The sequence below is a fragment of the Ruegeria sp. A4 genome (assembly GCF_056543025.1).
In genome coordinates, this window is sequence record NZ_JBQGAW010000009.1 from 1 (window position 1) to 53632 (window position 53632).

General features: G+C 57.4%; 60 protein-coding genes, 1 tRNA gene and 1 pseudogene (1 of these 62 cut by a window edge). 30 read left to right on the forward strand and 32 right to left on the reverse strand.

Annotation, left to right across the window (positions count from 1 at the left end):
* The first annotated feature begins 111 nt into the window (after window positions 1-111).
* From ACR0E2_RS17930 to ACR0E2_RS17940, 3 genes are all read left to right on the forward strand, one after another.
* Window positions 112-188 (forward strand) — tRNA-Met (locus ACR0E2_RS17930).
* Window positions 189-871: 683 nt separating this feature from the next.
* The gene (locus ACR0E2_RS17935; protein WP_480447418.1) at window positions 872-3520 is read left to right on the forward strand and encodes an AsmA family protein; all 2649 of its coding nucleotides are present in this window, start codon (window positions 872-874) and stop codon (window positions 3518-3520) included.
* Window positions 3521-3888: 368 nt separating this feature from the next.
* On the forward strand, window positions 3889-4488 hold the full coding sequence (locus ACR0E2_RS17940) for a carboxymuconolactone decarboxylase family protein (RefSeq protein WP_480447419.1): 600 nt from the start codon (window positions 3889-3891) through the stop codon (window positions 4486-4488).
* 127 nt (window positions 4489-4615) lie between these two features.
* On the opposite strand, the gene ACR0E2_RS17945 is transcribed toward ACR0E2_RS17940, so the two are convergent.
* The 3 genes from ACR0E2_RS17945 to ACR0E2_RS17955 all read right to left on the reverse strand — a co-directional run bounded on the left by ACR0E2_RS17945 (window position 4616) and on the right by ACR0E2_RS17955 (window position 6082).
* Window positions 4616-4930, reverse strand: a complete 315-nt coding sequence (locus tag ACR0E2_RS17945) for a DUF1244 domain-containing protein (protein ID WP_152456994.1) — start codon at window positions 4928-4930, stop codon at window positions 4616-4618.
* A gap of 87 nt (window positions 4931-5017) precedes the next feature.
* Window positions 5018-5257, reverse strand: a complete 240-nt coding sequence (locus tag ACR0E2_RS17950) for a DUF6868 family protein (protein WP_152456995.1) — start codon at window positions 5255-5257, stop codon at window positions 5018-5020.
* Between the two features lie 87 nt (window positions 5258-5344).
* Window positions 5345-6082 (reverse strand): N-formylglutamate amidohydrolase, encoded by a 738-nt coding sequence (locus ACR0E2_RS17955; protein ID WP_480447420.1) that lies wholly within the window; start codon window positions 6080-6082, stop codon window positions 5345-5347.
* A 142-nt stretch (window positions 6083-6224) separates the two neighbouring features.
* Here ACR0E2_RS17955 and pyk point away from each other — a divergent pair, with 142 nt between their 5' ends.
* Complete coding sequence (pyk, locus tag ACR0E2_RS17960; protein ID WP_480447421.1) at window positions 6225-7670, forward strand: pyruvate kinase; 1446 nt, start codon at window positions 6225-6227, stop codon at window positions 7668-7670.
* Window positions 7671-7682: 12 nt separating this feature from the next.
* Here the strand turns inward: pyk and ACR0E2_RS17965 are convergent, their stop codons facing one another.
* Window positions 7683-8144, reverse strand: a complete 462-nt coding sequence (locus ACR0E2_RS17965) for an Lrp/AsnC family transcriptional regulator (protein WP_174830357.1) — start codon at window positions 8142-8144, stop codon at window positions 7683-7685.
* 198 nt (window positions 8145-8342) lie between these two features.
* Here ACR0E2_RS17965 and ACR0E2_RS17970 point away from each other — a divergent pair, with 198 nt between their 5' ends.
* The 5 genes from ACR0E2_RS17970 to ACR0E2_RS17990 all read left to right on the forward strand — a co-directional run bounded on the left by ACR0E2_RS17970 (window position 8343) and on the right by ACR0E2_RS17990 (window position 12410).
* Window positions 8343-8780 (forward strand): universal stress protein, encoded by a 438-nt coding sequence (locus ACR0E2_RS17970; protein WP_171229185.1) that lies wholly within the window; start codon window positions 8343-8345, stop codon window positions 8778-8780.
* Window positions 8781-8793: 13 nt separating this feature from the next.
* Window positions 8794-10344: an alanine/glycine:cation symporter family protein gene (locus ACR0E2_RS17975; RefSeq protein ID WP_480447422.1), complete on the forward strand. Its 1551-nt coding sequence runs from the start codon at window positions 8794-8796 to the stop codon at window positions 10342-10344.
* A 183-nt stretch (window positions 10345-10527) separates the two neighbouring features.
* Window positions 10528-10728, forward strand: a complete 201-nt coding sequence (gene rpmI / locus ACR0E2_RS17980; protein WP_010443552.1) for a 50S ribosomal protein L35 — start codon at window positions 10528-10530, stop codon at window positions 10726-10728.
* 14 nt (window positions 10729-10742) lie between these two features.
* A complete protein-coding gene (rplT, locus tag ACR0E2_RS17985; protein ID WP_152457001.1) occupies window positions 10743-11108 on the forward strand; it encodes a 50S ribosomal protein L20 in 366 nt (121 codons plus the stop codon).
* Between the two features lie 126 nt (window positions 11109-11234).
* Entirely contained in the window at window positions 11235-12410 is a 1176-nt protein-coding gene (locus ACR0E2_RS17990; protein ID WP_480447423.1) for a S41 family peptidase, read from the forward strand.
* Window positions 12411-12500: 90 nt separating this feature from the next.
* Here the strand turns inward: ACR0E2_RS17990 and ACR0E2_RS17995 are convergent, their stop codons facing one another.
* Window positions 12501-13892 (reverse strand): aminotransferase family protein, encoded by a 1392-nt coding sequence (locus ACR0E2_RS17995; RefSeq protein WP_480447485.1) that lies wholly within the window; start codon window positions 13890-13892, stop codon window positions 12501-12503.
* A 221-nt stretch (window positions 13893-14113) separates the two neighbouring features.
* On the opposite strand from ACR0E2_RS17995, the gene ACR0E2_RS18000 reads away from it, so the two are divergent.
* The gene (locus ACR0E2_RS18000) at window positions 14114-15742 is read left to right on the forward strand and encodes an acyl-CoA synthetase (protein WP_480447424.1); all 1629 of its coding nucleotides are present in this window, start codon (window positions 14114-14116) and stop codon (window positions 15740-15742) included.
* Here ACR0E2_RS18000 and ACR0E2_RS18005 read toward each other — a convergent pair.
* The 7 genes from ACR0E2_RS18005 to hmgA all read right to left on the reverse strand — a co-directional run bounded on the left by ACR0E2_RS18005 (window position 15721) and on the right by hmgA (window position 22627).
* The gene (locus ACR0E2_RS18005; protein WP_480447425.1) at window positions 15721-16074 is read right to left on the reverse strand and encodes a DOPA 4,5-dioxygenase family protein; all 354 of its coding nucleotides are present in this window, start codon (window positions 16072-16074) and stop codon (window positions 15721-15723) included. The genes ACR0E2_RS18000 and ACR0E2_RS18005 overlap by 22 nt on opposite strands.
* An 86-nt stretch (window positions 16075-16160) precedes the next feature.
* The gene (maiA, locus tag ACR0E2_RS18010) at window positions 16161-16799 is read right to left on the reverse strand and encodes a maleylacetoacetate isomerase (RefSeq protein ID WP_171120367.1); all 639 of its coding nucleotides are present in this window, start codon (window positions 16797-16799) and stop codon (window positions 16161-16163) included.
* Between the two features lie 11 nt (window positions 16800-16810).
* A complete protein-coding gene (locus tag ACR0E2_RS18015; protein WP_171120365.1) occupies window positions 16811-17008 on the reverse strand; it encodes a DUF2783 domain-containing protein in 198 nt (65 codons plus the stop codon).
* 5 nt (window positions 17009-17013) lie between these two features.
* Complete coding sequence (locus tag ACR0E2_RS18020; protein WP_480447426.1) at window positions 17014-18624, reverse strand: FAD-dependent oxidoreductase; 1611 nt, start codon at window positions 18622-18624, stop codon at window positions 17014-17016.
* Between the two features lie 135 nt (window positions 18625-18759).
* The gene (locus tag ACR0E2_RS18025; protein ID WP_480447427.1) at window positions 18760-19710 is read right to left on the reverse strand and encodes an MBL fold metallo-hydrolase; all 951 of its coding nucleotides are present in this window, start codon (window positions 19708-19710) and stop codon (window positions 18760-18762) included.
* 87 nt (window positions 19711-19797) lie between these two features.
* Window positions 19798-21054, reverse strand: a complete 1257-nt coding sequence (gene fahA / locus ACR0E2_RS18030; protein WP_480447428.1) for a fumarylacetoacetase — start codon at window positions 21052-21054, stop codon at window positions 19798-19800.
* A gap of 217 nt (window positions 21055-21271) precedes the next feature.
* Window positions 21272-22627 (reverse strand): homogentisate 1,2-dioxygenase, encoded by a 1356-nt coding sequence (gene hmgA, locus ACR0E2_RS18035; protein ID WP_170344769.1) that lies wholly within the window; start codon window positions 22625-22627, stop codon window positions 21272-21274.
* Between the two features lie 57 nt (window positions 22628-22684).
* Here hmgA and ACR0E2_RS18040 point away from each other — a divergent pair, with 57 nt between their 5' ends.
* From ACR0E2_RS18040 to ACR0E2_RS18090, 11 genes and pseudogenes are all read left to right on the forward strand, one after another.
* The gene (locus ACR0E2_RS18040; RefSeq protein ID WP_171120356.1) at window positions 22685-23137 is read left to right on the forward strand and encodes a MarR family winged helix-turn-helix transcriptional regulator; all 453 of its coding nucleotides are present in this window, start codon (window positions 22685-22687) and stop codon (window positions 23135-23137) included.
* Between the two features lie 60 nt (window positions 23138-23197).
* On the forward strand, window positions 23198-24448 hold the full coding sequence (locus tag ACR0E2_RS18045) for an adenylate/guanylate cyclase domain-containing protein (RefSeq protein ID WP_480447429.1): 1251 nt from the start codon (window positions 23198-23200) through the stop codon (window positions 24446-24448).
* A gap of 309 nt (window positions 24449-24757) precedes the next feature.
* Window positions 24758-25861 (forward strand): MHYT domain-containing protein, encoded by a 1104-nt coding sequence (locus tag ACR0E2_RS18050; RefSeq protein ID WP_480447430.1) that lies wholly within the window; start codon window positions 24758-24760, stop codon window positions 25859-25861.
* 148 nt (window positions 25862-26009) lie between these two features.
* Entirely contained in the window at window positions 26010-26864 is an 855-nt protein-coding gene (locus ACR0E2_RS18055; protein WP_480447431.1) for an FAD binding domain-containing protein, read from the forward strand.
* An 11-nt stretch (window positions 26865-26875) separates the two neighbouring features.
* On the forward strand, window positions 26876-27370 hold the full coding sequence (locus ACR0E2_RS18060) for a (2Fe-2S)-binding protein (RefSeq protein WP_171229174.1): 495 nt from the start codon (window positions 26876-26878) through the stop codon (window positions 27368-27370).
* Complete coding sequence (locus ACR0E2_RS18065; RefSeq protein WP_480447432.1) at window positions 27367-29793, forward strand: aerobic carbon-monoxide dehydrogenase large subunit; 2427 nt, start codon at window positions 27367-27369, stop codon at window positions 29791-29793. Before ACR0E2_RS18060 ends, ACR0E2_RS18065 begins: the two co-directional genes overlap by 4 nt.
* Window positions 29794-29852: 59 nt before the next feature.
* A complete protein-coding gene (locus tag ACR0E2_RS18070; protein ID WP_480447433.1) occupies window positions 29853-30728 on the forward strand; it encodes an AAA family ATPase in 876 nt (291 codons plus the stop codon).
* The gene (locus tag ACR0E2_RS18075) at window positions 30725-31912 is read left to right on the forward strand and encodes a vWA domain-containing protein (RefSeq protein WP_480447434.1); all 1188 of its coding nucleotides are present in this window, start codon (window positions 30725-30727) and stop codon (window positions 31910-31912) included. The genes ACR0E2_RS18070 and ACR0E2_RS18075 overlap by 4 nt, the downstream gene beginning before the upstream one ends.
* The gene (locus ACR0E2_RS18080; protein WP_480447435.1) at window positions 31909-32694 is read left to right on the forward strand and encodes an XdhC family protein; all 786 of its coding nucleotides are present in this window, start codon (window positions 31909-31911) and stop codon (window positions 32692-32694) included. The genes ACR0E2_RS18075 and ACR0E2_RS18080 overlap by 4 nt, the downstream gene beginning before the upstream one ends.
* A gap of 103 nt (window positions 32695-32797) precedes the next feature.
* Window positions 32798-33250, forward strand: coding sequence for an SRPBCC family protein (locus ACR0E2_RS18085; RefSeq protein ID WP_480447436.1), 453 nt, complete (start codon window positions 32798-32800; stop codon window positions 33248-33250).
* 117 nt (window positions 33251-33367) lie between these two features.
* Window positions 33368-33604 (forward strand): annotated as a pseudogene (locus ACR0E2_RS18090) (XdhC family protein); the annotation flags it as partial.
* 33 nt (window positions 33605-33637) lie between these two features.
* On the opposite strand, the gene ACR0E2_RS18095 reads toward ACR0E2_RS18090, so the two are convergent.
* Complete coding sequence (locus ACR0E2_RS18095; RefSeq protein ID WP_152457022.1) at window positions 33638-34447, reverse strand: division plane positioning ATPase MipZ; 810 nt, start codon at window positions 34445-34447, stop codon at window positions 33638-33640.
* 217 nt (window positions 34448-34664) lie between these two features.
* Between ACR0E2_RS18095 and ACR0E2_RS18100 the strand changes: the two genes are divergently transcribed.
* Together ACR0E2_RS18100 and ACR0E2_RS18105 are read left to right on the forward strand one after the other, a co-directional pair.
* Window positions 34665-35552 (forward strand): AEC family transporter, encoded by an 888-nt coding sequence (locus ACR0E2_RS18100; RefSeq protein WP_480447437.1) that lies wholly within the window; start codon window positions 34665-34667, stop codon window positions 35550-35552.
* 77 nt (window positions 35553-35629) lie between these two features.
* On the forward strand, window positions 35630-37237 hold the full coding sequence (locus ACR0E2_RS18105) for an MFS transporter (protein ID WP_480447438.1): 1608 nt from the start codon (window positions 35630-35632) through the stop codon (window positions 37235-37237).
* On the opposite strand, the gene ACR0E2_RS18110 is transcribed toward ACR0E2_RS18105, so the two are convergent.
* The 3 genes from ACR0E2_RS18110 to rplS form a co-directional block, all read right to left on the reverse strand.
* Window positions 37234-37461, reverse strand: a complete 228-nt coding sequence (locus ACR0E2_RS18110; protein WP_480447439.1) for a hypothetical protein — start codon at window positions 37459-37461, stop codon at window positions 37234-37236. The two genes, ACR0E2_RS18105 and ACR0E2_RS18110, sit on opposite strands and share 4 nt — an antisense overlap.
* Before the next feature lie 165 nt (window positions 37462-37626).
* Window positions 37627-37848 carry a 50S ribosomal protein L31 gene (gene rpmE / locus ACR0E2_RS18115; RefSeq protein ID WP_050605278.1) on the reverse strand — a complete coding sequence of 74 codons (222 nt, stop codon included), beginning with the start codon at window positions 37846-37848 and terminating at the stop codon, window positions 37627-37629.
* A gap of 11 nt (window positions 37849-37859) precedes the next feature.
* Window positions 37860-38243: a 50S ribosomal protein L19 gene (gene rplS, locus ACR0E2_RS18120; RefSeq protein ID WP_152457026.1), complete on the reverse strand. Its 384-nt coding sequence runs from the start codon at window positions 38241-38243 to the stop codon at window positions 37860-37862.
* Between the two features lie 370 nt (window positions 38244-38613).
* Between rplS and ACR0E2_RS18125 the strand changes: the two genes are divergently transcribed.
* On the forward strand, window positions 38614-39414 hold the full coding sequence (locus tag ACR0E2_RS18125) for a glycoside hydrolase family 25 protein (RefSeq protein WP_171120334.1): 801 nt from the start codon (window positions 38614-38616) through the stop codon (window positions 39412-39414).
* Here ACR0E2_RS18125 and ACR0E2_RS18130 read toward each other — a convergent pair.
* From ACR0E2_RS18130 to ffh, 12 genes are all read right to left on the reverse strand, one after another.
* The gene (locus ACR0E2_RS18130; protein WP_171232715.1) at window positions 39411-39836 is read right to left on the reverse strand and encodes a hypothetical protein; all 426 of its coding nucleotides are present in this window, start codon (window positions 39834-39836) and stop codon (window positions 39411-39413) included. The two genes, ACR0E2_RS18125 and ACR0E2_RS18130, sit on opposite strands and share 4 nt — an antisense overlap.
* Before the next feature lie 133 nt (window positions 39837-39969).
* Window positions 39970-40779: a tRNA (guanosine(37)-N1)-methyltransferase TrmD gene (trmD, locus tag ACR0E2_RS18135; protein ID WP_480447440.1), complete on the reverse strand. Its 810-nt coding sequence runs from the start codon at window positions 40777-40779 to the stop codon at window positions 39970-39972.
* Window positions 40776-41591, reverse strand: a complete 816-nt coding sequence (locus tag ACR0E2_RS18140; RefSeq protein ID WP_480447441.1) for a hypothetical protein — start codon at window positions 41589-41591, stop codon at window positions 40776-40778. The genes trmD and ACR0E2_RS18140 overlap by 4 nt, the downstream gene beginning before the upstream one ends.
* Window positions 41591-42094 (reverse strand): ribosome maturation factor RimM, encoded by a 504-nt coding sequence (gene rimM / locus ACR0E2_RS18145; protein ID WP_152457030.1) that lies wholly within the window; start codon window positions 42092-42094, stop codon window positions 41591-41593. Before rimM ends, ACR0E2_RS18140 begins: the two co-directional genes overlap by 1 nt.
* Window positions 42087-42236, reverse strand: a complete 150-nt coding sequence (locus tag ACR0E2_RS18150) for a hypothetical protein (protein WP_480447442.1) — start codon at window positions 42234-42236, stop codon at window positions 42087-42089. Before ACR0E2_RS18150 ends, rimM begins: the two co-directional genes overlap by 8 nt.
* 6 nt (window positions 42237-42242) lie before the next feature.
* Window positions 42243-42878 carry a 5,6-dimethylbenzimidazole synthase gene (gene bluB / locus ACR0E2_RS18155; protein ID WP_480447443.1) on the reverse strand — a complete coding sequence of 212 codons (636 nt, stop codon included), beginning with the start codon at window positions 42876-42878 and terminating at the stop codon, window positions 42243-42245.
* Window positions 42879-42890: 12 nt separating this feature from the next.
* A complete protein-coding gene (gene rpsP, locus ACR0E2_RS18160) occupies window positions 42891-43280 on the reverse strand; it encodes a 30S ribosomal protein S16 (protein WP_010437590.1) in 390 nt (129 codons plus the stop codon).
* Between the two features lie 40 nt (window positions 43281-43320).
* Complete coding sequence (locus tag ACR0E2_RS18165) at window positions 43321-43617, reverse strand: chorismate mutase (RefSeq protein WP_152457032.1); 297 nt, start codon at window positions 43615-43617, stop codon at window positions 43321-43323.
* Window positions 43614-44153 carry a GNAT family N-acetyltransferase gene (locus ACR0E2_RS18170; RefSeq protein WP_480447444.1) on the reverse strand — a complete coding sequence of 180 codons (540 nt, stop codon included), beginning with the start codon at window positions 44151-44153 and terminating at the stop codon, window positions 43614-43616. The genes ACR0E2_RS18165 and ACR0E2_RS18170 overlap by 4 nt, the downstream gene beginning before the upstream one ends.
* Window positions 44150-44701: a GNAT family N-acetyltransferase gene (locus ACR0E2_RS18175; RefSeq protein WP_171120321.1), complete on the reverse strand. Its 552-nt coding sequence runs from the start codon at window positions 44699-44701 to the stop codon at window positions 44150-44152. The genes ACR0E2_RS18170 and ACR0E2_RS18175 overlap by 4 nt, the downstream gene beginning before the upstream one ends.
* Entirely contained in the window at window positions 44698-45255 is a 558-nt protein-coding gene (locus ACR0E2_RS18180) for a GNAT family N-acetyltransferase (RefSeq protein WP_480447445.1), read from the reverse strand. Before ACR0E2_RS18180 ends, ACR0E2_RS18175 begins: the two co-directional genes overlap by 4 nt.
* Complete coding sequence (gene ffh / locus ACR0E2_RS18185) at window positions 45252-46748, reverse strand: signal recognition particle protein (protein WP_152457036.1); 1497 nt, start codon at window positions 46746-46748, stop codon at window positions 45252-45254. The genes ACR0E2_RS18180 and ffh overlap by 4 nt, the downstream gene beginning before the upstream one ends.
* Before the next feature lie 251 nt (window positions 46749-46999).
* Here ffh and ACR0E2_RS18190 point away from each other — a divergent pair, with 251 nt between their 5' ends.
* The gene (locus tag ACR0E2_RS18190) at window positions 47000-47887 is read left to right on the forward strand and encodes a sulfotransferase domain-containing protein (protein ID WP_480447446.1); all 888 of its coding nucleotides are present in this window, start codon (window positions 47000-47002) and stop codon (window positions 47885-47887) included.
* On the opposite strand, the gene ACR0E2_RS18195 is transcribed toward ACR0E2_RS18190, so the two are convergent.
* Entirely contained in the window at window positions 47884-48408 is a 525-nt protein-coding gene (locus ACR0E2_RS18195; RefSeq protein ID WP_480447447.1) for a hypothetical protein, read from the reverse strand. The genes ACR0E2_RS18190 and ACR0E2_RS18195 overlap by 4 nt on opposite strands.
* A gap of 278 nt (window positions 48409-48686) precedes the next feature.
* Between ACR0E2_RS18195 and ACR0E2_RS18200 the strand changes: the two genes are divergently transcribed.
* The gene (locus ACR0E2_RS18200; protein ID WP_480447448.1) at window positions 48687-49217 is read left to right on the forward strand and encodes a prolyl-tRNA synthetase associated domain-containing protein; all 531 of its coding nucleotides are present in this window, start codon (window positions 48687-48689) and stop codon (window positions 49215-49217) included.
* Here ACR0E2_RS18200 and ACR0E2_RS18205 read toward each other — a convergent pair whose 3' ends face one another.
* A complete protein-coding gene (locus ACR0E2_RS18205; protein WP_480447449.1) occupies window positions 49218-49955 on the reverse strand; it encodes an aspartate/glutamate racemase family protein in 738 nt (245 codons plus the stop codon).
* 70 nt (window positions 49956-50025) lie between these two features.
* On the reverse strand, window positions 50026-50607 hold the full coding sequence (locus tag ACR0E2_RS18210; protein WP_171229153.1) for an FMN-dependent NADH-azoreductase: 582 nt from the start codon (window positions 50605-50607) through the stop codon (window positions 50026-50028).
* Window positions 50608-50727: 120 nt separating this feature from the next.
* Here ACR0E2_RS18210 and ACR0E2_RS18215 point away from each other — a divergent pair, with 120 nt between their 5' ends.
* The 3 genes from ACR0E2_RS18215 (at window position 50728) to ACR0E2_RS18225 (ending at window position 53058) form a co-directional block, all read left to right on the forward strand.
* Entirely contained in the window at window positions 50728-51606 is an 879-nt protein-coding gene (locus ACR0E2_RS18215) for a LysR family transcriptional regulator (RefSeq protein WP_152457042.1), read from the forward strand.
* Window positions 51603-52517, forward strand: coding sequence for a DMT family transporter (locus ACR0E2_RS18220; RefSeq protein WP_224858992.1), 915 nt, complete (start codon window positions 51603-51605; stop codon window positions 52515-52517). Before ACR0E2_RS18215 ends, ACR0E2_RS18220 begins: the two co-directional genes overlap by 4 nt.
* Window positions 52518-52644: 127 nt before the next feature.
* Entirely contained in the window at window positions 52645-53058 is a 414-nt protein-coding gene (locus ACR0E2_RS18225; protein ID WP_480447450.1) for a universal stress protein, read from the forward strand.
* Here the strand turns inward: ACR0E2_RS18225 and ACR0E2_RS18230 are convergent.
* Window positions 53055-53390 carry an ArsR/SmtB family transcription factor gene (locus ACR0E2_RS18230; protein WP_224858988.1) on the reverse strand — a complete coding sequence of 112 codons (336 nt, stop codon included), beginning with the start codon at window positions 53388-53390 and terminating at the stop codon, window positions 53055-53057. The two genes, ACR0E2_RS18225 and ACR0E2_RS18230, sit on opposite strands and share 4 nt — an antisense overlap.
* 231 nt (window positions 53391-53621) lie before the next feature.
* On the opposite strand from ACR0E2_RS18230, the gene ACR0E2_RS18235 reads away from it, so the two are divergent.
* Window positions 53622-53632, forward strand: the 5' portion of a protein-coding gene (locus tag ACR0E2_RS18235) for an AtpZ/AtpI family protein (protein ID WP_152457046.1). It continues 322 nt past the right edge of the window; only the first 11 of its 333 coding nucleotides appear in the window; it begins with the start codon at window positions 53622-53624; its stop codon lies beyond the right edge, outside the window.

Sequence of the window (53632 nt, forward strand, 5' to 3'; positions counted from 1 at the left end):
AGCACTGCCGCGCCAATGGTACTTGGGCTTAAGCCCCGGGAGAGTAGGTCACCGCCAAACCTAGTAAAAGCCCACATCTCTCTAACACGATGACACAATAACTGACACTGGCGCGGGGTGGAGCAGTCCGGTAGCTCGTCAGGCTCATAACCTGAAGGTCAGAGGTTCAAATCCTCTCCCCGCAACCAACTTCCAGCAGCCCGTTCGATCTACAAACAGTCCACTGGACTGTTTGCTAAACGATCAAACCTCGTTAGGCTCATAACCTGAAGGTCAGAGGTTCAAATCCTACTCCCGTAACCTGCGTCGCAATTCCCAAAACAAACCCTCAAACCAAAATCAATCCAACTGATCCAATGGATCAATGGCTTCTCCGCGACAGCCTCGCAAAACGAAACTCACAGACACAAAAGACGCATAAAACGATTCCTAAGGGCCAAATCTTATCTATTAGATTTGGATAAATGCTCTTAATCCATGATTTAACACCATACTGAGTGATATTAACGTTAAAGACGCTCGCGTACCGATTTCCATTGGCTTTTTGGTTTGGAGCCGACAACAAGCATGTCGACACTGCGGATAGATCGGCGCTTCCGACGATATTGCTGAGGATGACAACTCTTCGCTTCTTTTAAATGTGACCCGCTCAAACGGCGAAGTCATTTACGACCCGCTCGCCGCATGAACACCGATTGAACTATCGAGAAGACATCGCAACAAAAAACTGCTCACTCAGCCAATGTGGTTATCGCTTTAGTGCACCTAAATCCATCATCTCAATGGATTACAGGCCGATGATGCACTAACAATCAACTTGGACCAGTCTGATGAGGATGCTCAAGATGACTTGGAACCTTGGGAGAGAAGCGTGAGATACGTTGCCAAAGGTGTTTTCATTTGTTGCGCTGTTGCGCTTGTTTCTGTCTTTGCGACCTGGCTATTCCTGTCCTCCGCGTTGTTTTCTTCTGTCAGGGCCACTTTTGTTGAGAGCCTGATCAGTAAGAAACTTGGTCAGGATGTCAGAATAGAAGATGAAGTGCGTCTCGGTCTGGGTCGGCAGTTGCAGATATCAGCGGCGGGGTTGGTACTACCCGGGGCGCCGGAAGCAGATGCGAAGCTGGCGGCAATCGACAAACTTGAATTCGAGGTTTCCGCGCGTGACCTCTGGAACAATAAGCTTTCTCTAAGTGGCCTCTCTGTCTCGGGTCTTCACCTGAACCTGATCACTGACAAGGATGGCGTTGGAAATTGGCGCTCTGTTTCTCAACCGAATGCAGCAGCTTCGCAAACCGCAAAACCTCCGACGCTACCGGTCGCCGGAATTCTGTCGGACCGCACAGTTGACCTGACCGACATCACCATTTTTTATCAGAATGAATTGAATGGGCTTGAACTGAATCTGCAGCTTCCTGAACTGCTTTTGAAGCGTGACGATCAAACCAACACGGCCTCTGCGGCTGGGGAAGGTTCGCTGAACGGCGAGAGGTTTGAGCTCAGCGGAACGTTTCCAGCGGAAGACCCGTTTCGGATAACAGCGGTTTTTGAACAAGTCTCTATTCTTGCCGAAGAAGTCCCTACGGAAGCCGGGCTTGAGGTGAGGACGACGATAGAGATTGTGGAACTTGGTCAGCTTCTCGGCATCCTGAAACTAGATCGAGTATTGGAAGGCTCTGGGCGTATTGGCGCCACGTTCCAAACGGCCAACGGCACTTCCCGGATCGATGATCTGGCCGTGCTGGCGGAGTTGGATGGTGGTCAAAGCCTCTCGCTGAACGGGCAAATCGGGGAATTGGGAAACCCCGAAGATGTATCGCTGACAACACGTATTCGGTTGTACCCGGAAAATGCTGAACCAGCCTCCGCCGCATCACGATATGATCTTAAACTTGTTGCGGTTGATATGGTAATGGACAGTGTTCCTGGGCAGGTTCCTCAGCGACAAATGGTTATCAAAACCAACGGGTTCACATTGGACACCTCGGGCGAAGGCCCGCCTCCAATCAAGTTTTCCGAGCTATCCAGAACACCCGAAGGCGCCTTGCGTGTTGGAAGCATCAACCTGAGAATTGGGAACCCCGCTGATCCGTTTGTCATTTTGAACGGATCGGTCGATGATGCGCTGAGGTTGCAAGGCATATCAGCTGAAGGTCTGATGGATATTCCGGCAAGCAGTCTGATCTCTCCAGAGTTGTTGGGGCCGGACGACCAGCTTGGCAGGTTTTCCGGCAACTTTCATTTGAACGGCGGCATCAATCAGCTGTCTCTAACGAATCTGGATGGCCAGACAAGCGAAACGGAAGTCTGGAATCTCGAGGTGCATGGCAAGGTCAAGAACGTGCTCAAATTCGAGGATCTGGATCTTGCAATTGATGTCGATGTCCCATCCGGGGCGGATCTGTTGGAGGCGCTGTCACTTGAACGTGTCGAAACCGGTCCTGCGCGGTTTGAAATCGGGCTTGTCAGCCAGGGCACTGATTGGAACGCAAATGCTGCTGTCGAGGTAGCCGACTCTGTCCTGCAAATCGTGGCCGATCTTGATGATGCAACAAGTGCCCCTGTATTGCGGGGTACTATTGAAAGTGAGCTGATCAAGGTAGATCAGATCCGTACCATCATTCAGGCCGTCGCACAGTTGAGGAAGTTAGGCGGTTCAGAGGCAGACGAGGAAGATGCCGATCAAGAAGACAGTGCTACCGGTCCGCTGAGAGATGTGACGCTTGAACCTATCGGCCGTTCAATTCTCTTGTCCGGTATGGATATGGATGTTGATATTGATCTTCGGCATATCGAAGGCGCCAGAGGCATAAGCAGTTTGCAGAGTGATCTGACTCTCAACGAAGAAGAGCTTAAGGCCGGGCCGTTGAAGTTTGAATACGGAGGCGCCCATTTCGACGTCAGCGGGCAAATGGATCTGTCGAATGACGCGCATCTGCTTACTTTGACCGGCAAGGCGGGCGGCTGGCAGCTGGATGACATCCTCCACAATCTGAACTTCAAAAAGGGCGCCAGCGGTACGATCTATGCTGATTTTTCGGTGACCGGCGGAACTGATTCACCAAAACACTTTGCCAACACCATGAATGGCAGCGCCACAGTTTCAATGCGGGACGGCTCGATCGAAACGCAGCTTCTGGATCTGGCGGGCCTTGGGGTCTTGCCTTGGGTATTTACAAAAGAAAAACAAAAGGTTGCGCCAATCGTATGCTTGCGCGCGCCGATCAATATTTCAAATGGAAATTTTTCGACAAAACAAACCACCCTGGAAACAGATCATGTCCAGGTTGTTGTCTTTGGCGATGTTAATGTGGCGGGAAAATCTCTGGATTTGAACCTGCAACCCCGAAAGATTGGCGAACCCCTTTCAAAAAGCCCCTGGCCAGTGACTTTGAGGGGTCCATTGTCCAAGCCGAACGTCAAGGTCAAGGATGGGCCGAAAAGGCTGAAACGATCTGATGGTGCGGATAAAATGCCGGCCAAAAGAAAACTCTGTGTTCCGGATATTTTGCAGCTCCAATAGTGGGCGAGCGGCTCGGTACCTGCCCGAACCCAGAGTTCGTGAAGGATCGTAATGTGACTGCTAAAGATGTCTGTTTTGGGCAAGGAGCGTTGATTGAAGGCCAAACCACGCTAGATGTTCAATGTCTTGTGGTCACCCGGAACCCCCGTGTTTGCGGCAATGGCTGGATCATCAGTCACAGGCTTCCACAGCTTCCAAAACAGGTCCAGGCACTCCATGCATGCCTAAAGCTAGCCAACAGTTTGCGCACTCTGACACCGTGCAACGCGGCAATTGACTGCAATACTCGGGGATAACACCAACTACCCCATGCCGCCTTGCGACATGCAAAAGGTTGCTTGTTTGCGAAAGCCCGGAGCCCAGCTAGGATGCAAGATACTGATTTTCGCGAGGTTGAAATGAAAAACCTGTTTCCGTCCATGCCCGAAGACGCGAATCTGGGCCACGTCTATCGCGCTTTCCCGGAGAAACTTGGACCTCTGGCAGAGTACCAAAATCGTGTCATGCGGGGCGACAGTGAACTCAGCATCGCGGAACGAGAGATCATTGCAGCCTATGTCTCCGGATTGAACGCCTGCGCTTTTTTTCATGGCGCGCACACCGTGCATGCCAAGGCTTTCGGCATTGATGTCAGCACCATCGAGGACTTGATGGATGATCTTGAAAGCGCGGATATCGACGACAGTCTAAAACCCATTCTGGCTTATTCCGGAAAACTAACAACCAGCCCCTCCCGCATGACTGAAGCCGATGCAAAAGCAGTCTACGATGCCGGTTGGTCCGAGAATGCGCTGTTTGACGCTATACAAGTTTGTGGTTTGTTCAACTTGATGAATCGTGTGTTGGAGGGCACCGGAATTACCGAGTATCATTCAGATACAAAATCCGTCGATGATGACGTGCTCGACAACCTGCGTAGCAAATGGTGCTACCTTGATTTTGGCAAGGCAAACGGGCTTTTCGCATGACTTCTGATCTGTCGGTCTGGGCCAGGGGCCTCGCAAAAGCGTATGGCGGGCGTGGCACAACAGCTTGAAACGGTAATCCAAATCAACAGGCCCGCCGGATCGGCGGGCCTTTTTGAGCTCTGCGTTGTCAGTCTTTCGTGCCGACGTTTTCTTCGAACGCAACCTTGAAGGCGGCCTGTTTCTCGGGGCTGGCCTCGGTTTGATATTTCGATTTCCATTCATCCATCGTCATGCCGTAGAAAATCTCGCGGGCTTCATCCTTGCCCAGTTCGATTCCCTTTTCGTTTGCCGCTTCCTGATACCAGCGCGACAGGCAGTTGCGACAAAACCCGGCGAGGTTCATCATGTCGATGTTCTGAACGTCCGTGCGGTCTTCCATCAGGTGCTTTTGCAACCGGCGAAATGCAGCAGCCTGAAGTTCAATTTCGGTTTGCTTGTCCATGATCTGGCTCCGGATGGCGAATGAGTTGCTTCTGACCTAACAATCCAGTGGACCCGTTACAAGAAACGGACGTGCCGAAGCGCCTTTTCACATCAATTTCAATGCTAGCCAAGGCACGATGCAGAAAACCAGCGTCAGGATTTTGTAGTTCGCAAGATACCTGAAATAGGCGCGTTTCACATCCGGGCGTTCCATCCGAAACATCCTGCCGTGAATGTCGGCAATCCAATCCTGCAAAAGCAGAACCATCAGGGTGGTAAACAGAAGCACCGCGATATTGAGCACGGCCATCCAACCAAAAAACGTCGTCAAAAACTCTTGTGTCATGATGACCCCCTTTCCCAGTTGATATGGGACATGAAGGCCGTGCTAACAACAGCGTGACGCAGGGTAAAGTACGCGCAGGACTTGCGGTCAAAGGTCGCTGGCTTCCAATGCATCTTGCAGGATCACCGCCAATCGCTCGGCCCATTCCCTTTGCCCCGCATGGTCTGCGATCAAGTCGTTGCGCAGCTCGATCAGTGCGTTGGGGCGTCCAAACGCGGTACAGTGTTTGTCAATCGCATCCCCTGGCAGAACTCCGGTATACGGCTCGTTGACGCCAACGCACAGATCATCCTCGGCCTGAAGCCTTTCGATCAGCGGGCCAGAGAACCGCTCGTCCGAGGTGTGCAGCACGCCAATGTGCCATGGGCGCGGCTCACGACCGCGCAGTTGGCGGGTGAAGGAATGCATCGAAACGATCACAGCATGGGGCAGGGCCGCCATTTGTGCCAGTGCCTCGTGGTAGGGGCGGTAGCACATATTCAGGCGACGTTCGCGCTCGTCTTCATCTGCGTGGCGATTTCCGGGGATGATTGACCCGTCATAGAGCTTCATCAACAGCGTGGGATCGTCTTCACCCCGGTTCGGGTCGATGACCAACCGCGAGAAGTTGGCGGCAATCACCGGCGCGTTCAGGATCTCACCCAAGTGTTTCGACACCTCATACGCGCCGACATCATAGGCGATGTGGCGTTCCATATCCTCGCGCGGCAGACCGAGATCGCCGCCATTTACGTCAGGGGGAACAGTATTGGTTGCATGGTCGCATGTAATCAGCCAGCGAGACGGGCGATCCGCACCGTGGACGAAAAATGGAGTGTATGTCATCAGCCTGTCATCTTGTTTGCCGCTGGTGTAGGGCAGTTGCTTTGAAAAGGGAATTGCGCAATAAGCATCGAGATGATGTTTGCGGTAACATTTTGCGGAAGCTGATCTGCAAACTTGAGATGACGTAAGGAGGTCTATGCCAATGCGACGCCTGAGAAATGTGAAAATCGTGGCGACGCTGGGGCCAGCGTCAAATGACTATGACACGATTAGTGCCCTGCACGAGGCTGGCGCGGATGTCTTTCGTCTGAACATGAGCCATGGCAGCCATGATGAGATCCGCGAACGGCACAAGATCATTCGGCAGGTGGAAAAGGATCTGGACAGCCCGATTGCCATTCTGGCCGACCTTCAGGGACCCAAGCTGCGCGTTGGTGTCTTTGCCAATGAGGCAGAGGAGCTGGAAGAAGGTGCGTCCTTCCGTCTCGACCTCGACCCTGCTGCGGGCGACATCAACCGGGTCTGCCTGCCGCATCCCGAGATTTTCGCGGCGCTTGAGCCGGGCGCCCGCCTGCTGGTGAATGACGGCAAGATCCGACTGATCGTTCAGGACTGCGGGCAGGCTTTTGCAAATTGTACGGTCGAGGTGGGTGGCACGATCTCGAACCGCAAGGGCGTCAACGTTCCTGATGTGGTACTGCCGCTGGCGGCTTTGTCGGCCAAGGACCGAGAGGATCTGGAATTTGTCTGCCAACTGGGTGTGGACTGGTTGGCGCTGAGCTTCGTGCAGCGCGCCAAGGACGTTTTCGAGGCTCGTGCGCTTGCGGATGGTCGCGCGGCGATCCTGTCCAAGATTGAAAAACCTGCCGCAGTTGAGGCGTTTGACGACATCCTTGATGCGTCGGACGGGATCATGGTGGCACGCGGCGACCTGGGCGTGGAACTGCCTGTTTCTGCCGTGCCTCCGATCCAGAAACGACTGGTCCGTAAATGCCGCGGGGCAGCCAAGCCCGTCATCGTCGCCACACAGATGCTGGAAAGCATGATCGAAAGCCCGATGCCGACCCGTGCCGAAGTGTCGGACGTTGCGACGGCGATCTACGAAGGCACTGATGCCATCATGCTCAGCGCGGAATCGGCAGCCGGTGCCTATCCGATCGAAGCGGTGCAGACGATGAACAAGGTTGCAATCGAAGTCGAAGCCGACCCGACATATACGCAGATCATCGCGGCGTCGCGTACCGCCAAGGGAACCACCGTTGCGGACGGGATTGTTGCCGCCGCGCGTGAAATAGCCGAGAAAACCGATATCAAGGCGATCTGCTGCTTTACGCAAAGTGGCACGACAGCCGCATTGACCGCGCGCGAACGTCCCGGTGTTCCGATTATCGCGATGACGTCGCTGATGGGAACGGCGCGCAGACTCTGCCTGAGCTGGGGTTGCAATTGCGTCATGACGCCCGAGCTTGAACGGTTCAAAAGCGCGGTTGTAAACGCAGCGCGCGCCGCAAGGGCAGGGGGCTTTGCAACTGAAACCGACCAGATCGTTGTCACCGCCGGGGTGCCGTTCAACGTACCGGGTACCACCAACATTCTGCGCGTGGCACCCTGTGACGAGCGACTGATCTACAGCACGGATCCCGAATAACCGGAACGGGTATCAAGGCCCGGACACCCGTTGGCCAACAGGCTCTTTCACGGCCTCCATGACCGTGAATGAGCTGGTTTGGTGAATTCCGGGCAGCTTGTTGATTTTCTCACCCAGTATCATCCGGAAATGCGCGATATCGCGGGTGCGGACAGTCAGAAGATAATCGAACGACCCTGCCACCATCAGGCAGCTTTCGATTTCCGGCACATCCCGTACGGCCTCGTTGAATTTTTCCAGGGATTGCTCGGCCGTAGCGGTCAGCGATACCTGCACGACGGTCAGAAGGGCAAGCCCCATTCTCTCTTTGTCGACGATGGCGCTGTAGCCCTTGATATAGCCGTTCTTTTCCAGCCGTTTCACACGTTCGGAACAGGGCGTGTTTGTAAGGTTTACGCGCGCCGCAAGCTCAACTATTGAGAGCCGGCCATTGGCCTCAAGCTCGTGCAGGATGCGTTGATCGATATTGTCCAATTCTCTACTAATCAGTAAAACTTCCTGTTATTTTAGTGCAAAACGACAATTTCCACTGAATATAGACCAAAAAAATCCCCAATTCCTAGTGAAAATTCCTGATACTTACCAAAGGGCGGTCTTATTGAAAGTTCCAAGTTCCGGCTGCCCTGCCGGGGGCACGGGCCTCGGCCAAACGAAAAATAATGGAGGAACGACATGACAACAAAGATTGTCATAGGACTCGACGGGACAGAGACCGGTGAGCGCGTGATTGCCTTTGCCAAGGATTTGGCAAAGTTGATCGGGTCGTGTGAACTGGTGGTCGCTTATGTGATCGAATGGTCCCCTTACACCTTTCAGACACCGGAAGAAAACGCACAGCGTCACAAAAGACGGGAAGAAGAGGTTGATCTGGCAACGTCGCGGATCGTGACACCTGCCGTTGAGGCCCTCAGAGAGGCTGGTTTTGAAGCGCAGGGTGTTGTTCGCCACGGCGACGTGGCCGAGACCTTGAACGCCATTACAATGGAAATGGGCGGCTCGCAGATCGTTGTCGGCCGGTCTTCGGCGGACGGGATCAAGAAACGTATCTTCGGCAGCTCGACCCAGAACCTTGTGATGCATGCCGATGTTCCGGTCACGGTTGTGAACTGAAGGGAGGGACAAAATGAGAATGCTTAAACAACTCGGCGCCTCAATGGCAGCCGCTATTGTCGCCAACCCTGCCTTTGCGCAAGAAGCTCCGGGGCTTGATGAAAAAATCAACCAGACTTTCGCTAATCTGACCGGTCCATTCGTCAGCTTCATCTTCGCGCCATTCCCCGGGACCAGTTTCCCATGGATCGTAATGTGGCTGGTGATCGCTGCGACGGTCTTCACGCTGTATTTTGCTTTTGTGCAGATGCGGTTTTTTGGCCACGCAATCAGTCTTGTCAAAGGTGACTATTCCGACCCCAATGATGCGGGCGAGGTCAGCCATTTTCAGGCTCTGGCCACTGCGCTTTCCGGTACAGTCGGTCTGGGGAATATCGCGGGTGTTGCTGTTGCCGTCGGCATCGGCGGACCGGGCGCAACCTTCTGGATGATCCTGGCGGGTCTTCTGGGGATGGCGTCGAAATTCACCGAATGTACGCTGGGCGTGAAGTACCGCAACGAGTACGAAGATGGCACCGTTTCGGGTGGCCCGATGTACTATATGTCCAAAGGGTTCAACGAACTGGGCTTGCCGGGTGGCAAGATCCTGGCGGTTTTGTTCTCGATCTTCTGTATCCTTGGCGCGCTGGGTGGGGGCAACATGTTCCAGGCCAATCAGGCGCATCAGCAGATCGCGGGAATCGTGGGTGACTATCCGGGCTGGATTACCGGGCTGGTCTTCGCAGCGGTTGTTTTCATGGTCATCGTTGGCGGCCTGAAGTCTATCGCACGGGTGACCGAGAAGGTGGTACCGTTCATGGGCATTCTCTACGTTCTGACCGCTCTGGTCATCATCTTGATGAATGCGGATATGATCGGCTGGGCCTTTGGTCAGATCTTCGCCGGCGCCTTCACCGGTCTGGGTGTTGCAGGCGGTATGGTCGGGGCGCTGATCCAGGGCTTCAAACGTGCGGCGTTTTCGAACGAAGCGGGTGTTGGCTCGGCAGCGATTGCGCACTCGGCAGTACGGACCAAGGAACCGATCACGGAAGGCTTCGTTTCCTTGCTGGAACCGTTCATCGACACCGTGGTGATCTGCACAATGACCGCTCTGGTCATCATCATCACCCAGCAATTGATCATCGATCCCGAAACCGGCAACTACATGCTGAATGAGGCCGGCACGGCGATTGCCACTGTTGACGGCAACTCGGGTGTCAGCCTGACCTCTGCCGCCTTCGGCAGCGCGTTCGGTTTCTTCCCGTATATTCTGGCGGTTGCGGTGATCCTGTTTGCCTTCTCGACCATGATCAGCTGGTCCTACTATGGCCTCAAGGCCTGGACCTACCTGTTCGGTGAGGGCCACACCAAAGAGCTGGTGTTCAAGATCATCTTCTGCATCTTCGTCGTCATCGGTGCCGCAGCCAACCTTGGCCCGGTCATCGACTTCTCGGATGCGGCGATCTTTGCGATGGCGGTGGTCAACGTCTTTGCGCTCTACTTCCTGATGAAAGTGGTGCGTCAGGAGCTGGCCTCGTATTCCGAGCGCCTGAAAACCGGTGAAATCCGGAAATTCGAACACTAAACCCAATCACTGGGGCGGCCTATGTCGCCCCAGTGCCCGATCAGCCGGCAAAAAGCGCAGATTCTGATCCAAACCCTCTTGCCAGTATGACCGAACTTGCGTAAACGGCGCTTCTGATCGCGTGACCGGCCGAGATGGCATGCCGAGTCGCGTCTGGAACCGAACCCGAAAAAGGAGACGGAAATGCCTAAGATGAAGACCAAGTCGAGCGCCAAAAAGCGCTTCAAGGTGACTGCGACCGGTAAGGTCCTTGCTGGCCAGGCCGGCAAACGGCACGGCATGATCAAGCGGACCAAGAAATTCATCCGCGACGCCCGTGGCAACACCACCCTGTCCGCCCCCGACGCCAAGATCGTCAAGGGCTACATGCCCTACGACCGCTAAGAGGAGATTAAGAGATGTCCCGCGTTAAAGGTGGAACCGTAACTCACGCCCGTCACAAGAAGGTCATCAAGGCCGCCAAAGGTTACTATGGCCGCCGCAAGAGCACCTTCAAGGTTGCCCGTCAGGCCGTCGACAAGGCCAACCAGTATGCAACCCGCGACCGCAAGAACCGCAAGCGCAACTTCCGCGCGCTGTGGATCCAGCGTATCAACGCTGCTGTGCGTTCGCATGACGAGGCACTGACATATTCCCGCTTCATCAACGGCCTGAACCTGGCCGGTATCGAAGTGGACCGCAAAGTTCTGGCCGACCTGGCCGTGCACGAACCGGAAGCGTTCGGCGCGATCGTCGCCAAAGCTCAGGCAGCTCTGACCGCCTGATCCTCTTTTGAGTGACAGTGAAAGAAAGGCCGTCCCATTTGGGGCGGCTTTTTTGTTTTCCATAGATTGGACGTCGGTGTTAAGCACACTCTGGACATCGTCCAGCAGTCGTGCGCACCTTAAACTATGTCGCTGGTACAAGACTTTGAGCAAGTTTTAGAAACTGCCTTGCCACGCGATCCCAGCTTTCGGCGGATCGAACAGACGGCGATAGACAGTTGCATTAGTGATGCCCGAAGATACGCTTCAGAAGGTCTAAAAGAGGCCTTTCTGTTTTCAACAATGCGCCTACTGGCACTTCCCGACAACGGGCACACACGGCTGATTCCAAATGATGCCATCTCGGTGCTCCCGCTGAGATTCGTGAGCATCGGAACTGCCATCCAGTTAGTTGGTACGGCACCAGAAACAACGGCGCCCAGAGGAAAGCTGGTTGCAGTCAACGGCACACCGTTAAGTCAAATCGAAGCCGCCTCAGAAACATTTCTGGCAGGAACGCGCCAAAGGAAACGGGTAATCGGATCGATTATACTCGTGTGGCCCTATGCTTTGGCTCGTCTCGGTTTTTCCTCAAAAGACGAAACGACCGAGTATCGCGTGCAAGACGAGAACGGTCAGATATCCGAATTCAAAGTGGAAAACGGTCATACGGTTCCTGCATCAACGCTCTACCCGAGAAACGAGCATGGCCGGGCCGATCCGGCTTGGACACCCGAGAGACTTGTGGAGACTAAGGGCTGGCGGGGACTTGGGCTTTCGATACTGTTGCCCAGTTTTCTCGATTCAGGAGAAGGTGCGCTGCCGAAAGCCATCTCAGGTGCAGCAGAACAAGTAAGCGTTTGCTCGGAAAAAACGCTCTTGATTGACATTCGTGGAAACACCGGTGGCGACTTTCTCAAAACGATGCCCTTGATCGACGCCATCTCTGAAAACGCAAGCAGGCAGGTTGTTGTGCTTGTCGATAAATTCACGTTTTCGGCTGCGATAGTTTTTGTCGCCATCCTCAAACATCGATTGGGACCTAGGCTCAAGCTCGTAGGGGAGGAAATGGGTGACGGGTTGATGTTTTTTGCCGAGGGAGGTTCGCTCGATTTGCCCACCAGCGGGGCGGTCGTTCGATACTCATCGGCTTTTCACGATTGGGAGAACGGAACCAGCGATGAAACCACACCAGCCGAGATCGCGCGGCAACTAGTTCCGGCTGGAACACTGGATTTGGATTGGGAATTGATCACCGAACCTACCGCTGAAGATACACACGGCGCGTTCTATCAACGAATTCTCAGAAGTCTGAGAAATTAGACGAATGGCAGGAAAGCCCGCGTAGATGCCACGCGAACGCAAAAAAACCGGCGCATTCAGCGCCGGTTTTCGTAAATTCATTGAGGGAACTTACCCGAACACACGCCCCAGCGCGCCATCGACCGCGTCGGTGATCTGGTCAATGTCATCGGCCGTTGCGATCAGGGCAGGCGAGAAGCACAGCGTGTTGTTGCGGCTTGGGATCGAGCGGTTTGTGACACCGATGATCACGCCCTGGTTCATACAGTCGGCCACAACCGCCTGTGCCAGTTTCTCGTCCACAGGCTCTTTGCTGGTACGGTCTGCGACCAGCTCGGCACCCAGGAACAGGCCCTTGCCGCGCACGTCGCCAATGACCTTGTGTTTTTCCATCAGCGCCTGAAGGTTGCCCATCATGCGGTCACCCATGGTCGCGCAATTGCCCAGCAGGTTTTCATCCTCGATAATGCGCATGTTTTCGATCGCAGCCGCCGGACCGGCAGTGCAGCCACCAAAGGTCGAGATGTCGCGGAAATAGCTCATCGGGTCCGAAGCATCATCCTTGAACATGTCAAAGACTTCCTCGGTGGTGACCATGCAGGCAATTGCGGCATAGCCCGAGGCGACGCCCTTGGCCATGGTCACGAAATCCGGCTTGATGCCGTATTGCTGATAACCGAACCATGTGCCGGTGCGGCCCACGCCGCAGACAACTTCGTCGATATGCAGCAGCACGTCGTATTTCTTGCAGATCTCCTGCACGCGCGGCCAGTATCCTTCGGGCGCTTCGATCACGCCGCCACCTGCGGTCACCGGCTCGAGGCACAGTGCGCCAACGGTGTCGGGGCCTTCGCGCAGGATGACCTGTTCGATCTGATCTGCGGCCCATTCGCCAAAGTTCTCTTCGGGGGCACCGTCCAGTTCGTGCTTGCGGTATTCCATGCAGTGGGGCACGCGCACGAAATCAGGCGCAAAGGGGCCGTATTGTGCGGTGCGCTCGTCCTGACCGCCTGCCGACATCGTCGCCAGAGTTGAGCCGTGATAATCGCGGTCACGATACAGGATCTTGGTCTTCTTGCCGCCGTATTTCTTGTGCGCGATCTGGCGCACCATCTTGAACGCCTTCTCGTTCGCTTCAGAGCCCGAGTTGGTGTAGTACACGCGGCTCATGCCGGGCATCTTGTCGATCAGTTGCTCGGCAAAGATCGCGCCGGGGATCGAGCCGGCCGAATTGGCGAAATAGCACAGCTTCATCAGCTGGTCGTAAACGGCCTTGCAGATCGATTCGCGGCCATAGCCGACGTTGACAGTCCAGACGCCGCCGGAAACCGCATCCAGATGCTCTTTGCCTTTCTGGTCCCAGACGCGCATGCCCTTGCCTTCGACAATGATGCGGGGGTCATTGGTTTCAAAGGGTTTGTGCTGGATCAGATGATGCCAGATATGGGCGCGGTCGGCTTCGACCACGCGGGAAAGATCGTTTTCGTTGAACGTGCCGTCCATGACAAGTCCTTTCAGTGAGGTGCGGTGCACGGGGTGCGGAAATGGCGTGCCCCGGCATATGTTTAAGATGCTTCAGATCACCGCGAATGGCCGGATCTAAGTAGGGCCAGATCGCACCATCCCGTATTGCCAGTCAATAAGGGTACCGTAATACTACGGATTTGTCAGAGCACCAAGTTTATGCTCAAGTCGCGCAAACCGAGTGCAGGGAGGATCAGCAGTTGGCAGCGACCAATATCTATGAGCGTCATTTGGACAAATGCCGGGCGAATTACACACCCTTGTCGCCCCTCTCGTTCATTGAGCGCACAGCGCAGGTTTATCCCGATTACCCGTCGGTCGTTTATGGTGAGCGGCGGTATACTTGGGCTGAAACCTATGCCCGGTGCCGCCGGCTGGCGGGGGCCCTGAATGCGCGGGGTATCGGAAAGGGTGATACCGTTTCAATTATCGCCGCAAACATCCCCGAGATGTACGAAGCGCATTTTGGTGTGCCCATGGCGGGCGCCGTTTTGAACGCCATCAACACGCGTCTGGATGCTCCGATAGTCGCTTTCATCCTGAACCACGCCCAAGCCAAGGTCTTGTTGGTTGACCCCGAGTTTTCCGGCGTCGTGAAAGAGGCGCTGGAGCAGGTTGATCATGATATTCTGGTAATCGACATCGAGGATCCCAGCTTTGAAGGCGGTGAAAGGCTTGGCAGTCTGACCTATGACGCCCTGATATCAGAGGGCGACCCGGAATTTGAGTGGTCACTGCCCGAGGATGAATGGGACGCGATCACGCTGAACTATACGTCCGGCACAACGGGCAATCCAAAGGGCGTGGTTTATCACCACCGCGGCGCCACGCTGAATGCTCAATCGGATTTGCTGGACTGGGATATGCCCAAGCATTCGATCTATCTGTGGACCTTGCCGATGTTTCACTGCAACGGCTGGTGCTTCCCTTGGGCCATGGCCGCCAATGCGGGCGTGTCCGTCTGTCTGCGCGCCGTGCGTGCCGAGCCGATCTATGCGGCATTCCGTGATGAGAAGGTCACCCATTTCTGCGGTGCTCCCATCGTTTTGAACATGCTGGCCCACGCGCCGGATGAACTGAAAGACTTTGACCATCAGATCAAGGTTATGACCGCGGGCGCTCCGCCGCCGGCCGCCGTGATCGAAGCGATGGAGGCGATGGGGGTCGAGGTCACGCACGTTTACGGCCTGACCGAGACTTACGGGCCCTCGGTCGTTTGTGCCTGGAAGGATGAATGGAACGACAAGGGACCCGAAGATCGTGCTGCCCTGAAAGTAAGGCAGGGCGTGCGGTATACGGCACTGTCTGGCCTGATGGTGGCCGATCCCGAAACGATGGAGCCCGTGCCTGCGGATGGTGAAACCATGGGCGAGATCTTTATGCAGGGCAACGTGGTGATGAAAGGGTATCTCAAGAACCCTGATGCCACCGATGGGGCCTTCAAGGGCGGCTGGTTCGCATCCGGCGATTTGGGCGTCATGCATCCGGATGGCTATATCGCGCTCAAAGACCGGTCCAAGGACATCATCATTTCAGGCGGCGAGAATATCTCCTCCGTCGAGGTCGAGGGCATTCTCTACAAACACCCGGCAGTCATGGAAGCCGCGGTTGTGGCCCGGCCAGACGAGAAATGGGGCGAAACCCCCTGTGCCTTTGTCGAGCTGAAGCCCGGTACAACCGCGACCGAGGCAGAGCTGATTGCCTTTTGTCGGGACAACATGGCCCATTTCAAAGCGCCCAAGACCGTGGTGTTTGGCACCCTGCCGAAGACTTCAACCGGAAAGGTGCAGAAATTCGTTCTGCGGGATCAGGCGCGGGCGCTGGGCTGAAGCCTGTCAAAGATCGACAGGTCCAGATCCAGCATTTCACCCATCCAAATCGCGCGATCGCGGTGATCGGCCAGATGGTCGCCGGTTTCCGGGTGGGTGAAAACGGTAAGGCCCCGCCGGTTCAGCATCAACCACGGAGTGACCTGATCGAAGGCATCAGCCGCAAAGCTCAATTGGCAGCTCCAGCGCGGGTGGGGGCCGACATTGCGGCTATGCATGCGTCCCATCCGGACGGGGAACAGACGGGCGGCCTCTTCGCAGACCTGTTGCGCCGTGTGCTGCGTGTCGGCGTCGAAATAGACATGGGCGTGGTATCCGGTGATCTCGGGCATCAGAACCTCTTTTGCTTTGATGAAGCAAAGCTAAGTCCGATTGCGACGAACGCCTAGGCACACCGGCACACAGGACCTGTGCAAGCTTATTGGGGTGCGTGCCTGTCAGGATGCGCCGCGACAAATGCGGGGTGATCGGCACAGGCCTTTTCGACACCCAGCAGACGCGGCATGTCCGACAGGTCGACCTTCCACCTGCGCGCATTGTAGATCTGCGGGATCAGGCAGATGTCGGCGAGGCCGGGCTGTGAACCGACACAATAGGGGGTTTGTTCAAACTCACCCAACATGGTCTCGAAGGCCTGCAACCCCGGCCGGATGAAGTGCCGCATCCACTCTCCGGGCATGTCGGTCGGGTCTTTGCTGAGGGTGGTCGCATGGCGGGCAACTGAAAGGTTGCAAACAGGGTGAATGTCCACCGCAATCGCATAGGCCAGCGCCTGCACGCGCGCGCGCCCTGCTGCATCGTCGGGCAGAAGGTTCAATTCACGTGTCTTGTCCAGATAGTCGAGAATGGCCAGAGACTGCGTCAGCCGCTGCCCGTCAATATCCAGCACCGGAACCAACCCTTGTGGATTTCGCGCGATATGTGCATCGCCCTTGTGTTCGCCGCCCACCAGGTCGACGACAACCGCGCGATAGTCGATCCCGGCCAGATTCAGGGCGATCCGCACCCGATAGCTGGCCGAGGACCGCCAATAGTCATAAAGGACGGTTTTGCTCACATTCGAATCCGTCACTTGTCGGCCAGGGTGGCGGCGCGAATAGCGTCAGACAACACCGCCTTGTCGCCGATGTGATTGGCCAGCACCAGAACCAGTCGGGCGTTCAGCGCGTCACTGTCGGCTTTTTCAAGCCCTTCATGCGCGGCCAGCAGCTCGGCATAGAAGTCGTCAGCATCGTCGATATTCGGGGATAGGATCAGGTCAGACATCGCGCTCACTCCTTGCCACAGGCTCTGCGGATTGCATGGCGGAAACTGTTTTCTTCATAACTGTCCCGGCGCGCCGCCACGTGCTGATCAGGACGGATCAGATAAACCGCGCTGGTTGCGTCGCCCAGATAGCGACGTTTCAGCGCCAGGGTCTGGTCATCCTTGACCGACAGCGCCAACCGCGTGACCTCGACCCCGTCTTCTTCCAGCACTTCCGGGGCATCCGCATCAATCGTCAAAAGGGTGAATTTGCCTGCCAGTTTGGGCAACAGGAACGCATCACCCAGCGGCGCATCCGGGCAGGCCGAGCCGGGGCGCGTCTCGGCTGGGCCATCCAGCGCGTCGGCAGAAATCAGGGTCGAGCCGTCATAGGTGCAAGGTTGACTCAGGCGTCCTGAATTCACCAACGGACGCGCAAATTCGTACTTCTCGCTCAGGTCCAGAACCGCATCTCGCAGAACCCGCGACATTTCGGATTTCGGCGTGATGAAATCGGTGGACCGGCTGGATTTCTGGATGTTCTCATCAGCCCCGTGCACGCGTTCCGCGTTGTAGCTGTCCAGCAGGCTTTCGGGGGCTTTCCCATCCAGCACCAATTTCAGTTTCCAGCACAGGTTGTCAGTGTCTTGCAGGCCGGAATTGGCGCCGCGCGCGCCAAAGGGGCTGACCTGGTGCGCGCTGTCGCCTGCGAACAGGACACGCCCTTTGCGGAAGCTCTCCATGCGGCGGCACTGGAACGTATAGATCGAGACCCACTCCAGCTGAAACTCGACGTCATCGCCCAGCATCGCCTTGAGGCGCGGGATCACATTCTCGGGGCGCTTTTCGCGTTCCTTGTCGATGTCCCAACCCAGTTGCAGGTCAATACGCCAGACATTGTCGGGTTGTTTGTGCAAAAGCGCGGATTGCCCGCGATTGAACGGTGGGTCAAACCAGAACCAGCGTTCCGAGGGGAAATCGGCATCCATGATCACGTCCGCGATCAGGAAATTGTCTTCGAAAACGCGCCCTTCGAAATCGATGCCCAGCATGCGCCGGGTGGGCGACGCGGCACCATCGCAGGCGATCAGCCATTCAGCTTCGAGTGTATAGGGGCCTTCGGGGGTTTCGACCTCCAGCCGAACGTGATCTTCGTGCGTACCGATTGCGTCAACCTTGTTGCGCCCGCGAATTTCAATCGGTGCGCCTTCTGCCTGCAATTCGCGCACGCGTTCCACAAAGAAGTTTTCAAAATGGTATTGCTGCAAGTTGATGAAGGCCGGGTTGGCATAGCCTTCGTCCGGCTGAAGGTTGAAATCATAGACCTGACGGTCGTCGAAAAAGACCTTGCCCCGGTCCCACAGCACGCCTTTGTCGACCAATCGCTGGCCGCAACCCAGCCGGTCTGCGATTTCCAGCGTGCGCTGAGAAAAACAGATGGCGCGGCTGCCGAAGCTGACTTTGTCATTCTCGTCCAGAACCACAACTTCGACCCCTTGCTGGGCCAGATCGATGGCGGCGGCCAGACCAACCGGCCCCGCACCGATCACGATCACCTTATGCCTGACGGGCGTCGGGCTGTCCTGATCCGGGCTGCGTTCATATCCGTAAAGCGGCGTTTCAAAGATCTTGTTCATGGGCTCCCCCCGAAACAGATGCACCGATGTGCTGCATGTCCTGTCCCCCGGCGACGGGCGCCGGAGGTCTTAGATTATGGTTTCATCGAATCCCGCCGCAAAAAAACGATCTGGATCAAACTCGACCGTTTTTCGTCAGCCTTGCAGGGCTTCCCACATCTCGAGGTCGCGCTGGGCGGTCCAGATGCGGGGCGTGTCAATGCCGCGCGCCTCGTCATAGGCGCGGGCCACGTTGAACGGCAGGCAGTGCTCGTAGATTGCGTAATCGGCGAATTTCGGATCGCATTCTGCGCGGACTGCGTCCCAGGCCTCTTTCAGGGACCCGCCGCGCGCCGCGACCTTCGCCGCCGGCCGGTATGTGCTTTCGACAAAATCGCGGGTGTTCTCGATGGCCGCATTCACCATGTCCTTGCCAACCAGCGCATCGCCGCGCCCCGGCGCGATGGCGTCGACGTCGAACCACTTGATCTCGTCCAGCGTGTCACCCCAATCGCTGAAATGACCGTCGCCGCAATAGCAGGCCGAGTGATATTCGACGATATCGCCGGTGAACATCACGTTCTGATCCGGCACATGGATGACGATATCGCCTGCCGTATGCGCGCGGCCCAGATGCATCAGGTCGACCCGGCGGTTGCCCAGATACACCGTCATCGTATCGCTGAAGGTGGTGGTGGGCCAGGTCAGGCCGGGGATGCTTTCATGCCCTTCGAACAGGCGCGGGAAGCGCTGGAATTCGCTGTCCCAGTCTTCCTGACCCCGCTCGACGACCATGGCGCGGGCCATGTCCGACATCAGGATCTGCTGCGCGCCGAACGCGCTTGCGCCCAGAACACGTACTGCGTGGTAGTGGGTCAGGGCCACATGCGTGATCGGTTTGTCGGTGACGGAACGCACGCATTCGATCACCTTGTTTGCCAGACGCGGAGTCGCCTGCGCCTCGACGATCATCACGCTGTCGTCACCGATGATCACACCCGAGTTCGGGTCGCCTTCGGCGGTAAAGGCATAGAGCCCTTCTCCGACTTCAGTGAAGCTGATCTTTTTTTCCGACATGTCCCCCTGGGACGCGAATGCTTTGGCCATCTTGGTTTTGTCCTTTTGCGGTTGCGCGGAAGGCAGAGGTTGGATGCCTCCGGCGGGAGTATTTGGGAAAAGATGAAGATCAGTGCGTCATCTTTCGTAAGGGTTCTCGAGCGCGGGCAGCAGCTTGCCCACACAGTCGCCGAAACCGATCGTGTAGCCATCGCCCTTGGCAGCCCCTTTAAGGGTCAGGGTATCGCCGTCCTCGATGAAGCTGCGGGATTCGCCGGTATCCAGTGTGATCGGTTCCTTGCCGCCCCAGCTGAGTTCCAGAAGCGAACCGCGGCTGTCCTTCGTCGGCCCCGAGATCGTGCCCGACCCCAGCAGGTCGCCCGTGTTCATCGGGCATCCTGATGTGGTGTGATGCGCCAATTGCTGCGCAGCGGAATAGTACATCTGGTTGTAGTTGGTCCGGGCAATCGTCGTGGCGGGTTGCCCGGCAGGTGCCATGGTGATCGCCAGATCGATGTCATAGAGCATCGGGCCGCAATCCTTGAGGTGATCCAGCAGTTCGAATTCGCGGGGCGGCGTGTCACAGCGGAATGGCTCGAGGGCCGCCTTGGTCACGATCCATGGGCTGATCGAGGTTGCCGTGGCCTTTGCCTGAAACGGGCCCAGCGGCTGGTATTCCCATGCCTGGATGTCCCGTGCGGACCAGTCATTCAGAAGCACGTAGCCGAAAATATTGTCATCCGCTTCCTGCACGGTGATCGGACCATCCGAGGGTGTTCCGACAATTGCGCCCATCTCAAGCTCGATGTCAAAGCGACGGCTGGGCAGGAAGGCGGGCAAGTCCTGATCGGGGGCTTTCAACTGCCCCCAGGGGCGGCGAATATCCGTGCCTGAGACCACGACCGAAGATGCGCGGCCGTTGTAACCAATGGGAATGTGCAGCCAGTTCGGCGGCAGGGCGTTTTCCGGGCCCCGGAACATGGTGCCCACATTAAAGGCATGGTGTCGGCCTGCGTAGAAATCGGTGTATTCGCTGACCGCAAAGGGCAGATGCATTTCCGCATCGGCCTGTTTGACAAGCAGCGGTTCGACCTTGGCTTGTTCATCTGAAACCTCGGCCAGCAGGCTGATCAACCGCGCGCGCAGCGCGGCCCAGACGGCTGGGCCTTCCTCCATCAGAGGGTTCCAGAACGGCATGTCGAAAAGGGGCTCATCGCTCAGGGTGATCAACCCCTCCGCTTCGGCGGCCGTGACGTCGAGGATCATGTCGCCGATGGCCACACCACAGCGGGGATCATCACCTTCGGTCGAGAAGACACCATACGGCAGGTTATTCAGTGGGAACGGATGTGTCGCGTCATTGGCCGACGCCACCCAGGATGTCATTAGAGGCATACGATGTCCCTGTTTTCTATGTTCTAAGAGGTTCGGAAGGATTTTGGCTTTGGAACGGCGGTAGCAACAGCACGAAGCCGCCGCGGTTGTGGCCCGTCATATGCACGAGGCGTCACTGCACACTGGTTGCCGAGGCACGGTGGCTCGGCAACCGGTGCAACTCCGGCATGTTCAGCGCGGGCAGGACGACGGCAATGAAACTGAACCAATGGGTGGCTCATTTCTTGCCCGGCGTTCCGTCGAACTTCTTCTCAAGCGATGTCCAGCAGTCGATGTAATCATCCTGCAACGGCGCCTCGGTGGCGGCAAACGGGGTCAGGTGCTGCGGGAAGCGGGTTTCGAACATGAACGACATTGTCTGGTCCAGCTTGTCCGGCCCCAGGTTGGAGTATGACGCCTTGTCGAAGGCTTCCCTGTCGGGGCCATGCGGGATCATCATGTTGTGCAGGCTTGTGCCGCCGGGAACAAAGCCCTGAGGTTTCGCGTCGTACTGGCCGTAGATGTTGCCCATCAGCTCGGACATGATGTTCTTGTGGTACCACGGCGGGCGGAACGTGTCTTCCATCACCATCCAGCGTTCGCGGAACAGGACAAAGTCGATATTGGCCGTGCCGGGCTGGCCGGACGGAGCCGTCAGAACGGTAAAAATCGACGGGTCGGGATGGTCAAACAGGATCGCGCCGACGGGGCAATAGTTGCGCAGGTCGTATTTATAGGGCGCATAGTTGCCGTGCCATGCCACGACATCCAGCGGGCTGTGGCCGATCCTGGTGGTGTGGAATTGCCCGCACCATTTGATTGTCACGGTAGAAGGGGTTTCACGATCCTCGTAAGCCGCCACAGGTGCCTTGAAATCGCGTGGGTTCGCCATGCAATTGGCCCCGATCGGCCCGCGACCCGGCAATTCAAATTTCTGACCGTAATTCTCGCAGACAAAGCCGCGCGCAGGGCCTTCCAGAACCTCGACCCGGTACAGCAAACCGCGTGGAATGATCGCGATTTCCTTAGGTTCCAAGTCGATGATTCCCAGTTCTGTCGCAAATCGCAGGCGCCCTTCCTGTGGCACAACCAGCAATTCGGAATCAGCCGAGAAGAAATAGTCATCCACCATGGATTCCGTGACCAGATAGATGTGGCTTGCCATGCCGACCTGCGTGTTCACGTCACCTGCGGTCGTCATGGTCCGCATACCCGTCATCCAGTTCAGACCTTCGTCGGAATGCGGGATGGGATCCCAGCGGTACTGGCCAAGGCTGATCACATCCGGATCAATGCAGGGGGCCGATTTCCAGTAGGGCAGATCGATTTTTTCATAACGGTGTGAATGCTTTACGGATGGGCGAATACGATAGCACCAGGTGCGCTCGGGTGGGTTGGCGGTAAAGGCCGTGCCACTCAGCTGCTCTCCGTAAAGACCATAGTTGCACCGTTGCGGGCTGTTCATGCCTTGCGGCAGGGCCTCGGGCAGGGCCTCGGTTTCAAAGTCATTTCCAAAGCCAGGCATATAGCCTGCATGAGTTCCGACAGGCGTCGCAGCCTGTGTCAGCGTATGCGGATCAGTCGGACGATTCATTGCGTTTTCCTCCGTTTGCTGCTTGTCGGTTAATAGTTGATTTTGTAACTAACAAGCATGACACACGATGAATCCGAAAAAAATGATGACTTTTATCTGCAAAATTTTCTGCCCTTCCTGCTGAATCAGGCGGCCGAACGGGCTTCGCTTGAGTTTCAGGCAGTTTACAAGGGCCGTTATGGGATGCTCAGAACCGAATGGCGGGTATTGTTCCATCTGGGTTTGTTTGGCGAGATGACCGCCAAGGAAATCGGTGAGCGCGCCAGAATGCACAAAACCAAAATCAGCCGCGCTGTCGCCAAGCTGGAACAGCGTCGATACCTGAAACGCACACGGGACGAAGCGGATCGGCGGGCGGAATGGTTGACACTAACACCAGCAGGTCAAGCTGTGTATCGTGACCTGCGCGGCGTTGCTGCCAATTACGATGCGAAACTGTCAGGCCTGTTCAAACCGGAAGAGGCCGCGTTGTTGCGACAAATGCTGCAAAGGTTGGCTGGTTTGGACTGACCTATGGCAATTGACGCTGCCTGCCCCCAAATGGGGATCATACTTGATACGGACAACAAAATGACTTTGCCAGATTCCGCTTCAGTTTTCTCACATTCCCTGATTGATTGGCTGGTCAACAAGGGGCTAGAGGGCGCCGGGCAAGAAGAGCTGTTGGAAGGGTTTTGTGCCCGATTGGTGGAAATGGGTATTCCGTTGATGCGCTTTCATGCGGCGCAGTCGACCTTGCATCCGGTTTACGGAGGTACCGGTTACAGCTGGTACAACGGCGCGGGCGGTGAATCCGAGAAGTTTGAATACACGGAAACGCCCAGCGAAGTTTGGCAGCAAAGCCCACTCTATGCCCTGCTGAACGATGATCTGGATGAAATCCGGGTCAAACTGGTCGACCATAATGAACCCAGCCGCTTTCCCTTGTTGAATGATCTGCGTGAAATCGGAGCGACAGACTATTATGCCACCGGCCTGTCATATGAAGGGGCCAGTCAACTACGCCCCGACGGCACGAAAAAGGTCAGCGATGGTGTTCTGATGTCCTGGACCAGCGACGCACCGAACGGATTCGAAGACAGCGATCTGAACAAAATACAATCTGTACTTCCGCATCTGGGGCTGGCGCTCAAATCCGCCAAGAACCAGGATCTGGCCAAGGATTTGATGCGGGTTTATCTGGGGCGGGATGCCGGTCGCCGGGTTCTGTCGGGTGAAATTCGGCGTGGGTCTTTGCAGCAAATCGATGCTGTGATCTGGAATTTCGACCTCGAAGGCTTCACCACGCTGTCCGAAGACCTGCCTGGCCATGAGATCATCGACATGCTGAACGACTATCTCGCTGTCGCCGTGGGTGTGGTGCATGACAAGGGCGGCAACATCCTGAAATTCATGGGTGACGGCCTGATGGCAATGTTCGATGTCGGAGAGATCGACGAAGACGCCCGTGCCGCGCTTGATGCTGTGCCTTTGTTGCAGTCCCGCATGGGTGAACTGAACGCAAGGCGCCGCGCGCAAGGTCTGCCGGTGGCCAACTATACGCTGGCCCTACATTCGGGCGAGATTCTCTATGGCAATATCGGGTCCGAAACGCGGTTGGACTTCACTGTGATCGGCCCGGCTGTCAACCAAGCCGCCCGCATTGCGGGAATGCACCGGTCTTTGGGTCAAAGGATCCTGATCTCGGACGATGTCGCCCGTGCTGCACAGCCCTGCGCGCAGGAGCTTGTCTCGGTCGGTCGCTACATGCTGCGCGGCGTGAATGAGCCGAAAGAGTTGTTTACGGTATACAGTCCCGGCGGGCCATCAGAATCCGATTGAATTTGCGGCTATTCCTTCCAGCGGTTCCGAAACTGAAAGGCTTGATGGAACGCCTTTAACCCGCCGGGTTTGAGCGGCGGTTTGGACCGGATGTTCGACTATAGTGTGAATATGAACATTAAGCTGGTTAGAGCCCAAAGCTGTCGATGACTCATCTTACAGCAGTCCTGCCCAATGAGCGATAAACGCTGAGGTAGACTCTGGTCCTTGTTTGCAATGGCCGTGCAGGAATTTGTTTCCGCCGGATGAACCTTTGCCAGGTAAAGGCAAAGATTGAATTAAGAAATCCGCTGCGGCATTGTCCGGCCCATGGAATTTCTGGACTTTGGACATAACCCTTGGTTGGTGGTTACATCGTTCGTTGTGGCGCTAGTTGCTGGGGCCACGGGATTGTCTTTGACGAGGGATTTGTCCGAAAAGTCGCTTTCACAACGCAGGTTGGCCATCGCGTTGGGTGCCGTTGCTTTGGGTGGTGGGATCTGGTCAATGCACTTCGTGGCTATGCTTGGCCTAAGGCTGCCCATCCTGTTTTACTATGATGCCGCAATCACGCTCGCATCTGCGCTTATTGCGATCCTTATGGTCGCTTTGGCGCTTGTTCTTTTGCATTTCACTGAGCGTTCCAGGGGGATCATCATTGCTGCCGGAGCAATCGTAGGCGCCGGCATCTTGGCGATGCACTATGTGGGAATGGCTGGCATGCAGCTTTGCAAACCCGTTTATACCCTTCAAGGGGTGCTCGGGTCGTCGGTATTGGCTATTGTCCTGTGCATTCTGGCGATCGGCATTGCCTATAATGAGCGTTCCAACAGGACCATCGCGATCGGCACGCTGTGTTTTGGCGTAGCTGTCTTTTCAGTGCATTTCCTGGCCATGGCCGGAACCAATTTTGTAGCCTTGAAAGATATCCGAGAGTTTGGGCCCGTCATCAGCAACGAAGTCATGGCCGTTGGGGTGATCCTGTCGAGCTTTGTTATCTTCGGCGCATTTTTGTGGGTCGGCACAACTTATCTTGTGCCTACGCAAGCCACAGAGATCCCGATGACAGGCGTGGCCCAAGAAGAGCCTTCACCAGATCAGACCCCACCCATTCGCATCCCCTGTGAAAGAGACGGAGGCAAGGTCTTTATTGCCGCGCCTGACGTTGCATTCGTCAGGGCGGATGGTCACTACACGCAGGTCTACACCCGAACGGAAAAGTACTTTTGCGTCTGGCCGATCACTGAAGCGGTCAAACGGTTGGAGCCAACTGGTTTCTTGCGCGTGCACCGCAGCTATATTGTGAACCCCAAAAAAGTCGCGCGGTTTGAACGGACCAAAGACAAGGGACAATGCACCTTTGGTGAGGCCGATCTTCCCCCGGTGCCGGTCAGCCGATCAAACCTGAAAGCAGCACTGACCGCCTTTGGGTAACGCGTGGTAATTCCGGCAGCGCAACTCGTGCGTCCTGAAGCGCATTTCGTGCAAAATTAGCGAAAACAAAGTGTTTTCTCGGGTCTACAACCCGGCATCGCGCGAGCTTCTCTAACAGCCAGAACAGTTGCTGCAGGGAGGAGAGGCAATGATTCCAGCTGCCTTTGAATATTATAGACCTAGGGATTTGGCGGGCGCCCTGTCCGTACTTGTGGAGCACGGAGATGACGCACGGGTCCTCGCAGGGGGGCACAGTCTGATACCCATGATGAAACTCCGCATGGCCGAAGTGCCACATCTGATCGACTTGCAGGATGTGGAGGGATTGAGCGGCATCTCCATTGAGGGGGATAGCATCCGCATCGGCGCGATGACGACGCAACATGACATCATCGACAACGCATCATTAGCGACAGCTGCTCCGATCATGCGAGAGGCTTCATTCCAGATCGCTGACCCGCAAGTGCGCTACATGGGCACGGTTGGCGGCAACGTCGCCAACGGCGACCCGGGCAATGACATGCCGGGTTTGATGCAGTGCCTGGACGCGACCTTTACCTTGGTCGGGCCGGATGGTGAACGCAAAGTCGCGGCCCGCGATTTCTACGAAGCGGCTTATATGACTGACCGTGAGGATGAAGAGATCCTGACAGCGGTGGAGTTCGATGCACCAAAGGGCGGTTACGCCTATGAAAAGCAAAAGCGCAAAATCGGCGACTACGCTACCGCGGCTGCTGCGGTCCTTTTAACTAAAGAAAATGGGACTTGCACCTCGGCTTCCATCGCGATGACCAATCTGAGCGATACACCGGTTCATTCTGAAAAAGCTGGCGCTGCGCTTGTCGGCACGTCCGTGGATCATGCGGCAATCAAAGCGTCGGTGGACGCGATGTTGGGCGACATTGACCCCACACAGGACAACCGCGGTCCCATTGAATTCAAACGTCACGCAGCGGCGATTATCTTGCGCCGCGCGATCGAAAACGCCTGGGCCAGAGCCTGAGGAGAGAGATCATGTCAAACAAGAAACACTTCACTCTTACAGTGAATGGCGAGGAGCAAGAGTTCCTGGCTGAACCGCGCGAACTGCTGATCCACACCCTGCGCGAACGACTGCGCAAGACCGGTCCGCACATTGGTTGCGAGACCTCGCATTGCGGCGCTTGCACCGTGACCATGAACGGCAAATCGGTGAAGTCCTGTACCGTGTTCGTAGCACAGGCTGACGGTGCCGAAATCACCACTATCGAAGGGCTTGGCAACCCGGACAGCCTGCACGTGCTGCAGGAAGCTTTCAAAGAACACCATGGTCTGCAATGCGGCTTCTGCACACCGGGTATGATCACCCGCGCATCCAAGCTTTTGGAAGAAAACCCGAACCCAACTGAAGAAGAGGTGCGCTTTGGCATGGCGGGCAACCTCTGCCGCTGTACCGGATATCAGAACATCGTCAAATCTATCCTCGCCGCCGCGGCCGAGATGAACTCTGCGAAGGAGGCGGCACAATGAACAAGGAACTGACCCGCGAAGAACGCGCCGACGCACTGGGAGGAATGGGTTGCAAACGCAAGCGCGTTGAAGATGCCAGGTTTACCCAAGGCAAAGGCAATTATGTCGACGACATCAAACTGCCCGGCATGCTGCATGGTGATTTCGTACGTTCGCCCTATGCCCACGCCAAGATCGTGTCGATCAATGCCGAGGCCGCATTGGCGCTGGACGGTGTGATTGCCGTACTGACGGCCGAAGACCTCGCCCCTCTTGGTCTGCATTGGATGCCGACGCTGGCGGGCGACAAGCAGATGGTTTTGGCTGACGGCAAGGTGCTCTTCCAAGGTCAGGAAGTGGCATTTGTGGTGGCAAAGGACCGTTATGTTGCAGCCGATGCAGTCGAGCTGGTCGAAGTGGAGTATGAAGAACTCCCCGTTTTGACCGATCCCCACGCAGCATTGGAATCCGACGTGGTTCTTCGCGAAGACCTGATGGGCGAAGGTGGAGCGATTCCAGATGGGGCTCACGGCCCCCGCAAACACCCTAACCACATCTTTACCTGGGAAGTCGGCGAGAAGGATGCGACCGAGCAGGTAATGGGGGAGGCTGACGTGGTCGCTGAAGAGATGGTGTATTACCATCGCACGCACCCATGTCCGCTCGAAACTTGTGGCTGCGTGGCTTCGATGGACAAGGTCAACGGCAAGCTCACGCTGCACGGCACGTTCCAGGCGCCTCACGCTATCCGCACAGTGGTCAGCCTTATCTCGGGCATTGAAGAGCACAATATCCGCGTGATCTCGCCCGACATCGGTGGCGGCTTTGGCAACAAGGTTGGGGCTTACCCCGGCTATGTGTGCTCGGTCGTGGCCTCGATTGTCACCGGTGTTCCGGTGAAATGGGTCGAGGACCGTATGGAAAACCTGATGACCACCGCTTTTGCCCGTGACTACTGGATGAAAGGTAAGATCAGCGCCACCAAAGAGGGTAAAATCACCGGTCTCTGGTGCCACACGACCGCAGACCACGGCGGCTTTGACGCCTGTGCCGACCCGACCAAGTTCCCGGCTGGGTTTATGAACATCTGTACCGGGTCTTACGACATTCCGACTGCGTATTTGGCAGTGGACGGCGTTTACACCAACAAAGCGCCGGGCGGGGTCAGTTATCGCTGCTCCTTCCGTGTAACCGAAGCCGCTTACTTCATCGAACGTATGATCGAGGTTCTGGCGATAGAGTTGAACATGGACGCGGCCGAGCTGCGCCGGATCAACTTCATCAAGAAAGAGCAGTTTCCCTATCAGTCCGCGCTTGGGTGGGAGTATGATTCCGGCGACTATCACACTGCGTGGGACAAGGCACTAAAGGCCGTCGATTACGAAGGGCTGCGTGCAGAACAAGCTCAACGGATCGAGGATTTCAAGGCGGGCAAAACCCGAAAGCTGATGGGCATCGGCCTGACGCATTTCACCGAAATCGTCGGCGCTGGACCCGTCAAGAATTGCGATATCCTTGGTCTTGGCATGTTCGACAGCTGTGAAATCCGCATTCACCCGACCGGCTCAGCGATCGCACGCCTTGGCACCATCTCGCAAGGCCAGGGCCATGCCACGACCTTTGCACAGATCCTCGCAACCGAGATCGGTCTGCCGGCGGATAGTATTACCATCGAAGAGGGTGATACGGATACCGCGCCCTACGGTCTTGGAACATACGGCTCGCGCTCGACGCCGGTAGCCGGTGCCGCGACCGCGATGGCAGGGCGCAAGATCCGCGCCAAAGCACAGATGATCGCGGCCTACCTGCTGGAAGTGCATGACGATGATGTCGAATTCGACGTGGATCGTTTCGTGGTCAAGGGCGCGCCTGAAAAGTTCAAGACGATGAAGGAAATCGCCTTTGCCGCCTACAATCAGGCCATTCCGGGCATCGAGCCGGGACTGGAGGCGGTCAGCTACTATGACCCTCCGAACATGACCTATCCCTTTGGCGCCTACGTCTGCGTGATGGACATTGATGTGGACACCGGCGTGACCGACATTCGCCGCTTCTATGCGCTGGATGACTGCGGCACCCGCATTAATCCGATGATCATCGAGGGCCAGGTGCACGGTGGTTTGACCGAGGCGCTGGCTGTCGCTCTGGGGCAAGAGATCGCCTATGACGAAATGGGCAACGTCAAGACCGGCACATTGATGGATTTCTTCCTGCCGACCGCATGGGAAGTGCCGAATTACGAGACCGATCACACCGTTACCCCCAGCCCGCACCACCCAATTGGCGCCAAAGGAGTCGGCGAAAGCCCCCATGTGGGCGGCGTTCCCTGTTTCTCCAACGCGGTGAATGATGCCTTCCGTGCCTTTGGCCTGCGTCACACCCATATGCCGCACGATCACTGGCGGATCTGGAAGACAGCAAACGAACTGGGCCTTCACGGCTAAGTTCCGGGCGCGCGCGGCAGGGATGGCTGCGCGCGCCTCATAAACCACTTGAGGCTCTAATGACCTGGACCGATCTCCAATCTGCACTTGTAGAACAGAACTATGTCGCCTCAGACAATCTGGCGGTTTCGCTGCATTTGGCTTTGTCTTTGCGCCGCCCTCTACTGCTGGAAGGCGCGGCGGGCGTAGGAAAAACCGAAGTCGCCCGAGTACTGGCTGCGGCCCAGAACACGCAGTTGATCCGCCTGCAATGCTATGAAGGTCTGGACGCCTCTCAGGCGATCTACGAGTGGAATTACCAACGACAACTACTGGCGATCCGTGCGTCCTCTGAAGCAGGCGAGGCCGGCAAGGCGGTCGAGGATCGGATATTCTCGCGGGAGTATTTGTTGGAGCGCCCCTTGCTGTCGGCGATCACGCAAGACGTTTCTCCGGTTTTATTGATCGATGAAATCGACCGCGCAGACGAAGAGTTCGAAGCTTTCCTGCTCGAGATCCTCGCTGATTACCAAATCACCGTTCCGGAGCTTGGCACCATCAAAGCCACCACCGTGCCAACAGTTATACTGACCTCGAATGGCACCCGCGACTTGTCGGACGCGCTGAGGCGTCGCTGCCTTTTCAGTTATGTCGATTATCCCGACCGGACAACGGAACTCGCGATCCTAAAAGCCCGGTGTGCTGGGATAGAAGCGCTGCTGGCCGATCAGGTGATCGGGTTCGTCCAGACGCTGCGCAAGGAAGAGCTTGAGAAGGTGCCCGGAATCGCGGAGACACTGGATTTTGCCGCCGCGCTCATGGGGTTAGGGATTGCTGATCTCACGGAAAACCCGGCAGCCCTCCAAGCCACACTCACGACACTTCTAAAAACACAGAGCGATCGCGCACATATAACCCGCGAAGTGGCGCAACGCATCGCGGGGAAGGCCGCATGACCCGCGTGACCCGCTTTGCTGGCCGCGATCCCGGCGCCACGGCGCGCATGGCAGGGTTCCTGGCCCATTTGCGGGAGAATGGCCTGCGCCTTGGCGTGCAGGAAACCGAAGCAGCTCTGACGGCGTTGACCTGTGTTGAGGCAGCCAACCCTGAAGAGGCGCGTTGCGCACTCAAGGCCGTTTGCACGGGATGCAAGGACGACGCGCAGAGGTTTGATTTGTTGTTTGACAGTTTCTGGATGGATGCCGGTCGCGTGCGAACAAAGGTCATGCCGAAAATGTCGACCCATCCCAAGGGCGACGACAGCGTACGTTCGTCACGAGATGCCAAAGGAGAAGACGTTGGAGGCGCTGGCGATGCGACAGCGCCAGACGGAGGTGACGGTGATGCCGAAAGTGATGGCGACGGTAAGCTGATCGCCACCGAAATGCGCAACCTGTCCCGGCGCGATCTACGTGATCTGGTACGGGCAGAAGAGATTGCCGAGGCCGAAGAAGTTGCTCGCCGCCTCGGACAAGCGCTGCGCGACCGCCGCTCCCGCCGCCGCATCGCTGCCCGCAAGGGCGATCGACTGCATTTCCGCAAAACAATCCGGCGCAGCCTGGCGACAGGGGGCGAACCCATCCGACTCATCAAGCGCAAACGCCCTGATCGTAGCCGAAAAATCGTAGCGCTATGCGATGTTTCCGGCTCTATGACCGTCTATGCGCAAGTATTCCTGGCCTTTTTGGCCGGCCTGATGCGCGGTGATCCAACCGCCGACGCATACCTGTTTCACACACGCCTCGTGCGGATAACCGAGGCTTTACGCGATAAGGACACGATGCGCGCCATCGGACGGATGTCCTTGATGGCGGATGGGTTCGGCGGAGGTTCCAAAATCGGGGAAAGCCTGGATCGATTTGCATCTACCTACGCGCGCCGTTTCGTCGATGGGCGTTCAGTCGTGATGATCCTCTCGGACGGCTATGACACCTCTTCCCCTGACCACATTGACGCGGCGCTGACCAAGCTGCGCAAACGCGGCTGCCGCATTCTTTGGCTGAACCCGCTCAAAGGCTGGCGCGACTATGCGCCCGTCGCAGCGGGCATGACGGCAGCCTTGCCTCATTTGGACCTCTTTTCCGCCGCCAACACACTGGCGGACCTCGCCGCGCTGGAGAAGGAGTTGGTATCGCTATGACCCCCGCTGAGTTGTTTTCATCTGACCTGGCAGAGACAGCCCAATACCTGCGCGCCAAGGAACAACCTTTTGCCTTTGCAACAATCGTGCGCACTGCCGGAACCACCGCGGCAAAACCCGGCGCAAAGGCAATCATTGGTGCGGATGGCACCATATTGCACGGGTTTCTTGGTGGCGGCTGCACCCGTGGCGCTGTGAGGCGAGCCACCTTGGAAGCCCTCGAAACCGGCGCACCCAAGCTTGTGTCGGTCGCGCCGGAAGACTTTTTGAACGATATCGGCGTCAGTGCCGGAGCAATGGTGGAGGGCGTATTCTATGCGCGCAACGGTTGTCCCTCTCGTGGCACCATCGACATTTTTATTGAGCCCTGTCTTCCGATGCCAGAGTTGACAATACTCGGAAACTCGCCGGTCGCAGAGGCTTTGGCACAAATCGCACCGCATTTTCACTGGTCAATCTCACGTGCCGTGGATGAGGAGAATGCACTTGGAAAGATGAGTGCGATCGTCGTGGCGACGCAAGGGCAGGGTGATCTTGACGCCTTGCGCGACGCGCTTGCTTGTGAAGCAAACTATGTCGCCTTTGTGGGCAGTAAGAAGAAATTCGCGGCCCTGTCTAAAAAGCTCTCCGAAGCTGGTGTGCCCGAGGTCACACTCGCGATGGTTTCAGCCCCAGCTGGTTTGGACATTGGTGCTGTCACACCTGAAGAAATCGCGCTTTCCATCCTGGCGGAACTGATCACCGTGCGCAGGAATTCCGTAGAAAGGAACCCAAATGCGTAAACTTTTCAAAATCTTAACTCGTGGTTTCAAGCCATCTACAGAGCAGGCTGAGGTGCTTGCCACGATTAAATACCCCTGTTGCTGAACAAAGAAAGGAACCGCCATGGAACTGGCCGACGAAATTATCATCGATGCCTCTAGGGATGTGGTTTACGCAGCTTTGAACGACCCCGAGATACTTAAACGTTGTATTCCCGGGTGCGAAGAACTGATCAAGAAATCCGACACCGAACTTGAAGCCAAAGTTGTACTCAAAGTTGGCCCCGTGAAAGCGAAATTCAGCGGAGATGTGGTGCTCAAAACCGATGGCGCGCCAGAGACGTTTTCGCTGGATGGCCAAGGCAATGGTGGCCCGGCTGGACATGCAAAAGGCGGAGCCGACGTCACACTGACCGAAAATGGGTCTCAGACCATTCTGCGCTACGAAGCCAAGGCCGTGATCGGCGGCAAGCTGGCGCAACTTGGGAGCCGTCTTATCCAGAGTACAGCAAAGAAACTCGCCGCCAAATTCTTCAAGTCCTTTGCAGACGTCATGTCGGAAGAACCCGTTTCTTGATCCACACATCCTGAACACCGGGTTGATGTCCTTGGCCATGCAGTTGACCAGCTAAACGTTGGTAAGCTGTTTGTTCTGATCACATCGATCAGTATCAAGGGCTGAACGGCGCGCGAAGTAGGTTCGCTCGCCGTTGTCTCTTCAAGCGGGAGGATGGTCGGCTATATGTCCAATGGCTGCATCGACCGGGACATCCGACTAAAGGTGGTCTCGGTGCTTGAAACGGGCGGCACAGCCAAAACGATCCGAAACGTTGCAGGCTCTTCTTTCTTTGATCTCAAGCTTCCATGCGGGACGTTTTTGCAGCTGTTTCTGAATGCAAGTCCAGAACCAAAAAGCATTCCTACTGCCTAAAAAAGTCCGCATAGCGGCCGCCGGGACAGCTGCTCAGAAATCAATCTCCACACCCGGCAGATTCAGCTCTTTCATCATGTCACGCAGTTCTTGCCGGGCGGCGATGTTCGAGATGTTCAGCTGTTTGACGCCGATGTCCTTCAGGTCCAACAGGGTCAGTCCGCGTGGAAATAGTTCGCGGAAGATAACCCTCTCGGAAAAGCCCGAGGCGACGCGGAAGCCGATGCGCTGGGAAAGCATCTCGATCGCGCGCTGCATCTTTTCCTTGTTGACCATGCGCTGCGTACCGACCCGGTTGCGGACAACGACCCAGTCGATCGGCTTCAGCCCCGCCTGTGCCCGCAGTTGACGAGCGTTCCAGACCATTTCGGAATAGACGGACGGGCCAAGGATTTTTTCGCCCTTCGAGTCGATCCGCGCCAAAAGGTCAAAGTCAATGAAACTGTCGTTCAACGGGGTGATCAGCGTGTCGGCCAGCGAATGTGCCACCTGACTCAGACGGGTGTGAGAACCCGGGCAGTCGATCAGAATAAAGTCGCTGTCGCTTTCCAGCTGGGATACGGCAGCAGACAGGCGATGGTCATATATGTTCTCGCCCGGTTTCAACGTCGCGGCATCGATCTCGGGCAGGTCGTGATGGCGCGGGCTGGGCAGGGTCAGGTCCGAGCTTTTGAGGAAATTGTTGCGGTTCTCGAAGTATCGTCCCAGACTGCGCTGACGCAGGTCCAGATCCAACGTGCTGACCTTGTGTCCCAATCGGGCCAGCGCGGTCGCCACATGCATCGACACGGTCGATTTGCCTGCGCCACCCTTTTCGTTCCCGACCACAATGATATGTGCCATGCTTGTATTCCCAAGTCCCGCCGTGCTTCACTACACGTTGTTGTCAGCCACTATATGTTGTGTCGGCGGCGAAGGAAAGAACCTCAAGCGGCGCTTTCGGGCAATATCAGACTCTATTCGGGAAAACCTAACGCTGCGCACGAGTTACACAGAGCGCTTGCCATTGCAATGGCACTGATTCACTGTCGACAAACGGTTTCGGCAAGGAGATTTTTGCTTGGAGCACCTGTTCCTGAACGTTTTGAACGTGGTTCTGCCCGTCCTGATCTGCGCTGGAATTGGCTATGTTCTTGCCGTGATTCAGGCGCCTTTCGACAACAAGGTCATTGGTGGGATCGTTTCCAAAGTAGGCTATCCGACATTGATCATTTCTCATCTGTCGAACACCAAACTGGCCGTGGGCACGTTTCTTGACATGATGGCGGCCGCTGCCCTTGCGGTGGCCGGTTTCGGGGTGTTGGGGTATGTCGTGCTCAAGGTTCTTCGCTTGCCGGTGAGGGCATTTCTGACGCCGTTGATGCACGGGAATGTCGGCAACATCGGCCTGCCAATCACTTTGCTGGCGCTGGGCGATGCAGGTATGGCCTATACCATGGCGTTCGTGGTGGTTGTGCTGATCAGCATCTTTACCGTCGGCATGTGGATCCCGGCCGGAGAATTCTCGCCCAGGAAATTGGCGACGTCCCCGATTATCTACGCCGTGGGCCTCGCCCTGATCCTGATGGCAACGGGGCAAAGCCTGCCGCAACCGGTCGCAAAGTCCTTTGACATCTTGGGTGGATTGTCGATCCCGCTCATGCTGCTGACCCTGGGGCATACGCTCGCGACGCTGCGTGTGAAAAGCCTGGGTCGCGCGGTTCTGCTGACGACCCTGCATCTGGCGATGGCGGTTGCAATTGCCAGTGTTCTGATCTGGTTGTTTGGTTTCACGGGAACCGAGCGGGGTGCGCTGATCTTGTGTTGCCTGATGCCTTCTTCCGTGGCGACTTATCTGTTTATCGACCAGCATGTTCCGGAATACGGGCCGGATGTGGCGGGGTTCATTCTTGTCTCGACGCTCAGCACTGTGCTGGTGCTGCCCGTCGCGCTGTCTTACTGGATCTGACGCAACCCTATGCGCAGGGCCAGAAATCGTTAAACTGATGATGTTTGTATTCAACAATCTTGGTCAGTGGGTGTTTTATGGGTGATGAGAGCTCGGCCAGTGTATCTCCGCAGTTCCGCGCCCGTGTGGTGCTGGCCATGACGGCCATCTGCATGATGGTCGTGGGGTTCAACACCACCGCTGTAACCACCATATTGCCCAATCTCAGGGCCGAGTTCGATTTGACCCCTTCAGGTTTGCAATGGGTGATGGCCACGTATTCCGTGACCAGCGCCACGCTTGTCTGCATCGTCAGCCGGCTGGGTGACATTACCGGCAAGATGGGCGTGTTCTTTTTTGGCATGATCGTCTTTGCAATCGGCTCTGCCTTTGCCCTGTTGGCGCAGGATGGGGCGATGCTGCTTATCGGGCGCGGCGCGCAAGGCGCGGGCGCGGCTGCTTTGTTCGGCACGTCCCTGTCATTGTTGACGGCGGCCACGCCCGAAGAGCAGCGCGCCAGCGTTACCGGCATCTGGGGGGCGATTGTCGGTTTGGCGATCGGTGTCGGGCCCATCGTCGGTGGCGCTTTCGGCCATTATGTCAGCTGGCGCGCGGTCTTTGCAGCCGACCTGGTTCTGCTGGCTGTGGCCTTTGCCATCGGGCTGCATGTCAGCAAACGGAAATACGTTCCCGATACCCGTCTTGCCGGGGCAAAGTTCGATTATGCCGGGGCCGTTGCCATTCTGTTTTTCCTCGGGCCATTGTCCTTTGCGCTCAGCAACGGAGAAAGCGGCGGGTGGACTTCGCCTTTGACACTGGTGCCCCTGGTCGTGGCAGCCGTGTCGACAATTGCCCTTGTCATCGTATCCCGCCGCAGCGACGACCCTTTGATCGAGCTGCGATATTTTCGCCACCCGCGTTATCTGATGGCCGCGGCAGGGATGTTCTTTACCGGGTTCACGCTGTTCTGCTTCTTCGTCTATTTCAATACATTCGTCCAATCGCCCGATGCCTTTGGGTATTCGTCCATCGATGCGGGTCTGGCGATCATGCCGCTCAGCCTCAGCATGTTTGTGATCTCGGTCACCGCACCCCGCTTTCTTGCCCCCTACAGTTTTCAATGGCCGATCGCCATTGGCCTGGGGGCGATGGCCTGCGGGTTCCTGCTGCTGATGACAACAACGAACACAACGCAGTTTTCCGAAATCTGGTGGAAGCTGCTGATCGTCGGTGTCGGGTTGGGCATCTGCTTTTCGCTGTTGCCACGCTTGGGCCTGCGCCTACTGCCCGAGCAGCATGTGGGGCAGGGTTCGGGGGTCATCAACGCCTGTCTCTATTTCGGAGCAACCCTTGGTGCCGTGGTGGGCGGTCTGGCCGAAGCGATCACCAGACGCCGAGGTCTGTCCGAGGTGATCGACGCGCTGCCTGCCGGGTCAACCCAGCGCGCGGATCTGGCCCATGCGCTGGCACATGGAACGCCGAACCAGATACAGCAATTGATCTCGGGGATGGATCCGTCTGCGGGAGACACATTGGCGAAGGCCCTGCGGGATGTGCAGGACAACGCCTTTGACAATGCCATGTTGGTTGCCGCGATTGCGGCGCTGGCCGGAATGACGCTGGCGCTGATGTTGCTGCGCGGGCCGGTTCCCCCTGTACACAGTGCGGCGGAATTGACCCGAAATCCGCGACAACCAAGCCCCTAACCGCCGAGGTAGACCCCTTTCTGAGGGCGAAAAAAGACCTTCTGATCGTGTAGCTTGCCCAAAAGTTCGTGAATGCGCCGCAACGTGTCTTCCCGGTCTGTCCTGCTATCCTCTGGTTCATCCGAAGCAGAATGAGACAACGAAGCGATCGAGTCGCGCAACGCCGTTTCAATCAGATCCATATCATCGACTGAAAGCTCGATCATGTCGTTGTACTGGGGCATGTCCGGGTCTCCGTGGAAGCTGAGGGTTGTTCACACGGAGTGTAACATCACTGGGTCTTTGCAAAAACGCACATTGTCCGGTTTCGCGTCCATAAGACACATGGAAGCTTCCAGAAAAAAGGCCGCCCCCATGGGACGGCCTTTCGAAATCGAAACAAGTCAGACTTAGAAGCCCAGACCTTCGTATTTCTTTTTGAACTTCGACACGCGGCCGCCGGCGTCCATCAGGCGCGACGAACCACCAGTCCATGCAGGGTGCACGGAGGGGTCGATTTCCAGAGCCAGCTGGTCGCCTTCGGCGCCCCAGGTGGATTTCATCTGAACCACTGTGCCATCGGTCATTTTGACGTCGATGACGTGATAATCGGGATGGATGTCTTTTTTCATCTTTCCGTTCCTTACGCTTCGGCGCCAGCCTTGGGCTTGTAGTTCGTAACCTCTGCGATACGTGCGGATTTACCGCGACGGGTGCGCAGATAGTACAGTTTGGCGCGACGAACGCGGCCACGGCGGACAACGGTGATGCTGTCGATGTTGGTCGAATACAGCGGGAACACACGCTCCACGCCTTCGCCGAACGAAATCTTGCGAACGGTGAACGAACCGGCAATGCCATTGCCGTTGTTGCGCGCGATGCAGACGCCTTCGTAGTTCTGCACACGGGTGCGCGACCCTTCGGTCACCTTATAGCCGACACGAATGGTGTCACCGGCCTTGAAGTCGGGGATGTCTTTCCCCAGGGCGGCAATCTGTTCCGCCTCAAGCTGTGCGATAAGATCCATCGCAGGTACTCCTATATGCTCGTGGTTGGCCCACGAAGTTTGGGCACGGCCTGAGAGCTCTTGGTCTTCACCGGGTCCTGCATGCAGCCCGCCAGAGGTCAGATCGAATGTTCCTTTGGTCTGGTTTGATCTGACACATCCCCGCCGAAGAAAGCCGGGCTTTAAGCCGAAAATCAAACCAAAACACCGGAGTCGCAGAATGCGGCACCGGATTGCGGTCGTTTAAGGGTATTGAGTGCCGGGATCAAGAACAAATCGTATGACGAAGCAGTGGGAATCCGCCTTTCGAAAATCCCACCGTTGCCACGGCGGTCAGATCAGGCATTCTGAAGGAAATTGAAAGAGCAGAAATTTCAGACAGGACCTCATGATGCGAATTGCACTTATGCTGACGATTGCAGCCGCTTTGCTTATGTCGTGCGGGCGCGGCGGCCCGAAACCGCAGGTCGTGGAACCCACGCCGGGTGTGGACAGGACAGCGCCGTCCGTAATCTATCCTGATTTTGGGGACGCCGATCCGCATGACTGGGAGGGCCGTCACCCCGGCTTGTATCCGATCCACGGGCTTGACGTCTCGCGCTGGCAGGGACCGATAGACTGGCGCACAGCCAAAGCTTCGGGCGTAAGCTTTGCGTTTTTGAAAGCAACCGAAGGCGGCGATGTGGCGGATCCATTATTCGACGACCACAGGCGCGGTGCTCAGGCGGCGGGCGTGCCGTGGGGGGCTTATCATTACTATTATTTCTGCCGATCGGCCCGGGAACAGGCGCGTTGGTTCATTCAGAACGTCCCGAAAGGGGCAGATCTGCCGCATGTTCTTGACATGGAGTGGACGCCGCATTCCAAGACCTGCACGTTGCGGCCCGATGGCAGAACCGTCCGCGCCGAAGCGCAGCGCTTTCTGGACATTCTCGAACGGCATTATGGCCGGCGTCCCATCGTCTATACGACAGTGGATTTTTTTGCGGATACGGATATCGGGCGTTTGCCCAAAACCGAGTTCTGGTTGCGATCCGTCGCAGGCCATCCGCGTCAGGTCTATCCCCGCACGGTCTGGCGGTTTTGGCAATACACCGGCACCGGGCTGGTGCCGGGGGTTCAGGGCAGGGTGGACATCAACACGTTCAACGGCACCCCAGAAACTTGGGCCAGCTGGAAAGCGCGCCGCTAGTTTTGTGACGTTCCGTAGGTTTCGATAGTGCCGCCCCCGACCAAGTGGTCCAGCCGCCGTTCGCGTTCATCACCAAAGGCGTTTCGCACCCAGAACGATTCACCCGCGGTCAGTTCGCGCCGCTCGAAACCGCGTGCGCGCAGGCAGCGATCAACCTGATCGATTTCGCCCTGATGGCGCAGCTCGTCCTGAAATGGCGCGGTGACCGCAGGCCCGATGATGATGCCCCAAAGCAGGATATTGGTTGCATAACCGCCGATTACGGCGCTGTTGCCGCCCTCGTCAGCTTCCTGAGAGCAGGAATCAACGGCAACCTTCGCAGAGTGCAGATTGTGACCGGCTTGCGTCGGAACCGACATCCCAAGCGGTTTGGTGGTACAGGCGGAGGCAACCAGTAACGTGCCAAGCAATAGCGTTTTCATAATGCCTTCTATTTCACTTCTTATTACCCAAAAACTAATGGGGCATGGAAGTGAATAAGTTCAGGTGCGTTCAACTTCAAATGGCATTCTGACAAACATCGAAACTGAGGCATCCCGGCCACAACGAGCGGGTCTAGTCTTCGGATTCTGATCTGGCTTTGCCGTATTCCGCCCAGATATCAGGACGCCGTTCGCGCGTGATGTCTTGTGCCATTTTTTGCCGCCATTCCGCGATCCGGCCATGATGGCCCGACATCAGTACCTCGGGGATCGGGCGCCCTTTCCAATCTGCGGGGCGGGTATACTGGGGGTGCTCCAGCAAACCCGAGGCAAAGCTTTCTTCTTCGGTCGAAGCCTGATTTCCAAGCACTCCGGGAATCAGCCGTACCGTGGCATCGATCAGGGCTTGTGCCGCGATTTCGCCGCCGGTCATGACGAAATCACCCAACGATACCTCTTGCATGCCAAAATGTTCCAAAACGCGCTCGTCCACGCCTTCAAATCGACCGCACAGAAGGGTCATGCCGTCACAACGGGCAAGATTCTGCATCATGCGCTGATCCATGCGACGCCCGCGCGGGCTGAGGTAGATCAGCGGCCAGTTTCCTTGAATGCCTGCCATCGCATGTTCGATCGCGTCACCCAGAACATCGGCCCGCAAAACCATGCCCGCGCCACCCCCGGCCGGGGTGTCATCAACGTTGCGATGTTTGCCTATACCGAACTGTCGCAGATCCACTGTTTCCAATTGCCAAAGCCCTTCCTGCAAGGCTTTGCCTGTCAGGCTTTCGCCCAGAACACCGGGGAAGGCGGACGGGAACAAAGTGATGATCTTGGCTTTCCAGACCCCGTGCAGATCAGGGCTCGGAGTCATCAGCTCGCGTGGTTTCAGGGAAGGACGGATCGCCTTGCGGCCATGGGATCTGCTGGGTTTCTCTGTCATGTCTGGCGGGCCAGTTCGTTCTGTGCGGATTGAATCAGTGCTTTCTTCTGGGTGATCATGGCGGCGTCGTCCAGCGAGGATCGGTTCAGCGCCAGGATTTCCTGTAGCACATCGTCTGAAAATGTTGGCGTGCCATGTGCAGGCCCGACAAGCTGTGACGAAAGATCGGGTGGCGGATTCAGAAATTCGGCCAACGGCGCACCTGCACCAAGGCGGTGGTTCTGCAACGCCTCCATCCACTCCGTTCTGACCGTGACGGATGGCAACCGATTCCGGACGGCATCAGCGGTTTCCTGAAGGGATGGCAAATGGGCAAGGTCGGAATAAAAGGCGTCCAAATCCTGCACCATACGTGATTTCTGCAAGTCGTGTGCCCACAGGCTCCGCAGCCATTGATCGCGGGCGCGCAAGGATATGTAGATCGTGATGTCGGTTTCATGACCCAGGAACCGACGCCGCACGACGCTGACGAGAGTTTCCGCCAGTTCCGGTGCGGCACCGTAACCTTCACGCTTGTTTCTGCTGGGGCGCAAGCCTGCGAAATTCTCTTCGCTCAGGATCAACCCCCGGCGTGCGCCGAAATCCAGATCGTCCAGAAACGCGTGCAGGTGGCTTCCAAAACCCGCCAATGTGGAATCCAGCCGGTAAAGCGAGTGACGCGTGGCGCTCTCGCTCAAGCCGCTGTTGCGCGTCTTGTAGGGCAGAACCAACGCGAAGCGTGGCCAGATCAGTTTCCGGTTTTCATGGAGGAAGGACTGTGCTGCGGTCATGCCTGTCTTGTGCAGGCCCAGATGCAGCAGGACCCGACGCATTATATCAGGCCTTCGGGCGGATCGGCCACGATACGGCCTTGTTCCAGATCCACCGTGGGTACAACTTGCATCGTGAAAGGCAGCAAAACCGTGGTTTTCAACCCCGGCCCGTGCAATTCCAACAAGTCCGCTGCCCCGTGGTTCTGCACCGATTTGACCTTGCCCAGCAGGGTGCCTCCGGTGTCATAGACATCTAGCCCGATCAGATCGTTGTGGTAGAATTCATCATCGGGCAGCGACGGCAGCTGATCGCGCCTTGCATAAAGGCGCAACCCATTCAGGGCATCCGCCTGTTCCTTGGTTTCAACGCCACCAAGGCGGGCCGCGAATCCGTTCTTGATGGTGCGCGTCAATACCACAGGATAACGCTCTTTGCCCGCTTCATCGGTCAGCGGCGAATAGGTCTCGATATCTTCGGGAACGGCGCAAAAGCTCTTCAGCCTCACCTCGCCTCGCACACCGTAAGCCCCCGCGATGCTGCCGACGCAGATCAGATCACTCATTGGCTGCCCCAGTCGTCAAACATATCCCGTTTCTCCATTCGCCAAGCCCGTTGCAGGCTTCGCGCTGGTTGTTGCGCTCGAAGAACACGCCCACAATAAAGGCGATCAACAGCAGAATGGGAAGTCGTATCAATCCGATCATGTGGCCTTACCGTGTTTCGATCGTCAGGCCCTGCGCCCGGGTTTCCCAGCCGACCTGTTCCAGTTCAGGTGTATCCGACATCTGTTCCGGCCGACCGACACAGAAATACCCGATCAGGCGCCAGGTTTCAGGAACATTCAGATCGCGCTTCATCTGGTCGGGATCCAGAATGGAAACCCAGCCCAGCCCCAGCCCTTCGACCCGAAGTGCAAGCCAGAACAAAGTGATCGCGGACACGACAGAGTAGCGCCGCATCTCGGGCATCGTGCCGGCGCCAAGTCCCAGCCCTTTTTCGGTGCTGTCGTCGCAGAAGACGGCCAGTTGCACGGGCGCTTCCTGCATCCCGGAAAGCTTCAGCCTGCTGTATAGCTGCGCCTTGTCCCCCGAGTAGCCCGCCAAAGCGTGGTCATTGGCGGCGCGAAAATTCTTCAGCGCTGCGGCCCTTGCCGCTTCGCTTTCGACGCGGATCACGCGCCAGGGTTCGCTGAGCCCCACTGAAGGGGCCAGTCGAAATGCGTCGAGGCAGCGCGTCAGCACTGCCTCGTCAATCGCGTCGGTGCAAAACCGGCGCACATCCCGCCGGAGCCGCAACAACAGGTCGAACTGCGTGCGAAAATCGTCTGTAAAGGGGTGATCCCGCACGCGTGCGCCTGCTTATTCTTCTGCTGCAGCTTCTTCTGCCGGAGCAGCAGCGGCTTCGGCTGCTTCAGCGGCCTTGGCGGCTTTCTCTTCGGCGCGCTCTTGGGCTTTCTTGCCCGGAGTTCCCTTGTTGGGGTTGTTGCGCTCGGCTTTGTCACGGGCACCGGCCGCTTCCAGCATACGTGCGATACGGTCGGTGGGCTGTGCGCCCTGATCCAGCCAGTACTGGATGCGCTCCATGTTCATTTTCACGCGCTCTTCGCTGTCTTTCGGCAGCAGCGGGTTGTAGGTACCCAGTTTCTCGATGAAACGGCCATCGCGCGGCATACGGCTGTCAGCCGCAACGATGCGATAGAAAGGACGTTTTTTCGAGCCGCCGCGGGCGAGACGAATTTTCATTGCCATGGTGGTATCTCCTTTGAATGGCGTTACTGGGATTTCCCAGTCAATTCTGGTGTTTCTTGTGGTGTCGGATGACTTCCTGAATGATGAAATTCAGGAAAGCCTTGGCGAAATCGGGGTCCAGGTCGGCCTCATTCGCCAGGTCTTCTAACCGTGCGATCTGCGCAGCTTCGCGCGAGGGATCGGACGGGGGAAGGTCGTGTTCGGCCTTGAGCTTGCCAACGGCCTGCGTGTGCTTGAACCGCTCGCCAAGCGTATAGACGAGGATCGCGTCCAGCCTGTCGATGCTTTCGCGATGCTCTTTCAACAGCGTGGCAGCCTGTGTCACGGGGTTGGTCATTGGCCGGTCCTTTCGGTGGTCAAGTCAATCTGCGGATGGCGCCAGATCTGAGCGTGCTTGCCCAAAAGCTCGGCTCTCTCAATCTCCAGCGTTGCGCCGAGGCGTTCGGCCAAAGCGCGCGAGCGGTCATTGGCATGGGCGATGTAGGAAATCACACCGTTAAGGCCCTGATGCCGGGCGGCATAGTCGCGTGCAGCCGCTGCGGCCTCAAAGCCCAGACCTTTGCCTTCGGCCTCTGCCATCAGCGTCCAGCCCAGCTCGGGCTCCGCCCAGCCGGGTACGTAGATCATACCTGCCCATCCCACGAATGCGCCGCTGGCCTTTTCAGTCAGATGCCACAGACCATAACCGCGCAGCGCCCAATGACCCAATCTGTTCGAAAGAGAGCTCCAGCTTCCAAGCGCGTCCTTGGGACCACCAACCATATGGCTGCGCTGGGTCGCGAAGAATGCGGTCATTGCGGGCAGATCGTCCAGATGCGGCGCGCGCAGGATCAGGTGTTCGGTTTCAATGGTGGGAATGGTGAAAGAGGTCATGCGTATGCCTCCATTCCGCCATTCACCAGATCCGAGGGCGCCGGGTGCCGCCAGATTTCGGATTTTCCGAACTTGGGGTGGTCATAGTGATACTCGAACTGCGCGCCCAGACGCTTGGCCACGGCCTTGCTGGCGTGATTGTCCAGATCGATCAGTGAGATCGCGGTTTCCCAGCCCAATACATCATAGGCGTAGGCACGTGCAGTCAGCGCGGCCTCGGTCGCATAGCCCTTGCCGGTGGCGTGGTTCAACAGGGTCCAGCCAACTTCGGGTTCCGGCCAGCCTTCGGGAAACCAAAGCCCGATCCGCCCGACATAGGTGCCGGTGTCTTTTTCATCGACGCTCCAATACCCATAGCCGCGCAAGGCCCAGTGCCCCAGCAGCGAGGCGACAACCCGCCAAACCTCATCCCTGCGCAGAGGGCCGCCGACGAACTTGGCCGCATCGCTTGCAAAGAAGGCAGTGTCCGCATCGACATCGGCCTCGGACGGTGCGCGCAGGATCAGGCGTTCGGTTTCCAGCGTCGGGATCGGCATCGCGAATGTCATGCCTGCACCTCGCGGTAGCGCCAGACATGCTGGGTTGGCCCAAAGGCGCTTTCTGCATCGGCATCACGCGCTGCGCCCAGTCGTTGGGCAAGCGCGTTCGAACGGGTGTTGGATTGCGAAACATAGCTTACGAACTGCCCCGATCCCAGCAGGTCAAATCCGAAATCACGCACGGCGGCGCAAGCTTCGGTGGCATAGCCCTGCATCCGGTGTTCAGCGCCGAACATATAGCCAAGTTCCGGTTCGTGATCGTCCCATTCCAAGCCCAGAACGACGAAGCCAATTGCCCGATCATCACCCTTGTGCGTGACCGTGAACAGGCCGTGACCATGCAGAAGCCAGCCCGCGGTATAATAGGAAAACTCGGTCCACGCGGCTTGCGGGGTGTCGCCAAAGCTGTCCTTGCAGATCGACGTCCACACCGGCAGGTCCTCCAGTGTGGGCACGCGCAGTACAAGCCGCCGGGTCTGAATGACCGGCAGGGCTGCGCGATATTGCGCTGCCGCCATCGCCGCCTTTCCGGACGGGGGCTGGGTACAGCGTGCGGGGGTCACTTTTTCTTTCCGAACCCGCTCAGGCCCGGTGGCAGACCCATGCCGCCGCCCAGACCGGGCATCTTGCCGCCCATGGCCTTGGCCGCCTGTTCCAGCGCCTTGGGATCCATGCCTGCGGCCATCTCCTCGGGGCTGGGGCCGCCTTTGCCGAACATGCCTTTCATGGCCTGTTTCAACATCTTGCCTTTGCCCATCTTGCCCATCTTCTTCATCATGTCCGACATTTGCCGGTGCATCTTGAGCAGCTTGTTGAGGTCGCTGACCTCCATCCCGGACCCCGCCGCGATGCGTTTCTTGCGGCTGGCCTGAAGGATCTGCGGGTTGGCGCGTTCGCGCTTGGTCATCGACTGGATCATGGCGATCTGCTGGCGCAGGATCCTGTCGTCCAGACCGGCCTGATCCATCTGCTTGGCCATCTTGCCCATGCCCGGCATCATGCCCATCATGCCCTGCATGCCGCCCATCTGGATCATCTGTTCCAGCTGCATCTTCAGGTCGTTCATGTTGAACTGACCCTTGACCATGCGCTTCATCATGCGCTCGGTCTGTTCCATCTCCATCGTTTCCTGGGCCTTTTCGACCAGGGCAACGATGTCGCCCATGCCCAGAATACGACCGGCGATCCGGTCCGGCTCGAAAGTTTCGAGCGCGTCCATCTTCTCGCCCAGACCGACAAAGCGGATCGGCTTGCCGGTCACGGCGCGCATCGACAGTGCCGCACCGCCGCGCCCGTCGCCGTCCATCCGTGTCAGGACCACGCCCGAGATACCGACCTTGGCGTCGAACTCCTCGGCCACCTCGACGGCGACCTGCCCGGTCAGGCCGTCGACGACCAGCAGCGTCTCGCGCGGGTCAACGGCGTTGCGGACCTGCTCGACCTCGTCCATCAGAACCTCGTCGATATGCAGACGACCCGCGGTGTCCAGCATATAGACGTCATAGCCGCCCAGCGTTGCCTGTTGCTTGGCGCGTTTGGCAATATCGACCGGTTTCTGGCCCGGCACGATCGGCAGGGTGTCCACACCAACCTGCGTGCCCAGAACCGCCAGCTGATCCATCGCCGCCGGACGGTAGACGTCCAGCGAGGCCATCAGGACCTTCTTGCCCTCTTTCTCTTTCAGACGTTTCGCCAGCTTGCCGGTGGTCGTCGTCTTACCCGAGCCCTGCAGACCGACCATCAGGATCGGGGCGGGCGGGTTGTCGATCTTCAGCGCACCGGGGTCTTCCTCGCCACGCAGGGTGTCAACCAAAGCGTCATGCACGATCTTGACGACCTGCTGGCCGGGGGTGATCGACTTGGTGACTGCCTGACCGGTGGCCTGGCTTTGAACTTTCTTGACGAATTCCCTTGCAACCGGCAGCGAGACGTCGGCCTCAAGCAGGGCAACGCGGACCTCACGCAGGGCGGTTTTGACGTCTTCTTCGGACAGGGCACCCTGTTTGGTCAACCGGTCGAAGACGCCAGAGAGGCGTTCGGATAGATTTTCAAACATGCCTGCGGCCTCCTTAGCCGGTTCTGATTTGGCGCCCCTTAGATAAGGGCAGACGGGTCAATGCACAAACGCCCCCACGGGCGAAACTCGCTGGTGGGGGGCGATCCCTGAACGACTCAAGGGACCGGAAGATCGAAAGGCTTCCGGATGTTGGGGCGTCATCTACGCCTCTGGGCCGTGTGAGTCAAGATAAGCTATGTGAGTGTCACAATGCAGCCTATTCTGCGTGATTGAAGCTGAGGGAGGGGGCAATGAAGAATGGTCTGCCGCGAAAGACGACCGACTATGTCGGCGAAGTGACCAACACCGATATATGGTCCGGATTCGAGATCCGGCCCAGCGACGTCTTTGTGTGCACACCGCCCAAATGCGGCACCACTTGGACGCAAACACTGGTGCGCATGCTCATCACCGAAACGGCCGACCCCGGCGTGTACGACAACAGGGTCTCACCTTGGCTTGATTGCAGTTTTCGCGATCGGGTCGCGCAGGCGGATGAACTGAGCGCGCAAAGCCATCGGCGCTGTATCAAAACACATACCCCGCTTGATGGCATCGCTTTCTCGCCAAATGCGCAATATCTGGTTGTTCACCGCCATCCGGTTGACGTTCATTTTTCAATGCGCCGCCATGTCGAGAATATGAAGCATGACTGGCTTGATTACCTGTTCCCCGACGATCTGTCGGAAGCTTTCGACATGTTTTTGAACCGGCCCGCGTCATCCAAGGGCACAGATGACCTGACCCTCAGATCGATCATTCATCACTTCCATTCCTTTTGGATGTATCGCGACCTGCCCAACATCCATTTTCTGCACTATGCCGAGCTCAGCCGGGATCTTCCGGGACAGGTCGCGCGGCTTGCACGGATCATGGACATCGAAATTGACCCGGACCTGGTGAAGGACATAGCCGAGGCCGGCAGTTTCGGATCGATGAAAAACAATGCCATACGTCTGGAGCAAACCCCCGGATTCACCAGCGGGTTTCACGACTTTGCGCAGTTCTTCTCTTCGGGCACAAGCAACAAGTGGGAAGGCAAGCTGACCGAGCAGGACATGGCGCGATATGACGCCTGCATGTCCCGGCTGGTCTCAGCCGAAGAACGCTTGTGGCTGGAACGCGGCCTGGCGTCTTAGTTCGCCCCGACTGCGCGACGGTCTTGGCCAGGTTTGGATAGAAGCCAGTCATTCACCGCCTCGGCCAACCGGTGAGAGCCGGAGCCGCTGGAAAACGCTTCGACAATGGGATGGCGACCCGCGCTCATGCCTTTCTCAAGAACAAGGACCGGGCGATACAGCGTCGAGGTGCCGTTTTTGCCTCGGGATGTCGTACTTTCGATTTCTGCGTGGGACAGGTTGGACAGTTTGTGTTCAACCGCTTCATACCCAAAAACCGATTGGCGGCGGATCAGGATACTGTCCTTGTTCCGATCCAGAATGACCTGAACCCGTCTTACGAAAGCGCAAAACGCACCAAACCCAAGTCCGCCTCCGCCGAGGGCGAAGATCAGGCCGAACCAGATGCCTTCGCCGCCCGTGCTCATCAGAAAAATACCGGGGCCGACAAAGGCCAGAATGAATATGACCAGCGTGATACCGATGAACCAGGGCGTATTGGCGATGATCAGTTGGTTCGGGGTGTTTCGGGTCACTTTCATGGCGGTACGGTAGCACCGTTCCAACACCCTGTTCCAGTTTGTTTCATCACCGTCTTGCGTGAAATCAGGCTGAAACGCGCAGGGCCAGCGCAGCGCCGTCCTTGATCTCGGGCAGTGTGGTTGGCGGGGTCAAGGCCAGGTTCGGCACGCCAGACACTGACTGCGCCTGTGATGCGCGCGACATCATTCGGGCGGGTCTCACCCGCCGCAATTCTATGTCCCGCGCTTGAATTCCAAGTTTTGTTGCGCGATGAGCAATCCAAAAAAGCGAGAGCTTCATGGACGCTTCATCCACCTATCAGGACACTTTGCCGCTGAGTTCGGACGCATTGCTTGCGCAGATGGAAGATTGGGGGCTGACCTATCGCCTGCATACCCATGTGCCATTGCGTACGGTCGAGGATGCAAAGGCGGTCGAAGACCAGTTCATGACACCCGGAGAGAACGCGCTGCGGGTCAAGAACCTGTATCTGCGCGACAAGAAAAAGCGCAATTATCTGGTGACCTTGGAACAAAGCCGCGAGATTGATCTCAAATCTTTGGGGGCCGAGTTGGGCATAGGCAACCTGTCCTTCGGCTCGGCGGACCGGCTGTTTCAGAATCTCGGCATACGTCCCGGCGCCGTCAGTCCGCTGGCGATGATCAACGGTGTTCAGAATGATGTCAGGTTCTTCATGGATGCGGCGGCGCAGCAGGCCGAGGTGATTTACATGCACCCCCTTGTCAACGACCGCACCGTGGCCCTGACTCGGGCCGACATGATGGCCTTTTTCGATCGCATCGGCTGCGCGGTCACGTGGTTGCCCTGATTACGTCAGCGCCTCATTCAATGCGGCGGCAACATGCGCGGCTGACGGGTTGACGAACAGATGCCCGTCAGCCTCGAACACCGGATCATCCAGGTGGTTCGGGAAAGCCAGTGGAAGCTCGGTGCAGGCCAGCAGGATCGCTGTTCCGGGGCTGGCGTGCTTGTCGCAAAGCGCCAGCAGTCGGGCGCGGGCCGTGTCAGACGCACCACCATAGAAATCACTGTCGATCATGGCCTGCATCTGGGAAATCTCGGGTTCGGGCAACCGTTCATTCGCGGCAATGCCTTCGGCGGCCAGTCTATCCGCATAGTTGGTGGCCTGCATCGTCACGGTTGTTCCCAGGACCAGAGCCCGTGATGCGCCGGTACCTGCCGTCGCCTCGGCGGTTGCGTCAAAGATGCTGAGGATCGGCATTGAGACACCCTGCCGTATCGCGTGAAGCCGCGCATGAGGGGTGTTGGACGCGATAATGCCAAAATCGCACCCGGCGCGTTCGAGAGTCAGCAGGGCATCGCGGAACACCGCGTCAAAATCCGCCCAGCTTGCCTCGTCACCGGCGACACCGCGCAGGGCGCGCGTTCTGGCCTGCGTAACGGATTCGATGGTCATCGGTGGGATCGGCAAAGGCGAACCATGGCCGCGTTCCGCGTGATAACGCCCGGCCCCTTCGGCAATCGCCCGGTAGTAATCGACGGTCGAGGCCCAGCCCACACCGCCCAGAATGCCGATTTTCTTCATGTGGCCCATCCAGTCTGCCCGTTTGCTATCAGGCAGACTGGACGTTTCCGCGCTTATTGGCCAGAGGCGATTAGGCCGCAAGCTCCGCAACCGCCTTGTGGGCACTTTCCAGCGCCGCATCCGGGTTCACGGCCATCTGATCCGCGGCGATGACGTCGACATCATGAATGCCGATGAAGCCCAGAACGTGGCGCGCGTAATTGGTGGCGAAATCAGCTTCGGATCCGACAGGAACACCGCCCGATGCGATGGCCAGAATGGCACGTTTCCCTTCCAGCAGGCCTTTGGGGCCGTTTTCCGTGTAGGAAAAGGTCAGGCCCGCGCGCGCCACGAGGTCGACCCAGGCCTTGAATGCGGCAGGCACCGAAAAGTTGTAGATCGGCAGGCCGATGACGATGGTGTCGGCCTCTTGCAGTTCGGAGACCAGTTCGTCCGACAGGGCCAGCCGGTCGCGCTGTAGATCGTCGCGCTGGTCGGCGGGGGTGAAATTGGCGGCGATCCAGTCTTCTGTCAGCAGGGGCAGGGGGGTGGCCAGATCGCGGCGGATGATACGGTCTGCGCCCAGTTGCTTGACCACACGGTCAGACAGATCGCGCGTGGTCGAGTTCACGCGGCGGGCGGATGAGTCGATGTGAAGGATCGTTTTGGTCATTGTTTTGGTCCTTTCGGTCAGATGAATCTTGGTCTGCGCCCAATATGATTATTGCGTTGATGAACAAAACTCGGATACATCAACAGTTATTGTTGGAAATTGCACAGTGACGACATTGCCATGGATAATTGGGATGAAGTGAGAACCGCCTATCAGGTGGCACGCATGGGGACGGTCAGCGGCGCGGCAGAGGTTTTGGGCGTTCACCACGCCACCGTGATCCGCCACATAGATGCGATCGAGGCGCGATTGGGTGTCAAACTGTTCCAGCGCCATGCCCGCGGGTATACGCCGACCGAAGCAGGCGACGATCTGTTGCGCGTGGCCCAGGCGACCGAAGATCAGTTCAACCAGCTTGTGGGCCGGATGAAGGGACGCGGAGACGATGTCTCGGGTGAATTGGTCGTGACTTCCCTGGGGTCTCTTGCCCCGTTGGTGGTGCCGACGCTCACCGCGTTTCAAAAGATGCATCCGGACCTGATCGTGCGATACCTGACGGGCGATCGGCTGTTCCGGCTGGAATACGGTGAGGCGCATGTGGCGATCCGCGCCGGATCGGCCCCCGATCAACCCGACAATGTCGTCCAGCCTTTCCGACAAGAGGAAGTTGGTCTTTATGCCAGCGCCTCGTACATCGAACGGTTCGGCAAGCCATCCGGAATCGAAGATTTTGCACGCCATCACTTCGTCAGTTCCGATGACGAAACCAGCCGCGCGCCGTTCACACGCTGGCTGCGCGCGACGGTACCCGCCGACCGCATTACCTTCCGCTGTACCAACAACTTCTGCATGCGCGAGGCGGTTCTGGCCGGTGCCGGCATCGGCTTCATGGCCCGTTGGGAGGCTGCCCGCCACGACAATCTGGTCGAGGTGATTGATCCACTGCCGGAATGGTTCGGCAATCTGTGGCTGGTGACCCACGTGGACTTGCACCGCACCACCAAGGTACAGGCCTTTCTGAGCTTTCTGAAAGAAGAAGCCAAAGGCTGGCAGCCATGAGCCCGCAGATGCGTGGCCATCTGGCCATGCTTGCCTTTTCAGCCCTTGTGGCAGGCAGCTTTTCGTTGGGATCCATGATCGCCAACGAAATCGCGCCAGCCGCCCTGAATGCGGTTCGCTTTGCGATTGCGGCTGCCGTGATTGGTTTGGCCGCACTGGCGACAACCGGCCTGCCGCGCAGCGCCGCGCAGGCCCCTTGGCGCTATCTGGTGCTCGGGGCTTTGTTCGCCACCTATTTCGTCCTGATGTTCTATGGGTTGCAAACCGCCCCACCTGTCAGTGCGGCAGCGGTGTTCACCCTGACACCAGTTGTCTCTGCCATGGCGGGGTGGGTCTTGTTGCGCCAAATCACGACTCCGCGCATGGCGCTGGCCCTGACCATTGGCGCTGTTGGGGCGCTTTGGGTAATTTTCCGGGCCGATTGGCAAATGTTCCGCGCCTTTGAAATCGGTGGCGGCGAAATCATCTATTTCTGGGGCTGCGTCGCCCATGCGATCTATACGCCCATGATCCGCAAGCTGAACCGAGGAGAGCCCGCCGTGGTGTTCACCTTCGGTACTCTGGTCGCCGGGTGTCTGTTGTTGGTCGTGTTCGGCTGGTCCGACCTGATGGCAACCGATTGGGCCGGGCTTCCCGCTATTGTCTGGATCGGCCTGTTCTATATTTCGTTCTTTGCAACGGCAGCCAGCTTCGTGCTGGTGCAGTTTTCTTCCTTGCGGCTACCGTCGGCCAAAGTCATGGCCTATACCTACCTGGTTCCCAGCTGGGTCATTCTGTGGGAGATTGCGCTGGGCAAAGGCGTGCCAACCGGTTTGATCCTGGGTGGTGTGGCGCTGACAATCATCGCCCTGCTGATGTTGTTGAAAGAGGAAGTCGCGCCCTCGGTGCCTGTTCGCCGCGCCATGGAATAAGCCACATCTTCGCTGGAAAAGACCCGGCAGATCCAAGATGCATTCCAGTGGTGGAATTTGTTGAGCCAGATCAAGGCACCCCTGTGGACCCTTCAATAACCTCTTTGGCAGGCAAATGGAGGAGATCATGTTCAAACATATCATGTTGCCGGTTGACCGGCATCTACCGCCCGAAGTTCGCAAAGCAGCCGATGTTGCCGGGCAGGTTGCAAAGTGGCAGGGCGCCAAAATCACTCTGGTCAGCGTCACCGGGGCCCATATGGGTGAAACCTCGGAAACCGAGGCCGAGATCGACAAGGAATTGGCGGGGTTCACCGAACAGTTGGCCGCAGAAAGTGGATCAGAAGTTTCGATGCGCAAAATCCACTCGGTTGACGTTGCCGCTGAGGTGGACAGCGATCTGACCCGCGCGGCCGAGGAGATCGGCGCAGATCTGGTCATTGTCGGCACCCACGCGCCCCGGATCACCGACTATGTTTTTTCCAGCCACGCCGGTTATCTGGCGAAACACGCCAGCATGTCAGTCTTTGTGGTGCGCTAGGCCTCGCCCGACTTTGGCAGTTCAGCTTCCAGAAACCGTTCGAACGCGTCCAGATTGACGGGCTCGAATTGTCCGAACCCCTGCATCCAGACCGACGCGGCGCGCAAGGCGTCAGGTTCCAGCTTGCACCATTTTACCCGCCCGCGTTTTTCCTGACTGATCAGACCGGCCCTGGTCAGTATGACCAGGTGTTTGGAGATCGCGGCCAGCGACATCTCGAACGGTTCGGCCACATCCGTCACCGCCATGTCATCCTCCAGCAGCATCGCCAGAATGGCGCGGCGGGTGGGGTCGGCAAGGGCTGCAAAGACGGTGTCGAGATCGTTGGACATGCGCCCGCTCAACCATAGCCGCCGGGATTGGTCAACCATTTGGTTGAATATGCGAATTCAGGGCTTTGGCGGCGCAATGGTGGCCCTCGAAACCAATGACACGCCCCGGGAATTCTAAAAACCATAAAATTTTCAATGCTTTAGGATGCGTCAATGAGGGCATTCAAGGTCGTTGACTCTGCGCGCTTCGCGCCTTAGCACCATGCCCAAGATTGTACGAGGGAAAAGCCCGTGACCGATGA

What these genes read in the sequence shown, in the direction of transcription:
- ACR0E2_RS17950 (WP_152456995.1), bottom strand. Translation starts at nt 5,257, where the DNA reads ATGACACAAGAGTTTTTGACGACGTTTTTTGGTTGGATGGCCGTGCTC.
- ACR0E2_RS18105 (WP_480447438.1), top strand. Translation starts at nt 35,630, where the DNA reads ATGGGTGATGAGAGCTCGGCCAGTGTATCTCCGCAGTTCCGCGCCCGT.
- ACR0E2_RS17975 (WP_480447422.1), top strand. Translation starts at nt 8,794, where the DNA reads ATGAGAATGCTTAAACAACTCGGCGCCTCAATGGCAGCCGCTATTGTC.
- fahA (WP_480447428.1), bottom strand. Translation starts at nt 21,054, where the DNA reads ATGCCTCTAATGACATCCTGGGTGGCGTCGGCCAATGACGCGACACAT.
- pyk (WP_480447421.1), top strand. Translation starts at nt 6,225, where the DNA reads ATGCGACGCCTGAGAAATGTGAAAATCGTGGCGACGCTGGGGCCAGCG.
- ACR0E2_RS18060 (WP_171229174.1), top strand. Translation starts at nt 26,876, where the DNA reads ATGTCAAACAAGAAACACTTCACTCTTACAGTGAATGGCGAGGAGCAA.
- rplS (WP_152457026.1), bottom strand. Translation starts at nt 38,243, where the DNA reads ATGGATCTTATCGCACAGCTTGAGGCGGAACAGATTGCCGCCCTGGGG.
- rpmI (WP_010443552.1), top strand. Translation starts at nt 10,528, where the DNA reads ATGCCTAAGATGAAGACCAAGTCGAGCGCCAAAAAGCGCTTCAAGGTG.
- ACR0E2_RS18170 (WP_480447444.1), bottom strand. Translation starts at nt 44,153, where the DNA reads ATGACCTCTTTCACCATTCCCACCATTGAAACCGAACACCTGATCCTG.
- ACR0E2_RS17990 (WP_480447423.1), top strand. Translation starts at nt 11,235, where the DNA reads ATGTCGCTGGTACAAGACTTTGAGCAAGTTTTAGAAACTGCCTTGCCA.
- ACR0E2_RS17995 (WP_480447485.1), bottom strand. Translation starts at nt 13,892, where the DNA reads ATGGACGGCACGTTCAACGAAAACGATCTTTCCCGCGTGGTCGAAGCC.
- ACR0E2_RS18140 (WP_480447441.1), bottom strand. Translation starts at nt 41,591, where the DNA reads ATGCGTCGGGTCCTGCTGCATCTGGGCCTGCACAAGACAGGCATGACC.
- ACR0E2_RS18130 (WP_171232715.1), bottom strand. Translation starts at nt 39,836, where the DNA reads ATGAAAACGCTATTGCTTGGCACGTTACTGGTTGCCTCCGCCTGTACC.
- ACR0E2_RS18085 (WP_480447436.1), top strand. Translation starts at nt 32,798, where the DNA reads ATGGAACTGGCCGACGAAATTATCATCGATGCCTCTAGGGATGTGGTT.
- ACR0E2_RS18075 (WP_480447434.1), top strand. Translation starts at nt 30,725, where the DNA reads ATGACCCGCGTGACCCGCTTTGCTGGCCGCGATCCCGGCGCCACGGCG.
- ACR0E2_RS18040 (WP_171120356.1), top strand. Translation starts at nt 22,685, where the DNA reads ATGACACACGATGAATCCGAAAAAAATGATGACTTTTATCTGCAAAAT.
- ACR0E2_RS18190 (WP_480447446.1), top strand. Translation starts at nt 47,000, where the DNA reads ATGAAGAATGGTCTGCCGCGAAAGACGACCGACTATGTCGGCGAAGTG.
- ACR0E2_RS18050 (WP_480447430.1), top strand. Translation starts at nt 24,758, where the DNA reads ATGGAATTTCTGGACTTTGGACATAACCCTTGGTTGGTGGTTACATCG.
- ACR0E2_RS18015 (WP_171120365.1), bottom strand. Translation starts at nt 17,008, where the DNA reads ATGTCTGACCTGATCCTATCCCCGAATATCGACGATGCTGACGACTTC.
- ACR0E2_RS18125 (WP_171120334.1), top strand. Translation starts at nt 38,614, where the DNA reads ATGCGAATTGCACTTATGCTGACGATTGCAGCCGCTTTGCTTATGTCG.
- ACR0E2_RS18065 (WP_480447432.1), top strand. Translation starts at nt 27,367, where the DNA reads ATGAACAAGGAACTGACCCGCGAAGAACGCGCCGACGCACTGGGAGGA.
- ACR0E2_RS18230 (WP_224858988.1), bottom strand. Translation starts at nt 53,390, where the DNA reads ATGTCCAACGATCTCGACACCGTCTTTGCAGCCCTTGCCGACCCCACC.
- rpsP (WP_010437590.1), bottom strand. Translation starts at nt 43,280, where the DNA reads ATGGCAATGAAAATTCGTCTCGCCCGCGGCGGCTCGAAAAAACGTCCT.
- ACR0E2_RS18200 (WP_480447448.1), top strand. Translation starts at nt 48,687, where the DNA reads ATGGACGCTTCATCCACCTATCAGGACACTTTGCCGCTGAGTTCGGAC.
- ACR0E2_RS18165 (WP_152457032.1), bottom strand. Translation starts at nt 43,617, where the DNA reads ATGACCAACCCCGTGACACAGGCTGCCACGCTGTTGAAAGAGCATCGC.
- ACR0E2_RS18215 (WP_152457042.1), top strand. Translation starts at nt 50,728, where the DNA reads ATGGATAATTGGGATGAAGTGAGAACCGCCTATCAGGTGGCACGCATG.
- ACR0E2_RS18070 (WP_480447433.1), top strand. Translation starts at nt 29,853, where the DNA reads ATGACCTGGACCGATCTCCAATCTGCACTTGTAGAACAGAACTATGTC.
- ACR0E2_RS17955 (WP_480447420.1), bottom strand. Translation starts at nt 6,082, where the DNA reads ATGACATACACTCCATTTTTCGTCCACGGTGCGGATCGCCCGTCTCGC.
- ACR0E2_RS18225 (WP_480447450.1), top strand. Translation starts at nt 52,645, where the DNA reads ATGTTCAAACATATCATGTTGCCGGTTGACCGGCATCTACCGCCCGAA.
- ACR0E2_RS18095 (WP_152457022.1), bottom strand. Translation starts at nt 34,447, where the DNA reads ATGGCACATATCATTGTGGTCGGGAACGAAAAGGGTGGCGCAGGCAAA.
- ACR0E2_RS18220 (WP_224858992.1), top strand. Translation starts at nt 51,603, where the DNA reads ATGAGCCCGCAGATGCGTGGCCATCTGGCCATGCTTGCCTTTTCAGCC.
- ACR0E2_RS18080 (WP_480447435.1), top strand. Translation starts at nt 31,909, where the DNA reads ATGACCCCCGCTGAGTTGTTTTCATCTGACCTGGCAGAGACAGCCCAA.
- ACR0E2_RS18175 (WP_171120321.1), bottom strand. Translation starts at nt 44,701, where the DNA reads ATGACATTCGCGATGCCGATCCCGACGCTGGAAACCGAACGCCTGATC.
- hmgA (WP_170344769.1), bottom strand. Translation starts at nt 22,627, where the DNA reads ATGAATCGTCCGACTGATCCGCATACGCTGACACAGGCTGCGACGCCT.
- ffh (WP_152457036.1), bottom strand. Translation starts at nt 46,748, where the DNA reads ATGTTTGAAAATCTATCCGAACGCCTCTCTGGCGTCTTCGACCGGTTG.
- ACR0E2_RS17945 (WP_152456994.1), bottom strand. Translation starts at nt 4,930, where the DNA reads ATGGACAAGCAAACCGAAATTGAACTTCAGGCTGCTGCATTTCGCCGG.
- rimM (WP_152457030.1), bottom strand. Translation starts at nt 42,094, where the DNA reads ATGAGTGATCTGATCTGCGTCGGCAGCATCGCGGGGGCTTACGGTGTG.
- ACR0E2_RS18150 (WP_480447442.1), bottom strand. Translation starts at nt 42,236, where the DNA reads ATGATCGGATTGATACGACTTCCCATTCTGCTGTTGATCGCCTTTATT.
- ACR0E2_RS18195 (WP_480447447.1), bottom strand. Translation starts at nt 48,408, where the DNA reads ATGAAAGTGACCCGAAACACCCCGAACCAACTGATCATCGCCAATACG.
- ACR0E2_RS18045 (WP_480447429.1), top strand. Translation starts at nt 23,198, where the DNA reads ATGACTTTGCCAGATTCCGCTTCAGTTTTCTCACATTCCCTGATTGAT.
- ACR0E2_RS18055 (WP_480447431.1), top strand. Translation starts at nt 26,010, where the DNA reads ATGATTCCAGCTGCCTTTGAATATTATAGACCTAGGGATTTGGCGGGC.
- ACR0E2_RS18025 (WP_480447427.1), bottom strand. Translation starts at nt 19,710, where the DNA reads ATGGCCAAAGCATTCGCGTCCCAGGGGGACATGTCGGAAAAAAAGATC.
- rpmE (WP_050605278.1), bottom strand. Translation starts at nt 37,848, where the DNA reads ATGAAAAAAGACATCCATCCCGATTATCACGTCATCGACGTCAAAATG.
- ACR0E2_RS18210 (WP_171229153.1), bottom strand. Translation starts at nt 50,607, where the DNA reads ATGACCAAAACGATCCTTCACATCGACTCATCCGCCCGCCGCGTGAAC.
- ACR0E2_RS17970 (WP_171229185.1), top strand. Translation starts at nt 8,343, where the DNA reads ATGACAACAAAGATTGTCATAGGACTCGACGGGACAGAGACCGGTGAG.
- ACR0E2_RS18005 (WP_480447425.1), bottom strand. Translation starts at nt 16,074, where the DNA reads ATGCCCGAGATCACCGGATACCACGCCCATGTCTATTTCGACGCCGAC.
- rplT (WP_152457001.1), top strand. Translation starts at nt 10,743, where the DNA reads ATGTCCCGCGTTAAAGGTGGAACCGTAACTCACGCCCGTCACAAGAAG.
- trmD (WP_480447440.1), bottom strand. Translation starts at nt 40,779, where the DNA reads ATGACAGAGAAACCCAGCAGATCCCATGGCCGCAAGGCGATCCGTCCT.
- ACR0E2_RS18110 (WP_480447439.1), bottom strand. Translation starts at nt 37,461, where the DNA reads ATGCCCCAGTACAACGACATGATCGAGCTTTCAGTCGATGATATGGAT.
- ACR0E2_RS18205 (WP_480447449.1), bottom strand. Translation starts at nt 49,955, where the DNA reads ATGAAGAAAATCGGCATTCTGGGCGGTGTGGGCTGGGCCTCGACCGTC.
- ACR0E2_RS18020 (WP_480447426.1), bottom strand. Translation starts at nt 18,624, where the DNA reads ATGAACAAGATCTTTGAAACGCCGCTTTACGGATATGAACGCAGCCCG.
- ACR0E2_RS17940 (WP_480447419.1), top strand. Translation starts at nt 3,889, where the DNA reads ATGCAAGATACTGATTTTCGCGAGGTTGAAATGAAAAACCTGTTTCCG.